Source organism: Marinomonas sp. KMM3893 (genome assembly GCF_004352855.1).
GTDB lineage: Bacteria > Pseudomonadota > Gammaproteobacteria > Pseudomonadales > Marinomonadaceae > Marinomonas > Marinomonas arenicola.
The window spans coordinates 173,015-230,685 of sequence record NZ_SJSC01000005.1; the positions used below are offsets into that span (position 1 = coordinate 173,015).

The window sequence follows — 57,671 nt, forward strand, 5'->3', positions numbered from 1 at the left end:
AACGCACCCATCGCTTTTGGGCATCCGATTGCAACGACGCCCTAGAGCGACAAAGCATTCAACGCGGCATGAGCTACTTTTTTCCACCCGAAGTCATGGGCGCGCACATTGGCCCAGGCGAATGCCACTCAACCAACCGTCGCCACAGCATCAACATGCGTGGCGTTACCGCCTTAGGCGGACACATGGGCGTCGAACTCGACCCAGTGAAAGAAACGGCAGAAGAAAAACAAGCGTTTGCTCATTACATTCAGCTGCACAAACAACATCGCCACCTGCTGCATTCTGGCCGTACCTTCCGGATCGATTCCGCCAATAAGGATCAATACATTTACGGCGTGGTTGGTGCCAACCAAGACGGCCAAGAAGAGTTGCTTATCACTGTATGCCAGCTGGCCATGCCGGAATACGCGCTGCCTTCACCCTTACGAATCAGCCACATTGATGTGCATGCACGCTATCAATTAAACATAGTAGAAATGCCAAAAACCAGCTTTCAGCTCATGAAACAAGCCCCAAAATGGCTGGATAAAACCTTAGAACTTAATGGAGACAACCTGAAAGAAGTCGGTATTACATTGCCGATTTTAGACCCAGAGTCTGCCCTGATTGTTCACCTAAAAAAAATATAAAAACAACGGTCAATAAATTAGACCTTACCTATAAAAACACGCAGTAATCTGTCACTACGCCTTTCACGCACGCCGTGAAAGGCTCGCGTCTGCTTGCCGTGCATAAAAAGAAAGGAAAAGACTATGTCCCTCACGGTATTTTTATCGTTTTTGTTGTTCACCGGTTTCGTGGTTATCTTTACGTATCGAAAAGTAAAACGCGACCAACACCACTCTAAAGACGGCTTTTTCCTCGGCGGTCGAAGTCTAACCGGCGGACTCATCGCCAGCTCCCTCATTTTAACCAACCTAAGCGCCACCAGCTTTGTCGGCATGAGCGCCCAAGCGTACACCAACAACATGAGTGTAATGGGCTGGGAAGTGGCCTCGGGCGTCACCTTGGTGATCATTGCACTGCTGCTGGTGCCTCGTTATTTAAAGCAAGGCATCACGACCATCCCCGACTTTTTAGAAAGTCGTTATGACATGTCAGTGAAGAAATTTGTTACCTTGCTGTTCCTTTGCCAATACGTGATTAACATTCTACCCACCACGCTTTACGCAGGCGCGGTTGTCCTTGCTGAAATTTTTGATATCAAAGACTTGCTTGGCATCACTGAGTTTCAATCTATTGCGCTTATCTCGGCCACCATCGGGTTGCTGGGCTTTTTCTACGCCATTTACGGCGGTTTAAAAGCCGTGGTGATTGCAGACACCATTAACGGCATTGGCTTGATTATTGGCGGCTTGATGATTCCTGTTTTCGGGCTAATCGCATTGGGCCATGGCAGCTTCAGCGCTGGGCTAGACACACTTCTTAGCGCCGCACCTGAAAAACTTCAATCCGTAGGATCAGAAAAAGACCCGCTCCCTTTCTCCACGCTGTTTACCGGTTTATTGCTGGTGAACCTGTATTACTGGGGAACCGATCAATCGATCGTGCAACGAGTATTGGGCGCGAAAAACCTAAAAGAAGCACAGAAAGGCGTGATCGGTGCGGGGCTTATTAAAGTCATTTCCCCTTTGTTTTTGATCATTCCTGGCGTTATTGCTTACCATTTATTTGGTGCTAATGCCGGCAACCCTGACTCCATGTACACACGCCTCGTCAACGAAGTACTGCCAAAACCATTGGTCGGTTTCTTTGTTGCTGTGATGTTTGGCGCCATTTTAAGCACCTTTAACGGGGTACTAAACAGCTCAACCACACTGTTCGCTTTGAATGTCTACAAACCACTCTTTGGTAAGGGCAAAACCGATTTAGAGCTGATTGGCAAAGGCCGTATCTTTGGGGTTGTGATTGCGATCATTTCTATCTGCATCGCGCCTTTCATCATGTTTGCGCCAGAAGGCTTGTTCCAATACCTACAAATGGTGGCCGGTTTCTTTAGTGTGCCCATCTTTACCATTGTGTTCGTTGGTTATATTTCCAAGCGCGTTCCGGCCATCGCCGCCAAAATCGCCTTGGCTGTTTTTGTCACTTCGTATGCTTCTATGCAACTTATCTTTAAGGTAGAGCTGCACTTCCTGCATCAATTGGCGATCTTATTTGTGGCCTGCACTCTATTGATGTTTGTGATTGGTTATTTTTACCCACGCACCACGGATTACAAAATGCCAATCAATGAATCCATTGACATTACGCCATGGAAATTCCGCTTTGAAGCCTCAGCAATTGTGCTCTACATGGTGTTAGGCGCTTACATCATGTTCTCGAACATTGGTTTCATCTCCGATGACCCATCTTATATGCAAATTTACGCAGCTTGTGGCGTCATCATGTTGGCAGGGATCATTTTCCGCACTCGCCAGCAGAAAAAACGACAGGCCGCCCTGTCACAATAGTTAGACAACCCTCACGCTCGTTGCGCCCCAAAAAAGGGGCAAGCGAGCGTGATTCTCTCCCTCTATTTTGCGTTCGCTTTGGCTCATTTCCTTAGCACTAACCTCACGGACAATAAAGCCTGTGGACAGTGAGCTATAATCATAAAATTTGGAAAAGTATCGGCAAACCTTAAACTTACCTATGGTAAAGTAGACGCATAAAGACACTGACTATTACGAAGATGTTAAGGCAAACTCTATGGCTACTGTGAAAGATGTTGCGAAAGAAGCGAAGGTTTCTATTGCCACGGTATCGCGCGTCATCAACCATTCCCCCAAAGCCAGCAAGGCCGCCATTCAAGCCGTCACAGTGGCGATGAAAAAACTCGGCTATCGCCCTAACGCCGCAGCACGAGCGCTGGTCAGCCAATCCACACAAACGCTTGGCGTATTGGTCGGTGATGTCTCCGACCCTTTTTTCGGCTCAATGGTTAAAGCCATCGACACCATTGCCACTGAACAGGGCAAACATCTATTGATTGGCAACGGTTACCACTCAGCTAAAAAAGAACGTGAGACCATTGAGCTGCTGATTAGCCAAGGTTGCGAAGCCCTTGTTATTCATAGCAAAAGCCTGACCGCCGAAGAGTTAATCACCTTCGCCAACGAAGCCCCTGGACTGGTGTTAATCAATCGATTTATTCCTGAGATAGCGGAGCGCTGCATCGCTTTGGACAATCTAAAAGGCTCTTACCTTGCCACAGATTATCTCATCAAACACGGTCATCAGCAGATTGGCTATATTTGCTCCAACCATGACATTGAAGACACAGAACAGCGTAAGGCGGGTTATTTACAAGCACTCAAAGACCATGGCTTAACCTGCACCGAAGATCACATTGAATATGGCGCTCCCGACGAAGCCGGTGGAGAATTGGCGATGACAAATTTGCTGACCAGAGGGCTACCACTGACAGCCATTGCCACCTACAACGATTACATGGCTGCGGGCGCTTTGTCAGCCCTCGAAGAAAACAATATAGAGGTCCCCAAAGCCATGTCTATTATCGGTTTTGATAACGGACTCATTGCCCGATACCTTCACCCCAAGCTGACCACGGTGCGCTACCCGATCCAAAGAATGGCAGAACAGGCGGCGATTCTTTCTTTAAAGCTCGCCAATAAAGAAAAGCCCGTTACCAACAACATGATATTTGTCCCAACTTTAGTGAAGCGCTTGTCTGTGGTGTCAGCCCCGAGCGCTACGTCCGTTTAAAAAAACGCCGTCTGTTAACCCAGACGGCGTTTGTGCATCACCAAATAACCACCCAAAACAAAGCGCCTACTCTTTTCTCAAAGAAACCTCGCTGTTGTTATTAGAATTTCATTTTCTTGTCTTCTATCTTCACACCTTGCGTTGGCATACCTGTGTCATAGTCTCTCACGACTGGCGAATAACCGTCATTAGGACGTGGTCTGAATGACCCCATCCAACGAGGTTTCACCCCTCGACGCCACGACCTCATAGACCACTGGTAAGACCGAAAAGGATCACGAATCGCATCCATGTAATCCATCAATTCATCGTGCAGCCGATCACGAATAATGGCGTACTCTGACTCATTGATCAGATTGTTTAGCTCATTTTTATCCTGGTTACGGTCATACAGTTCATCACTGGTGAATAAGTTAATCACCAACTTAAACTCCGGCGTAATCCAGCAACGCACAGGGATAAATCCACCAAAGCTATCGTGTTCAACTTCGTAACGATTGAACTCCACCATAACATTGCGCGCGGCGTCTTGTTCGATAACGCTCAGCAACTCCCCTCCTGGCAACATCTCGGGTTGTGCGATGCCTGCTAGATGCATCATGGTTGGCAAAATATCAATATGACTCACTGGTGTGTCTATTTGAGTACCCGCCCCTTGAAAGACACCATTTTGTTTTGGTAAGCGCACGATCAAGGGGATATTAGTGATGTCGTCATACATGGCGGCCCCCTTGCTGACCAATTTATGAGCGCCCATCATCTCGCCATGATCCGATGTATAAATAACCCAAGTATTATCAATCTCAGCTTGATCCAAATGATCAATCACTCGACCAATCTGGTCATCGACAAAATCATTACAGGCAAAATACAATGGATGATAATAGCGGCCTTGCTCATCAACCGGTGCCTTCATTGCCTCTGACCACAAGCTGTGATGCTCAGGTTTGTTACTCAAATCATCAAACGCCTTAGACCCCAAATCGTAATGAAAGTCTTGATACTTTCGCAAATAATCCGGCGGGCAAGTAAAAGGGTGATGAGGCTCATCATAAGACAACACCATCAAAAACGGCTCAGTCTTGGTGGGCGACTTTTCCTCCAGATAACGAATTGCCCGATTGCTAATCCGGTGCGCCCAGGTAAATTCCTGATCAATGTGGTTATTCTCTAAATCCTCCACGGAGTTTAAACCATTGCGCCACAGAGCAATTTGCTGATCCGTCAATTCAGCCAAGTAATTAGCACCGTCGTACCAATAGGCCTCATTCCATTCTGGTGGGCAAATACCGGTGCCATAATAATCGTGACCATCTAAGTGCCACTTCCCGATGTAGCAGGTGTCATAACCTGCGTCTTTAAAATAGCGCCCCATAGTAGAAATGTTTTTCCCAGGAGCGATGTTATTTGACCATGGACCAGATTGGTTTGAGTAAATCCCGGTAAACAACCCCGCTCTCGCAGGAGTACACACAGGGGAACAAGTATAGGCAGAATTAAAGCGCACCCCTTGCTCCGCCAACGCATCAATATTATCCGTGTTAAGCGGCTTCCCGCTATAACACCCGACCATATTTGTCGCCTGAGTGTCTGTCATGATCAAAATAATATTAGGTTTTTTCATTATCATGTCCGAATAATTTCAATGAATAAAGAACCGTAAAAGCTACTTGCCTGAGGCAACGAATACGCGATAAAGCTTATAAAGGCCGTACATAATGCCCAACCCTATTGCCGTAGCGATCAGCACTGAAAGCAAAGAGCCTGTCGGCGACGTTAAGCCAAGCGGAGAAAATACGGTGTAGAGCAAAACAAACGCCAGAACCAACAACCAACCCGCCAGCTTGCCGTGCTTCCATGCAGTGATGTCCACCATCTTGCTGTCTTTTTGAACGTAAGGAGTGTCCATTGGCTTCAAATAACGAACAATCGTCATAATCAACAACATCAGCAGCAGATTTAAGCCAACCAAATTCAGCCAATGGAGCTTGATAAAACCTAGATCATCATGGAGTACAAAGTGTGCTACGTAGAAGAAGACCATACCAAAGACCAAGCCAATGTAACCGGCCATGGCTGGTGCGCGCTTAGATAACACCCCCATCAAAATCACTGCAAAAATGGGCACATTAATAACCGCCATAATGGTTCTCATTAGGGTGTATAAGCTATCGGACGTCGCAATAAAGGGCGCAATGACAATACAAACAACAATGGTGGCAACACCAAACAAGCGACCAATGCGCACCGTTTCAATATCGGTTGCCGTAGGTTTAATTAACTGTTTGTAGATATCAAGACTAATGATGGTAGAAAGACTGTTTACCCCACTATTAAACGAGCTTAATACAGCACCAAAAAGAGCAGCACCAAAGAACCCGGTCAACCAAGTTGGTAATACTTCTCGCACCAAAATGGGATAAGACATGTCGCTATTTAATACACTGGTAGTCACCCCATCGACGACTTTAAAAGGAATCGTTAGCATGCCGCGTTGATACAAATGCCAGGCAATAATACCGGGTAAAACGAGCATCAAAATACCCACAATTTTCAACGCACCAGCGGCCAACACCCCTTTTTGTCCTTCCGCTAGATTTTTGGCAGCAAACGCACGCTGCACAATGGCCTGATTAGTACACCAGTAGAATAAGTTGATGATGATCACGCCAGAGATAAGTCCATGCCAAGGGATGTTGGCATGCTCTGTCAGACCTGCCGCCTGCATCCGTTGCGGCGCATCAGTTAACAAAATAGAAAAGCCATCCGTCAAACTGCCAGACCCTAATTGAGAGAGTGCAATGGCCGGAACCAGCATGCCAGCGATCAATAGCCCGACCCCATTGATAGTGTCGGAGACGGCCACCGCTTTTAAACCACCAAACACCGCATAAATCCCCCCGATCACACCAATGACAATCACCATGATCCAGGTGGTTAGCTCATCTGAAGTACCAAATAGCTGACTAATATTAAACAGCTTACCCAGCGTAATGGCCCCGGCATACAGCACGAAAGGCAAAAAACCGATCACGATGGCGTAAATGAAAATGGCAGAGGAAACAACACGCATGCGTTTGCCATAACGCAACTCTAAAAACTGCGGCACAGTAGTAATACCCGATCTGAGATAGCGAGGCAGAAAAACAAACGCAAGGACAATAAGAGTGAGTGCTGAGGTGGTTTCCCAAGCCATAACATTCGCCCCATTTGCAAAAGCGTTAGCATTTAACCCAGTCAACTGTTCCGCAGAGATATTTGTTAAAAATAAAGACCCCGCAATGACATACCAAGGCAAACTTCGCCCCGCAAGGAAATAGCCATTTTCTGTACTTAAATTGTCCTTCCTGGTTTTTATATAGGAGATCACCGCCACCAGCGCCGTGAAAAAGACAAAAGACATTAGAGTAAACATCCTGACACCCACCTTCTTATTATTGGATTTATATGGAGCTGCACAAACACAATGATTTCTTATCTATGCTGAATGCGTTTTCAAATAATATTTCGTTAAAATTTATTACTGATAACTGCTACTATTTATTTTTGCTCGAGTCACAAGGTAAATGAATGGAATGACTGAACATTTGCATGTAAAAAACGAAACAACATTTAACACCCCGATTGTTATCGATAATAGCGCTGTGTCTAGCGGCATCACGCTGTTGGCTTTATGGAATACGCTGGCCGATCGAGACTACCATGTGGAATGGCCAAAAGACCGCCTTCGTCCTTTAATCGATGGCAGCGTTATCGCTCTCTATACTAAACAAGGCCATGGCGAGCTGACACTTACCTCCGGCAAGGTCATACAGCTTGAGGGCAGTACGGTTATCTTTCTCCACCCGACGAGTATCCATAGCTACCAGTGCAAAGGCTTATTATGGGAGGTTTTCCTTATGGAATTCATCCCAAATGGCGCAATCAATCTCATCTATGAGCAACTTATTACACTCACTAATAATGAGTTTTTTCATCAAGAAATGATGGAGATAGTGACACTTTTTCAAAAAAACGACTCAGACTATCGGCACCTAGCCACCGCCAGCTTAACCAAAACCATTTACCATTGGTTAACTCTAAGCAAGGTGAAAAAACTTGACCACAACCTTGCCAGAGTGCAAAACGTAATCACTCAAATTCATCTCAACATGACGAAAAAGTGGACCGTCAAAGAAATGGCCGAAATCGCCGAATGTACAGAACAAAGTCTTAGAAAGATGTTTTTAAAATACACTAAGCAAACCCCGAAAGAGTATTATTTAAACACTCGACTTATTGCATCAAAATCCCTTTTAAAACATAAAAATTACAGCGTAAGCCAAGCGGCCTTGGAGCTTAATTTTTATGATGCATTCCATTTCAGTAAAGCCTTTAAAAGAAAGTTTGGCACACCCCCTTCAAATATAAAATCAGCCACACCCACAACCATCAAGTAAAAAATAAATAATAAAATAAACAATTCATCATATTTATTTAAAAAAACAAGATCGTATCTTTCCAGCCATAACTTTTAGATCTACCTAAAGGCGCTATATATTATATCAAATAAAAAATCAACGAAAATATAAAAACTTTCTATACAATTTTAAATACCTACTGCATAATCCGATTTTTCCAGCCTTTATAATTAAAATAACCCTTGTAGGAAAAACCATGCAGACAAAACCCAATATTTTAGTTTTTATGACAGATCAACAACGGGGGGATTCTGTTTCCGACACTAGAATATTAATGCCGAATACTCGAAAATTGATGGCTGAAGGGTTAGCTTTTACAGAAAGCTATTGCCCCGCTCCGCACTGCTGTCCGTCACGAGCGACCTTCTTCACTGGCCAATACCCAACGCAGCACGGCGTTTGGAATAACGTCTGTGTACAAAACACCCTCTCCAGACGACTTAATCCTGAAACAGAACTCTTTAGCCATCACCTTAAAGAGCAAGGATACCAATCGTTTTTTGCTGGAAAATGGCATGTTTGCTACGACACAGGCCCAGAAGATCATGGCTTTGAAGAGCTTTATGTAACTTGCAACAAAGAGTCTAAAAACGACCCGAGCAACAAAGCCATGTCGCCGGATTGGGAAATGTATAAGCGCATATCGAGCGCGGCCCACAAACGCAAAAACGGTGAGATCCTAAGGCCTGGCTACCCAGATTACGTGCATTATGGCGTCACAGAGAACCCATTTAATGACGAAGATGTTGTTAATTCTGCCCTAGACAAACTGAAAACACTGCGCCAAGCCGATGATCCTTGGATGATGTATATTGGCACACTAGGACCACATGACCCCTATTTTGTCCCACAAGCCTTCTTAGATTTATATCAGGACGTAGAGGTCGAGCTCACCGATATTCATCATGATTCAATGGATAAAAAGCCCGCCTACAATAGAAAGGTACGCCGTTTATTTGACCAGTTGTCTATCGAAGAAAAGAAACAAGCCATTAAGCATTATTGGGCATTCTGCACCTACGAAGATCACTTGATTGGGCGGGTTATCGACGAGCTGAAACAGCATGACAAGTTCGACAATACGCTCATTCTCTTAACCAGTGATCACGGTGATTATAACGGCGAGCATGGCTTATGGTGCAAAGGGCTACCAGCCTATAAAGGCGCTTACCATATTCCCACTATCGTGCACTGGCCTGTCGGTATCAAGCAACCGGGAAGAACCCTATCTGACCTTATCTCTTTGGCGGATATCGCCCCCACGTTTCTCGACATTCTTAATTGCACAATGTCGCAACCTATCGTTGGAAAAAGTCTCCTACCTTATTTTAATAATGAAAATATTCCACCGACACATTCTTATTTGCACACCCAAACGAACGGCAATGAAATATATGGCATTCAACGCACTGTCTTTAACAAAGAATGGAAACTCGTTTTTAACACCTTTGATAACGACGAGCTTTACGACTTAACAAAAGACCCAGATGAATTGATAAACCTTATCGATGACCCTGCTTCTATCCCAATCATTAAAACACTTTACCAAGAATTATGGCGGTTCGCCGAGGAAACAAACGACTCTATTATCAATCCATACATTTTGGTTGGATTGGCAAAATTTGGCCCTGGAATACTATAAAAATAAAGAGGTTTTATTATGAACACTTGGACATTAGTGAGCTTTATTGGCTTCACACTACTGGTTGCCATTATTTCTTATATCGCCACCAAAAAAGAAGACCTAAACAGCAGCGATGGCTACTTTTTGGGAGGACGAAGCCTTACTGGTATCTCTATTGGCTTTTCTATTTTGCTGACGAACTGGTCTGCGGAGCAACTGATCGGCCTTAATGGGCAAGGTTACAGCGTAGGGCTGTCTAACATGGGCTGGGCGGTAACTTCCGCCCTAGGTTTTGTGTTGCTGGCTTGTGTCTTCTTGCCTTTCTTTCTAAAAAAAGGCATCACCACCATTCCCGATTACATTGAAGAGAGGTTTGGCTCAGTGGCGCGCAACTTTATCGCTTGGGTCATCCTCATCAACATGGCCGCGGTGGCGTTGCCTACGGTACTTTACGCAGGGGCATTAGGACTTAGTCGTATTTTTAATGTGGCTTCTTTATTTCATATCTCTGAAGACGCCGCGCTCATAGCGTCGATTGTCTTTATTACCGTCATCGGTGGTATTTACGCTATTTTTGGCGGCCTCAAAGCGGTGGTTATTTCCGATACAGTTAATGGCATTGGCTTCTTTATTGGCAGCATCCTTATCCTCTTTTTAGGGCTACAAGCGCTCGGGAATGGTGACAGTTTTCTTGGGGTAAAAGAACTCATCACCAAAGACCCTCAAATGCTGAATGCCGTAAGTTCGCCTAAAGTGAATGTTCCCTTTGCTGCTATTTTCACCGGCATGTTGCTGATTAATATATTTTTCTCCTGTACCAACCAAGTCATCATTCAACGCGCTTTTGGCGCCAAAAGCGTGGCTGAAGGACAAAAAGGCGTGCTATTTGCTGGGATCATCAAGATCGTTAGTATTTTAATATTAATTGTTCCAGGTATTATCGCATTTCATTTATATGGCAGCGAAGGCATAAAAGCCGACGAAGCCTATCCTCTGCTGGTAAACCGATTACTGCCGGCGTCACTGGTTGGTTTCTTTGGTGCGATTTTATTTGGTGCCATTATTTCCACATTTAATTCAACCATCAACTCATGCTCAACTATCTTTGCGGTCAACATTTATAAACCACTAAAAGGTGGCAATATTTCCAGCATTGAAGATATTAAAGCGGGCAAGATATTTGGTACTGGTCTGGCGATTTTTGCAGCTATCTGTGCACCCTATATTAAAAGCGCCCCTCAAGGCCTGTACATGTTTATGCAGGAATTTAATGCCTTGTTCACCGTGCCTATTTTGTTGATGGTCGTGATTGGCATGTTTTGGAAGAAAGCCTCAGCGAAATCGACGATCCCCGGCATGGTGACCTACATGGTGCTGTATTTATTCTTCAAATTTGGCTACACCGGCTGGGATTTAAACTTTTTGCACAAAACCGCCATCTACTTTGTTGCAGGCTTAACCGTGTCAGTGATCCTAACGCACCTCTACCCTGCTGCTAACGAAGAGAAAAAAGAAAAACAGGTCCCCGTTAATATTGAAAACTGGAAGCACCTACGGTTGGGCAGCATTATTACCATTGTTCTTATGGTTATGACCTACGCCATCGCTTCACCGATTGGTATTGTGGCCCCTTGGGAAGAGATTCCTGCCAATCTGGCTAAAATCCTGATTGCTGGCATAGTGATTACCTTTGCTTTAAACATCATAGTTAAAAAAATCAGTAAGGCGCTTAACAACAAAACAGAGACTCACGCACTCAGTGAAGCAAAGCGTTCTTAAGCCACAAGCCGCGCTATTTTAGCCACCGTTAAACAATGCCGATCACCGCTGTGCTCGGCATTGTTTCATGTCACAATACGCTATGGCTTTTTTCTCCATCCTAGCGCTTCTAACAATAAAAAAGGCAATGCGATGAACAAGATGCTAATACACTTCACTAAAGCGGCTGACCTTATGTCCATCAGCCAAGCAAGCATTAAACTCGGCATAAGCCAGCCGGCGCTGAGCAAAAGCATTCGCGCGCTGGAAAAAAAGCTCGACGTCACCTTAATTGAGCGGCACCCAAGAGGAATTCGATTAACCCCAGAAGGGGAAATCGTCTACATGCGAGCGCAGAAAATAGAATTCGAAATGCAGGCCATCGAACGCGATATTCACACCCTACAACACAATCAACAAACGCTTAATATTGGTGCAGGCCCTGCTTGGCAAAAGCCAATCACCTCAATCTTGCCTGAGTTTCTGCGGCGCTTTCCGAACGTGAATGTTTGCATTCAAGCGGCGCCTATTAGCCAGCTAATTACCCCATTAATTGAAGACAATCTTGATTTGGCCTTCGGTGGTGAAAATGGGCAGGAGCTCCTAAAAAACAATGGCCTAGCCTTCACCCCCATGATGGACAGCCACTTGCGAGTCATTGCCAGAAAAGAACACCCGCTCAACATCAACAGGGTTCATCAAATTAGTGCCTTATCCCACTTTCCCTGGATCGCATTTCAAGCGTCTTCTGAAATATTGAACCACGTAAACAACTTGTTAGAGCGAGAAGGCGGCACTCGGGTTCGGTATATTCTTGAGACAGAATTTTTGGAAATGGCATTGGAAATGGTCAAAAACACAGACGCTTTATTGTGTATATCTGATCAGCTATTTAAGCAAATGGACACCGACGGACTCGTGTCTCTTAACTTATCAGAACCCATTTGGCACTTTCATTTGGGCGCATGGGCCAAGCCTAAAGAAACCAGAAGCCTGCTGGTAAATGAGTTTTTAAACTTATTAAACAATAACTTGAACGCTTTTCAAGAATAACTATACGAACACCAAACGAAACACATTCATCAAACTAGACAAAGCAATCAACAAGGCCGCTATGCACAAGGCAGCACAGAGTAATTGCTTCACTCTGATGGAGCCAAGCGTCGTCAATTCGCCTTCCATTGAAAAAAACCAACCACGGTAGATCGATGCCAAATAAAAGAACACCATGAGAATAGCCAGCAACGTACCGGCATACAAAACCGTTGCGTTTTGATTGCTGTAGCCCACTCGGATCACCATTAAGACATTAACCAACAAAACCAAAATGGTACGAGACCAAGATAAGGCGGTTCTAGCGGGCTGCAACCCCGCATCAAAGGCACGCTTTTTCATCATTACGCCCTGTAGTACAGCATCAAATACACCACAAAAATAATCACCGCAATCATTACTACACTGATCACAGCCAGCGTTCGCGTGTAAGGCAATTCCGCTTCATGACGCATCGCCTTTTCATTGGCAGACCAACGACGATAAGCGTAAAACGCCAAGATGGCGGAAAACACACTCAAAACCAGTACTAAAATTTCCCGATACAAGGTCGGTGCAATATTTGGGGCCAATTGATCAATCCCTACGGCGGCGGCCAGAAAAGCCAACGCGGTACGAATCCATGCGAGAAACGTTCGCTCATTTGCTAAGGTAAACCGATAATCTGGGGCTTTGCCTGACTTACGCCACATACTTTCTCTCCTCGATACCCGTCATTTATCAACTCGCAAAGCAACAACGCTTGAATTTTTCACCACTACCACAGGGGCACGGACTATTTTTTGAGACTTTAAACAAGGAATACAATAGCTTAGGTTGTTGCTCGATAATCGCCATAATATGTGCAGGCGATTGCTTATTCTCGATCAAGGCCGCCATAAGCCGCATATAGGGCTCGGTGTGCTTGAAAAAGTTCGTATATCCAGAGCAAAAATAATTGTGATTCAAATAACCACTTCGCGACACAGAAAAACGATGTTTAGGGCACCCACCGTGACAGGCGAATTTGTATTCACACTGAAGACAATCCTGATTTAAGGTACTCGCTTTGTCTGCACCAAACTGCTTTGCTGAGGCGCTATTGTTCATTTCTTTGATCGTATTCTCGTGAATATTGCCCAGTAAATGCTCAGGGTACACAAAATGATCACATTGATATAAATCGCCATTCGACTCTAACGCAAAGGCATGGCCACATGTCTCTGAGGTAATGCAAGAACCAGACGCATGACCACACCAGGTCGCCAGGGTTGAATCAAACATATTGACAAAAACACGCCCTACGTCCGACTTTACCCAGACATCAAACACACCATTCAAAAATGCCCCATACTGCTTTGAAGGCACCGACCAAGTCGTCACTTTTGCCTCCAATTCACTTGGCAAAACCAATGTTAATGCTTGAGTGTCATCCGGTGTTGCGCTCGCTTCTCTTTCTACTAGCGGAATAAACTGTAAATAACGCGAGCCGATTTGCTTTAAAAATCGATATACTTGCTCGGGATACTGGGCATTAAGGTCATGAACAACCGTTAATGTATTAAATTCTATGCGATGTTTTTTTAGATACTCAATGCCTTTCATCACCTTGGCGTGAGTCGACTTTTTGGTCCGTGTTACACGGTAACCATCGTGTAAGTCTGGAGGACCGTCAATGGACACGCCAATGAGAAATTGATGCTGTTTGAATAATTCACACCATTCATCGTTTAACAATATGCCATTGGTTTGAAAGGCATGACTGATGCGTTTATTTCCCGCGAATTGAGCGCACAAAGCAACGACTTTACGGAAAAACTCGACCCCCATTAACGTTGGTTCACCACCCTGCCAAGCGAATTGCACCTCTTGCCCCATTTGGGCATCAATGTACTGCTGAATATAGCGCTCTAATGTGTCGTCATCCATGCGCCAATTTTTATTTTGCTCTGGATACAGCTTTTCTTTTTCCAGATAAAAACAATATTCGCAATCCAAGTTGCAAATAGAGCTGCTTGGCTTTGCCATAACATGGCAACCTGAAACCATTGATGAGGTCATAAAAGCACCTTAGCTAGATTCAAATGATTCAGTCGCAGAATAGGGGCTGTCGCTCGTGTCGAATAACGACTACGGCTGATCACGTTGTTGTTATTAGAGTTATTGGTTAGCGTTATTGAGCGCTTAATCCATGCCACACAAACTCATAAAGCGTTTTATGATGATAGGCTTTATTGGCTTTCAAGAGGCTATTGCTGAATGTCCATTCTGGGTGATTCGGCGAATCTGGCAAATACTGCGTTTCAAACGCAAAGCCTGAGTGATTTTTATAATACCCCCCTCCACGCCTTGGACACCCATCTAGAAAGTTGCCGGTATAGAGCTGCGCAGACGGCATGCTGGTGCTGACATCCATCCTCACTTCCTGATCTGGCGTATTCACACTACTCACAAGATTAACACGATGGCTTGGCTGATTAAGCAAATAGGCATGATCGTAACCACCCACCAATTGCTGCTGCTCATCTTTGAGAAAATCTTGGCGGATGGGCTTTTTGATCCTAAAATCAAAACCGCTCTTTGCCACCGGAACACACCCGGAGATAGGCACACCAGAGGCGTCTATTGGCAAATATGAATCCGCATCAATCAACAATTCATGATCACGGCAATCCATCTCAGTGGTGTCGCCCTGCAGATTAAAATACGCATGATTGGTCAAACTGACAGGGCAATCTTGGTCACACACGCCATGATAAGAAATCGAAATACCATTGGTTTGCGTCAATTCATAGCAGACGGTTACATCCAATTGACCAGGAAAGCCTTGATCGCCATCAGGGGATCTCAAACCATAAACAACATAGCGATCCGACCACTCAACCAAGGTCCAACGACGGCGATTAAAGCCCTCTACCCCACCGTGCAAACAGTGTGCGCCTTGGTTTTTACTAATCGAGTAATCTTTACCATGCAAAGAGAACTGGGCGTTATTGATACGATTAGCAAAACGACCTACGGTGACACCCAAATAGCCAGCTTGCTGATAAAACGCAGCCAGCGTATCCACACCGAGCAAGACTTCTCGAGCGCCCTCTGCCATTGGCAAAGTACAGCTTAGCCAAGTAGCGCCAAGGTCCATAAAGGTCGCCGTCATGCCCGAGCCATTGCACAAGGTAATCAAGCCAGCAGGCTGACCATCGTTCGCAAGACCTTGCATGTTTTCATGCAAAGCCTTCACACTGTCCGGGTAAGACCTAAGAACACTCACGCTACTGAACCTGCGCCATCGCTCGCGTTACAAACGTAAATGGTCTCTTTTAGACCAGTTTGCGCTTGGTATTGTTTTTCTACCGCCTGCTTAACCACATCGACAAGCGCCGGCGGTACCAGAGCAACCACGCAACCACCAAAACCACCGCCCGTCATGCGTACACCGCCTTGAGTCCCTATGGTGCTTTTCACAATGTCGACAATGGCATCCACTTCAGGACAAGTAATTTCGAAATCGTCACGCATGGACACATGTGACTGCTCCATTAACACCGCTAAACGGGCCATATCACAGTCCCTTAGCGCTTGCGCTGCTTCGACCGTACGCGCATTCTCAGTAATAATATGACGAGCACGTTTCGCGGTCACTTCATCAAGCCCCGCTTGGCGAGCTTCAAACATCTCGATACTGACATCACGCAGGGCTTTCACGCCAAAAAAGTCAGCAGCGGCTTCACATTGCTGACGACGAGTGTTGTATTCGCTGTCTACCAAGCCACGTTTTTTATTTGAATTAATGATCACAATAGACATGCTCTCAGGCATAGACACGTCGTCGCTTTCTAATGAACGACAGTCAATCAATAAGGCGTGATGACGTTTGCCCTTAGCAGAGATCAATTGGTCCATAATGCCGCAATTGCAGCCTACAAATTGGTTTTCCGCCTGCTGCCCATTTAGCGCAATGTCTTGCTGGGAGATGTCCAGATCATAAAGCACCTTAAAGGTTTGCCCAATAACCACTTCCAATGCAGCCGAAGAACTCAATCCTGCGCCTTGTGGCACATTGCCACTCACCACGATATCCGCGCCATTAAATGTAAACCCGCGTTTTTGCAGGCAATCAATCACGCCTCGAATATAATTCACCCACATAACATCGTGATCAAATTCAAGTGGCTGAGCGAGATCAAATTCGTTCATTTGGTTATCGTAATCGACCGCCACCACTCGAACTAACGTATCTTGACGGGCCGTTGCAGCCACCACAGCCTGATAATCAATGGCACAAGGCAAAACAAAACCATCGTTATAATCAGTATGTTCACCTATTAGGTTTACCCGCCCCGGCGCCTGAATAAGGTGCTCTGCAGTACGCCCAAAAACAGATTTAAAGGCATTGGAGACAAGGTGAGTCGGCTGCGTTGAACAATCAATCATACTTTTTTCCTACTGTATTTTAGTGCCTCCAAAACTCTCTTTAAGAGCACTCAGAGACGGTATTATTGCTTCTATTATTTTTCTATAAACTGTCTACGCCGATTAAACAGGCTTAAATAGACCGCTTTTATGACGCTTTATAGTGCTCATCACTGACCGCTCGCAATCGCTCTGCTGCCTGCTCTGCGGTGAGATCTCGTTGGCTTTCGGCCAGCATTTCATACCCCACCATAAACTTCTTAACGGTGGCTGAGCGCAACAATGGCGGATAGAACAAGGCGTGCAACTGCCAATGTTCAATGCCCTTATCATCCCTGTCCTTATCCGCTTCAAAAAATGGGGCATAGTGCCACCCCATCGAATAAGGAAAAGAACACTGAAAGAGATTGTCGTAGCGGCTGGTTAGCTTTTTGATGGCGACCGCCAAATCGTCACGTTGTGCATCCTGTAGCTCTGCCATACGACGCACATGCACCTTAGGCAACAGCATGGTTTCAAACGGCCACGCCGCCCAATAGGGCACTACGGCAATCCAATGCTCCGTTTCGACCACGGTCCGAGCACCGTCTTGCAACTCCGCTTGAACATAGTCCACTAACAAGTTTGAACCTTGCGCTTGATAATACTCCCGCAAGTGTTTGTCTTTTCTTTCTATTTCATTCGGTAAAAAACTGTTCGCCCAAACTTGGCCATGAGGATGAGGCTGTGAGCACCCCATCGCTTCGCCTTTATTTTCGAAAACCTGCACCCACAAGTATTCCTTACCCAGATCTTCGATTTGCTCGTTCCAGGTATCAACCACATTACGGATTTGAGAAACGGGTAATTCAGGCAGTGTTTTACTGTGATCAGGAGAAAAACAAATCACTCGACTCAATCCGCGAACGCCTTGAGTTTTAAACAAAGGGTTATCAGAAGTCGGAGCATCCGGAGAGTCAGGCATCAAGGCCGCAAAATCATTTTGAAACACATAAGTCCCACTGTAATCCGGGTTAACATCCCCAGAAACACGGGCATTACCAGGACAAAGAAAGCACCCTTCGTCATAGGAGGCTTGATTGTCCATCGTCGCTTTCTCATCTTGCCCACTCCAAGGACGCTTGGCGCGGTGGGGTGAAACAAGAATCCACTGACCTGTTAATGGGTTATAACGACGATGCGGATGATCAACAGGATTAAAGGTTATTTCTGACATCTTTTGCTACTCACTCATTCTGACACTTCATTCTAGCAACACTGTTTCACCACACAGCGCAGCACGACACAGTTTGGGCAAGGCGATAGGGGCTGGTTACCCCTGATAGCCTTGAGGATTGTTAGACTGCCAACGCCACGTATCAATCGTCATTTCAGACACATCACGACGCGCCTTCCAACCTAGGTCTTGTTCTGCTTTTGCAGTACTGGCCCAACATTCAGCGATGTCACCTGGTCGACGCGGTTGTATTTCGTACGCGACATCATGACCACAGGCGTTAGAGAACGCCTTAACCATGTCCAATACACTGCTGCCTTTTCCGGTACCCAAATTATAAATATGCAGTCCAGCTTTATCGGTCAGAGCGTTCAAGGCCGCTAAATGCCCATCTGCCAAATCCACCACATGAACGTAATCACGCACACCTGTGCCATCTGGAGTTGGGTAATCGTCCCCAAATACCGCCAATTTTTCACGTCGCCCGACGGCAACTTGCGCGATAAATGGCATCAAATTATTAGGAATACCTTGAGGATCTTCCCCCATGGTGCCCGATGAATGGGCGCCCACTGGGTTGAAGTAACGCAACAAAGTAATGCTCCAGTCGTCCTCTGCGGCGAACAAGTCACGCAGACATTCTTCCACAATGTACTTACTGCGACCGTACGGGTTGGTCGTGGCGCCAGTAGGTGAATCTTCGGTAATGGGCACCTCTTGAGGGTCGCCATATACCGTAGCAGAAGAGCTGAAAATCATATTTTTCACGCCAGCAGTACGCATCGAACGAGCCAACACCAAAGACCCATTTACGTTATTGTCATAATACTCAAGCGGCTTAGCTACTGACTCGCCGACGGCCTTCAGACCGGCAAAATGAATGACCGCTTGAATCTCATGCTTTGCAAACACGGCGTCGAGAAACGCTTCATCACGAACGTCACCTTGATGAAACTCAGGTCGCTCGCCAACAATCGCTTCTATGCGCTTAAGCACCTCTAATTTACTGTTAGATAGATTATCAATGACGATAGGCTGATGACCTGCGGCAATCAATTGCACACACGTATGACTTCCGATGTAACCTAATCCGCCTGTCACTAAGACCTTCATAACCACCTCTCACTCTTATAAATTCATTAAAATGTAAACGATTACATTCAACTTATAACGACATTAAACAGGATTTCAGCCCTTAAATCGAGGGTGAATTTAAAATTAATATCAAAATAATGTAAACGATACCAAAGGTTGGCAAACGATCTCCACCTCCTTGTATTCACATGATACTTTCCCAAGCAAAGCAACCCTAGTAAAAATCGGTTTTCTACTAGGATTCAATCAAGTTCAAAAAATAAAGAAAGAAAAATGAAGAGATGACATATAAATAGAATAAGAAACAAGCTGTTAATGGGAAATCTTCACTCCCACTAACAGACAATGCATTACTACGGAGACATAGGCAAACGTGTAGGAAGCTCTAACACGTCAGTTAAATTACATGCAGTCATACCGCCATCTACATTAATATCAATGCCTTTGAGCCAATTACTCTGGGGAGAAATAAGGAATATGATAATTGAAGCCACTTCACCAGGCAGTCCAGCGCGGCCAACTCGCTGAATATTTTTGAGCGTTTTTTCTCCAAAAGCGTTTTTGAAATCCTGCAAAATACCGGTTTCAATCGCCGCCGGACTCACCGAATTGATACGAATGCCGCGCTGCAACAGCGCCTCACACTCTGCCATCCCCCACACAATAACGGCTTCTTTTGACAGGTTGTACGCTCGCACATAATCAATCTTATTTTGTTCGCAAAACATTGCCACGTCATCTTGCTCAGACAGCGCCATTAATTGCTTCACTTGTTCAATATTATCTTTCCACATGGCGCCTGCTCTCGATGCTACATTCACAATCGATGAGCCTTTGGATAAATGAGCCAACATGCCTTCCGTAAATTCACGGGTGCCAATAAAGTTTACCTTTAAACCGAGCACAGCATTGCCTTCTCTTGGGGGCAAGCCTGCCACATTACACAAGGCGTCATAGGCTCCCTTCACCTGACTCAGCGCCGCCTTAATACTCTCTGACTTAGACAAATCCAAAGGAATGTATTCGTCTACTTTATAGTCAGGTGCTACGATATCAAATACGGTCACCTGTCCGCCCTGGGCCTGAATCAACTCAACCACCTGACGCCCAATGCCGGTCGCGCCACCTGTTACTGCTATTCGCATTCTAGTGCTCCTTAATGTAATTATTATTTGCTAGCGGACTAATCAATCCGTGCCGTGACATTAATCAGGTCAGAAAAAAACTCTAACGACACTCTGCCACCTTGGGCACCAATACCGGAAGCCCCCACTCCCCCCATTGGAGTCCGCAACTCCCTAAGTTGCCAATCGTTGATCCACACATTGCCGGCGCGTATTTTGGCCACCACACGATGTGCGCGGGAAAAATTTTGCGTCCAGATTGATGATGCAAGCCCATAACGGGTGTTGTTTGCTAACTTAATGACCTCTTCTTCGCTGTCAAAGGGGGTAACATGACAAACTGGGCCAAACACTTCATTACATACGAAGTCGGCGTCTTCTGCTAAACCAATGGCAACGACCGGCTGGATAAACGCCCCCTGATCACGCTCATCGCCAAATTGAGGAATTCCACCTCCAGTTACAAAGGTCGCCCCATCTTGTGCTGCTTGGTCAATCATGGATTTCACTTTATCTCGATGCTGATGAGAAACCAGAGGGCCCATTTGCACCCCATCTTCGTCTGGCGCGCCAATTTTCATCTGACCAACTACAGCACCTAAGCGTGAAACAAACTCCTCAAAAACAGAGCGCTCTACATACATGCGCTCTGTCGAATAACAAATCTGGCCACAATTAGTAAAGGCGGAGCGCAGGGTCCCGGCAATGGCATCGTCTAGATTTGCATCCGAGAACACAATGCCGGCGTTTTTGCCACCCAATTCAAGACAGACATCTCGCACGCCCTTCGCGGCGCTTTGCATGATGATTTCGCCGGTATGAGTATCGCCAGTAAAGCCAAACGCCGACACGTCTTGATTTTCCGTCAAAAACGCACCGGCTGAGTTTGCTCCAAAGCCATGAATCAAATTAAAAACCCCGGCTGGGAAACCCGCTTCCTCGATAATTTCCGCCAACAGTGTGGCCGATTGCGGCGTCACTTCTGACGGTTTAGCAATAACACAATTGCCCATTGCTAACGCTGGGGCCACTTTAAATACCAGCAGCAGTAAAGGCACATTCCAAGGTGAGATGGCGCCCACTACGCCTTTGGGTTGACGCAATGTGTAATGGATTGCTTGCCCACCATTGGGTGGTGAAAAATGATAAGACTGCTCAAATAGATTTGCCGCTTCATCTGCGTACATGCGAAAGGCAAACGCAGAACGCCCCACATTGAGCATTTTTGCCGCCGCATAAGGCACACCAACATCATCACTTTCGGCCAGCATCAATTCCTCACTTCGGCGCTCCATGATGTCAGCTACTTTGCGTAAAAGACGACAACGTTCCACTAACGAAACCGATCCCCACCCCCCTTCAAAAGCCTCTTTTGCTTTTTCTACAGCAAGGTCCACCATGGCTTTATCCGCTTCGTAAACTCGGGCAATTTCAGCGCCATTTACCGGACTTTTCTTAATAAAAGACTGGTTAGATTTAACCCATTTACCATTAATATAATTCAGCATTTCTTTCATGATTTAATACCCTTATCCAATCGGCTCCGCGGCCTTTCTATAAGCTCTCGCTAAACCGTCATAGACCTGAAACAGCCTGCTGTAATTCGAGCGCACAGGTTAAGTAATAGTTACGCGCAGGGGCGTTCATTTGTTGATCGGCAATTTTCCGTAACGCTTGGATACGAATGTATTTTACCGCGACTGAATCTTGGTTATGCATTAGCCAATCAGTAAGATGCAGTGCCCATTGGTAATCCTCAGCCTCCATGGCAGCATCAAGCTCCGCTAACACGCGAGCACTGCCCATCAACTCCAATAAACGCTCTGACTGTTGCTTCTCAGACAAAGGAAACAGATGCGTTGGGTTGCCATCAAACCAGCCCATTTTGCCTGAATAAAAAGCCCTGACAGCCCATTCAACCGTGCCGTAAAACTCTTGCAAATAAGGGCGGCTTTTTAACGGTTCAGGGAGACGAACAAAGACAACCAACTCATCGGGTGTCATGCCCTTGTTCATGCCTACAATGGATTGCTTAACAATAAAACGAATCGCATCTCGGTAATCGCCCAGACACTGTGCAACCTGCGTCTCACCAACCACTGGCTGACCATGTCCTGTGAGCATCAAACGCGCTCTTAACGACTGCATTTTATCCAGTGTATTTGCCCATACTTCAAAATCGCGATACATGGTGCCGCGAATGGCATACAGATTTGGAAAGGAGTGGTAAAAATTATCTGCTGCAAAGACAATTTTTTCTGCTGGCATCCAGACCATCATTTGGTCCATGGTCTCCCCCGGTGCCGCCATCAAATGGAACACTCGCCCACCGATCTCAAGCTCGAAAAACTCACCAGAAAAGGTGTCTGTCGGTACCACAAAGCCTGCCCCTAAACCATCAATGGGACGATCTGCTGGGCCAATACCCAAATTGATACGCTCTGTGCCAACCGCCAACGGCATTCCGAATTGGCGCGCGGCTCGCTTGCGCAAAACCTCATCAGGACTCAGCGAATCAGGCTTATGAGCTAATTCGTTCTGCAAATTTTCTCTGGCGTAAACTCGCACGCCCTCAGCAATGGATTCTTCCGCAAACACTGAGGAACCACCAACGTGATCTCGATGGCCATGGGTATAAATAATGGCCGCAACTTTTTCATCGGTGACTGTCCGCAAAGCCGCTAATATATTGGCGGCGGCAGCGGTACTTTCAGTGGTGTCAATCACTACCAGACCAAGGGTTGTACTTACCACTGAGACATTAGAGACCGCGTAGCCAATCGCAATCCAAATACCTTCTGATACTTCTTTTAGGCTTTTATGAAAGTGTTCATTATGTTGTTTTAATCTAGCAAGCGGCTCCATTAAAACACCCCCGCTGAGGTTGGGATTTTTCGCGTCTCTGGTACCTCATCCTCACTCCAAAAACCAGGCAGAATACCTTGACGTAATGACTTACCTACATTATCCACAAACATCTCCTCACTCACTGCTACACGGTTACGTAAAATCGAACTCCAATCCAATAATTTTTCCTGCATCTGATAACGTACTTGGGCATACCCTGCGTCCCGTCCAAGATCGACAAATTCTTTGGGGTCATTTTTCACATCAAATAACATCGGATCAAAACCGGGTGCATGAATGAATTTATACTGCCCATCATAAGCCATTGTCATACGCGCATTATAGGCGCTTCGTTTAAGCGCATTAGCAACCGGCAAACGGCCATAATCGTTCTCACAAACGATGATTTCTCGCTCCGCCTGGAAGGCTTTATTGTGTAAAATTGGCAATAAAGAACGCCCTTCTAAACGATGATAAAGAGGCGTCTGCCCGACCAACTCCATAAAGGTCGGTATCAAATCAATGGCACACGTCAGCTCATCACACACTGTGCCACGGGTGGCATCTGCGGCGGGAGATGGATCATGAATAATAAGCGGGATATTGATGGATGAGTCATGAAATAAATCTTTCTCTCCCAGCCAATGATCTCCAAAATAATCCCCATGATCCGCGGTGATGACAATACTGGTGTTTTTATCTAATCCTTTCTCTTCAAGATGTTTAAATAAGCGCCCTAATTCATCATCAAGCTGCTTAATCAGCCCCAGATAAGCAGGCATAACATGCTGGCGCTTACGGTCATCCGAAAAGACATTCGCCACCCCAAGCTTCATAAATTCACGGTAAATAGGATGAGGGTCTTCACGCTCTTTTTCAGATTTAATCGCCTCTGGTAAAACGATACCTTGATACAACTCATGGTAGGGAGCAGACACCACAAACGGCCAATGAGGTTTAATGTATGACAGATGAAGGCACCATGGTTTATCTGCAAGCTTATCTATAGTCTCAATCGCTCGATTGGTCATATAAGCCGTTTCTGATAATTCAGACGGCAAGCGAGCAGGTAGATGTGCGTGCTTCATGAAGAAACCAGAGCGCGCAACACCGGCTTCGTCTTCAACAGCATTGGCCCACTGTAACCAGGCATTCCCGCCTTCATAGCCTTGCTTTTTAACCCATTGGTTGTACTTTGGATCAATTTTACTATATCGCCCTAGCGGCCCTTCTGGATGCAAACCATCATCGTGCTCACCTTGTAAAAAACCGGCATTCGAAAGCGCTTTTCCTTGCGCTGACATAGGGTCAATTTGTAAACGCTTCATGCCTTCTGCATCTGGCTTCATGTGTGTCTTTCCTAGCAATACAACTTCCGTATCAGAGGGTTTTAAATAGTCGGCCAGCGTCCATTCAGCCACATGAAATGGCCAATCATTCCAAGTGGCACCGTGTGAGCGCACATGACGGCCGGTATAAAAAGAGGCCCGTGAGTTACCACAACTACTCCCCTGCACATAAGCATTGGTAAAACGCACCCCCTTGGCGGCAATGCGATCTATGTTAGGCGTGTCAATCACTGAGCGTCCGTAACACGACAAGCAGTCCCAACGAAGCTGATCCATCATGATAAATAAAATATTGTTTTGATCACTCATCATCGCCTCCTAGCGCATCAAGTCCGGTAAGCCCATGGCTATCACAGGAAAAAACAGAATCAGTGCCGCAGTAACCACCATGGCAAAAACAAATGGAGTCACTCCCATAAACACACTTTTTAAACGTATATCTGGTTGGGCAGCTTTAACGGTAAACACATTAATACCAAGAGGCGGCGTCACTAAACCGAGCTCAATCAAGATAATTACAATGACGCCAAACCAAATCAGATCAATCCCTTGAGCGCTCAAAGAAGGTAGGAAAATCGGAATAATCAATACTAAGATGCCAATAACTTCAAACACCATTCCAAGAAAAACACACAACACGCTAATCGCAACCACCAGCATTAAGCCATTTAGTTGCCATTCATCAATCAAACCCACCAACTGAAATGGTAAACCACTGATATTAATGAATTGACTGAACACCAAGGCACAAGACGCAACAGCAAAAATAGACGCAGAAATACCTGCCGCCGCACCAATTACATCACGATACTCTTTTAAGGTGCGCATCTTTCCCCTGTGTAGCGAAAACAAAAAAGCCCCAAACGCTCCGACACTGGCGGCCTCTGTTGGTGTGAACAAGCCTAAATAAATGCCGCCAAGAACAGTGCCAAAAAGCGCTAGAAAGCCACGGGCACGAAGCATAGCCCCCGAATTGGCCACTTTTTTCTCACTTTTCTCTTCGGTCGCTACCAAATCTGGCTTCACTTTCACCATGATAGTGATCGTCAAGATAAACAAGGTCATCATTAACAAACCTGGCACTATGCCGGCTATCCACATTTTGCCTATGTCTTCTTGGGCAAATATGCAGTAAATCACCATCGGCATACTGGGCGGAATTAAAATACCTAAGGTCCCCCCAGCCGCCACGGTACCAGCCGACAAAGAGTCCTTGTAGCCAAAGCGACGCATCGGAGGCAACGCAACCTTGGTCATGGTGGCGGCGGTTGCTACTGAACTACCACAAACCGTGGAAAAGGCGCCACTGGCAATGACTGTCGCCATCGCCAAGCCACCTTTGAAGCGCCCCATCATATGTTCTCCCAATTCATACAGTTCATCGGTTATACCAGCGCGGCGTACTAATTCACCCATTAAAATAAAGATGGGAACTACAACTAAATTCGGGTTCGCAATCAACTCTGCAATTTGCTGACTTGCCATAAAAATAGAAGATTCAAGACCTCGATAATAGGCAAAACCCACTAGACCTACGATCAAGGAAGCAAAGGCTAAAGGTACGCCCATTAAACTGATCACAATCAGAACAGCAAAACCAATTAATGCATCAAACATCTTTTTCAGCTCCTTTCATTGGCTTAAAGATATAAATAACTGAAAGCGCTGAAAACACACTAGTAATAAAGAATACTGGGGCTAATGGCCACTCAAGTACCACAGTTACCTCATCAAACTCCCAGGCTTCATAAGCGTAGACCCCCACAATGACAGAGAACATTAAAACCCCTATGCTTTCTAACAACCTTGTGACCCCATGGTAACGAGCACCAAAAAAGCGCACAAAAACACCTTCCATCAAGTCCACTTTAATATGACTTCGAGTTGATGCCGTCACCATAAACCCACCCCCAACAGACAAGGTCAGTAAAATATTAGCGATCTCATTAGAACCATAAATAGGGCTATTAGATAGCCAACGACACAACACATCCGTCACCGTCATTGACACTAAAAAGATTAATGCTAGTGCACTTAACCACTGACCTGAGTGATATAAGAAGCGATGCATAAACGACTCCACAGCATAAAATTGAGAGAGCCCCCCCTATGAACAAAGGGAGACAACTTGATTAATTCATCGTTTGATTGGTTTGATTGGTTTCTTTGGCGTATTGAGATGAGAAGTAATCCAACAAGTCACTACCATTGACTCCAAAGTCTTTAGCCTTCTCTTTAAAATCGACAAACAGAGGCTCACCCGCTGCCTTTAAAGCTTGATAAAATTTCGCCTTAGCAGGGATAACTTTGATACCATCAACTTCCATTTTAGTTAGTGCCTGTAAAGACGCTTCTTTTGCCGCAACCCCCACTTGTCGCGATAAAACTTCACCAGATAACTTACGAATAACCGCTTGGTCTTGCTCACTAATGCGCGACCAAGTTCGATTGTTAATAAAGAGAGAGAAACTTGTAGAAGTAGCAGAATAAGGGAAACGCACAATATTTTTTGTGTATGGAGAGGCTTTAAAATCCGTCACACTTTCAAATGAAATACCAAAATACGCATCCACAACCCCTTTCGCGACCACCTCACTGATATTAACGGCAGGTCCAGTTACTGGGCTGACGCCAATGTTTTTAATCGTTTCAGAGGTATAACCCGGCAAGGCCCACAAACGCTTAGACTTTAACTCTCCAATGGACTCAATGGGCTTCTCTTCCAGTCCATATAAATACCCCCCAGAAAAGTTGAAAACAGACAAAATTTTCACACCGTATTTTTTCAGCGGATTCTTAGCTTCCAGAAATTTCTCATAGGTTCTCCAGTTTGCAACCGATGCCGCTTCCGCATCATCCACCAAGAAAGGCAGAGAGGAGTAGCCGAGCACAGGCACTTGCTTTTGAACAAAGATATTGGCCATCACAGCGGCATCTGCAACACCAGACTTAACCGCTGACAATTGCTGTGGCGGCACAGCCAAACTGCCTGCGGGTATTACAAACGAGACACGACCATCTGTTTGTTTCGCAATTTCAGCGCACCATTGCGCTAACACACCACTGATAAAATGAGTTGGAGGGAAAAAGCTATTTAAAATTAACTCTTTGGCTTGTAATGCACCGGCACTAGAAATAATAACAGCGCTCACAGCCATCAATTTGATTGATTGTAGTAACATAACTCATTTCCTATTTTTATTTTAGTTGTTGTATTGAGTAGATTTAGACTATCAAACAACCTATTGAAAACTTAAGATGTATTTTTCGTTAATGCGATAACTTTTTGATATAGTCTAAGTAAAATAACAAGAGTAATAACTATGAAAATCAAGTCTATTGAAGCTTTTCTGGCTATAGCACAAAATGGCAGTATTCGAGCCGCAGCGCGCCATCTAAATTTATCTCAGCCAGCGGTATCAAAGGCGCTTAAAGCATTGGAAGAAGAAGTTGGTGCGCCTTTATTAGTCCGTGGTTCAAAAGGCATTGACCTAACTATTTTTGGACAAGCCTTTCTAGCAAGAGCGACCATTATTTCTCACGAAAGTACTAAAATCATTGAAGAAATCCAACAAATGCGGGGAGAGATAAACGGCTCAGTATCCATACTACTATCACCTACTGCGGCTATACAGTTTGCTCCAGCAACCATTAGACACTTTCGCCACTCTTATCCCAAAGTAAAAATTAAAATTTCTGAAGGCTTGCAAGCCTCTGCTCTCACCAAGCTACGAATGTCTGAAATTGATTTTGCCATCACAACCACCTCAAAATCGACATCACTCTCCAGCAAGGAATTTGAATTTCATCCACTACGTGAAATCCCCATGGTCATTATTGCTCGTAAAAATCACCCACTGAAGGATAAAACCAGCTTATTAGATTTATTAGAAGCAGATTGGCTGCAAATCACTTCAGGAGACCAGCACTCATCACTAATCAATGAATTCTACAAATCTCAGGATATTGCCCCACCTATATCTTCAATAGAGTGCCACTCCTTCACCAGCTCATTAGCATTAATAGAAAGCAGTGATATGCTCGGCATGCTGCCCGAAGCCCTAATAGACAACTCGTTTTATTCAGAACGCTTTGAAAAGTTTAATCTAGTGGAAGGCAACGCAGTCAATAAATTACAACTCATCTATCGCCGAGACATTCCCCTCACCCCCATTGCGCAAAAACTCGTCAACTATTTTTTAAGGCGTTATGCCCTATAACCTTTCAGTATCAACAAGCCACATACTGACATAATAAAAATGAGGGATTGATCCTCATTTTTATTATGTTTTATCCATTATGAAATCCAAGATAATGCCAAAGACGCGACGATGGCTCCCTTTTTATATAAGTAAAATAGAGAGAGTTTGAGAACGACCTATAAAGGCGGCCTATTTGAAATATTCTATTTAATTATAAGCTTATTACTTTATTTTTGACTGACCTTCTTAAATCTTCTATGATGCGACGACATGGCTACATCAGGGCAATATTTTTCCCACACATCAACGAACGAGCTTGCGATGAATAAAATAACGGTCGAACGCATTATTCCGTCATGGAAATGGCTTAAAACGTACTCATTGGACGATCTACAAAACGATACGGCCGCGAGTTTAATTTTTACTATTATGGTGATTCCACAAAGTCTTGCTTATGCGATGCTGGCTGGCATGCCTGCGATCACAGGCTTATACGCCAGTATCGTTCCTTCGATTTTATATTCTCTTTTCGGCACCAGCCGCACGCTCGCCGTTGGCCCGGTTGCTTTAAGCTCTGTGATGACGGCCTCTGCTATTCTGCCCTTTGCCGTAGCAGGCACCGAACACTACGCCACCGTTGCTATTCTGCTGGCGTTTATGTCTGGTGTGTTTTTACTGATACTGAGCTTGTTCCGCTTAGGTTTTTTGACCAATCTCCTGAGTCACCCGGTTATTTCTGGCTTTATCAGCGCCACCGCATTAATCGTGGTCATTGGCCAACTAAAGTATCTATTGGGCATTCAATCCGAAGGCAGCACCTTATTCCCGTTAGTCAGCAGTCTTTATCGTCACTTAGGCTCGACCAATATTCCCACCCTTATTCTGAGCATCCTTTCTATTTTTTCATTAGTGATGATGCAGCGCCATTTTGCACGCTTTCTTGGCGCGGTTGGCTGTTCTAAACGTACCGTACAGCTACTCGGAAAATCGGGGCCCGTGATCATTGTGTTCTTAGCCACTCTCGCTGTCGCCAGCTTCTCTTTGGATCAAGTTGGTGTGAGTATTATTGGCGCCGTTCCTGAAGCCTTACCCACCCTTCACCTAGACCAGATCAATTTACCCATGGTTAGAGAATTAATCCCTGGGGCTATTTTGATCAGTATTGTGGGCTTTTTTGGCTCTGTGTCTGTGGCACAAACTTATGCGGCCAAACGTCGTCAGGACATAGACCCAAACCAAGAATTAGTCGGCCTTGGGCTGGCCAATATTGGCTCTGCACTTAGTGGTGCTTTCCCCGTTACTGGCGGCTTTTCACGTACAGTACTGAACGCCGATTCTGGGGCAAAAAGCCCAATGACAGGAATAATAGCAGCACTGTTTATTTTGCTAACCTTGCTGTTTTTAACCCCGTTATTTTTCTATCTCCCTAAAGCCATTTTGGCCTCTATTATTTCTATTTCCATGCTGAAGCTGGTTAACGTGCAGGACTTACGTCACCTATGGAATTTTTCGAAAAAAGAAGCCGTTTTATTGCTAGCAACCTTCTTTGTTGTCTTGATTGAAGGCATGGAGACGGGGTTGATCGTTGGTGTTTGCTTGTCTCTGCTGTTTTTTCTTTGGCATACGAGTCACCCACACATCGCCATTGTTGGCCGAGTCCCAGGAACTGAGCACTTTCGTAACGTGCAACGCTTCACGGTTGAAACCCACCAGAGCGTGTTGACGGTCCGCATCGATGAAAATCTATTTTTCGCCAACGCCCGCATTCTTGAAGAGCGCCTACAGCAAATCGTGTCTGAAAATAAAGAGATAAAGCATTTAATCTTGATGTGTACTGCGGTCAATATGATTGATGCCAGTGCATTACAAAGCCTAGAAAAAATCCACACTCGATTGGCCGACGCCGGCGTGCAGCTGCATTTATCTGAGGTGAAAGGGCCTGTGATGGACAAACTAAAAGACACCCAATTGCTAAAAGAACTAAACGGTGAGATCTTTTTAACGCAACATCAGGCGATTAAATGTTTAGAAGGCTGCCAGCAAGAGACAGCTTAATAGAAGTAAAAACATCGCTGATCACTATCTCATCTAGGCTAATCAGGAGTTAGCCTAAGAGAAATAATGACCAGCGATGGGGTGAAATGAGCGATGTTATCCCTTAAAAAGGGCTAGGTGATAACATCATCCAACTTATAAATTACCGAATTTTCCGTTGGTGTTCTTCCACTCACTTTTCGGAAGGATGGTTTCCATCACATCCCAATGCTCGGCGATTTTTCCGTTATCCACACGGAATAGATCGTAATAAGAAGTGGCTTTTCCGGCGAATGTCCCTTCACTAATAACCAAGACAAAGTTCCCTTCTCCCAATACCTTATGCACTTTTGTGAAGGTCATTTTAATCCCATGTTGGGCCATTTCATCGATCGCTTTACCCAAACCAGATAAGCCATCGCCGATGGCTGGGTTGTGTTGAATATAGTGGTCGCCATCAAAGAATTGTGGCATTTTTTGATAGTCGCCTTTCACCAATACTGTATTAAAAAATTCGCTCACCAACGCTTTATTTTCAGCGGTTTTATCAAGGTCTGTTACTGTCAGCGCACCATCTAGTTGCGTGTGTCCGCTCGGGTTCGGCTTATCTGCTTTGGCAATAAGATTGTCCCAATGCTCAACAATCTGCCCGTTATCAAAGCGGAAAACATCAAACCCTACTTTCGGTCCGAAGAAGTTATAATCGGTTTGCGTAAAGACATAATCCCCATCTTCAAACGCACGCACCACCTTCACTTTCGCGCTGCCTTTTGGCAGAGCGTGCAAGACTTCACCAAAGCCTGCTAACCCATCGCCAACGGCCAAATTATGTTGCGTGTAATTTGAACTATTAATGTAACTAATGGCTTTCGTGTCACCCGTTTCAATAGAATTCAATACCGCTACGGCTTTGTCTTTATTTGAAATCATAGCGCTAGGCTCAGAAACACTCGTACTGGTACAAGCGCTTAATAACGCGCTGCTCGCGACAAGAGTGGCTAAAAGTGTTGTTTTCATGTTTTTTTCCTCACAGTTGAATATGTCGCTATTGTAAGGAAAAGCAAAAATACGAAGAGGTCAAAGTCAGCGATAAAATGGTAAATATCGAACCATTCGATAATCTAAAGAAAATCAACAAGCAGAATGAATGAGGCGATTAGGACTGTCTTTTAAATTGACTTGGTGTCATTAAAGTGTGTTTTTTGAAATACTTAACGAAGTTGGTTGCCTCATCAAACCCCAGCTCACCCGCGACCTGTTGGACTTGTGTATTGTCTATCGACAAACGTCGCTTGGCTTCTAACACCACATGAGCGTCAATGAGCTGCTTCGCCGTTAGGTTTGTCGCCACCTTACAAAGTTTATTAAGCGTTTTATAGCTGGTGCCAATTAGGTCTGCGTATTCATTCGCGTCTCGAATAAGGGCGTAATCGCGTTGTAAGCAGACCACAAAACGCTCGAAGCATTTAATTTGCGAGGCATTCATTTTATGATGATAAATGTCTGGCCTTAGTTCACTTACCTTGGTCAAGACCGCTGCAAAAAGCACCTTGACGTACTGTATGTTCATCGGCGTATTTTTAAATTCCGCCGCAATGAGCCCAAGAATACTATTTAACGACAGCGCTTGCTTCTCTGGCATCAAAAAGCTGGGGCGGTAGGAAGACAAAAACTGTGTCGGTGCGAAAATTCGAGCGTCTATCGCGGCACTCACTTCGTCCAAATATCTGTCGGTAAAAACCACCAAGATCGCGGCCGGCTTATTCAACAAATCGAACGCGTGTATCTGCCCCTTATTCACCAATACCAATGCGTCTTTTTCCACTGGAAAGGCGTGAAAATCCACAAAATGCTCACCGGCATTGCCCGTATAGAGGATCAAATTATGAAAATTTACCCTGTGTGGTTGATCGATATACGCCAACTCACCACTTTCCGCTCGGCGATAAAGCTGTTTGATATCAAACACTTCAAAACCTACCAGCGACAAGTTTGATTCTTTAAACTCAATCTGTGGTATCAAATTATTCATAAAAGTCCAGCAAGCTTATACCCTTTGTCTATTCGTATAACGGCTATCTGCATATTAACAGCACACTAGAAAAAATCCCCATAACGCATGCGATTAGTCTCACGTATTTTCTGCTCCATAAAGTCTAAAAACACCTTCACCCGCGCTGGAGTAAGGCGGCCTGGGGGTCTAACCGCCCAGATATTAGTTTCTGGATAAAAACTATATTCCGGCAGCACCTGCACCACGCGCCCCTCTCTTAAAGCGGGCCCCACATGCCACAAAGCGGCCAAGCCAATCCCGACGCCTGCTTCGACTAATTCGCTAATGGCATCCCCCCAATTAATCGTCACAGGACCTGAAGCAAACACTTCATGTAAATTACCTTGGCGATCTTTAAGCCGCCAGGTGTTTAATCGTTCAAAAGGAATGCATGCGTGGTTAGCAAGGCACTCAACAGTTTCAGGTTGCCCAACTCGAGCAATATAGTCAGGCGATGCCACCAGCACCATAGGACAGTCATCGATACGTCGCGCCAATAAGCTTGATGACTCCAGCTCGCCCATACGGAATGCCACATCAAACCCTTGCTCGACAATATCAACTCGCTTGTCACTAAAATCAATGTCTAGCTTTAGGTTCGGATATAAGCGCAATAACTCAGGTACAAAAGGCACTAGATAATGACGACCAAATGACGCAGAGACGGCCACCTTTAGGGTACCCTGAACTTGCATCGCATCGCCTTTAAAGACATTCCGCGTTTCTTCAATATCGTCCAAAATACGCCTAGCATGCTCGATAAACACCTGTCCATCGTGAGTTAAACTCACCGCACGCGTTGTGCGATGGAATAATTTAACGCCCAGCTCTGCCTCTAAGGTTTGAATCCGTTGGCTGGCATTGGTTGGCGATAAATTAAACTCCATACCAGCACGCCCAATAGCCCCCAATGCAGCTACACGCATAAATAAAGCCAGACTTTTTGCCTCTAAATTCATCCACCCCTACCCCAATACAATATGGTCAACTTATTATCCCGATTTTAGGGGTAATAAATCCAGTTTTAGCTCGATGATCTATTAAACTATAAATAATAACATGGCTCTATTGAAACAAAAGACACTCAAAGCGCGACTTTGAACAGCTAACTTAAGCCGCGCATGCTAATCAATAGGAGCAAGAAAATGAAAGCCATTGGATACCAAACACCTTCAAGCATTGAACAAGAGACATCATTAGTAGACATCACGTTAGAGAAACCAGTTGCCACAGGAAAAGATCTACTCGTGAAGGTTCATGCTGTTTCCGTTAATCCAGCGGACACAAAAATTCGCGCCATGGTTCCACCTCCTGCCGATAGCTGGGGTGTACTAGGCTTTGACGCGTCAGGAGTAGTCGAAGCCGTGGGCCCTGAAACAAGCCAATTTAACGTAGGCGATGAAGTCTATTATTCTGGTTCAGTGGCTCGCCCAGGTACCAATAGCGAGTTTCATCTTGTGGATGAGCGCATTGTCGGCAAAAAACCTACTAGCTTAAGCCACCCTGAAGCGGCGGCATTACCGCTGACTACCCTCACCGCTTGGGAAGCTCTATTTGACCGTTTAGACGTTAATCGACCAACCGTTCAAGGCAGCAAGCTTATTCTAGTTATTGGTGGCGCTGGCGGCGTCGGTTCAATCGCCATTCAGCTATTACGAGCACGAACAGATATGACGATTATTGCGACAGCTTCACGCCCCGAAACAGAAGACTGGGTTCGTGAGCTCGGTGCTCACCATGTGATCAATCATAGAGAACCTCTTGCCCCACAAATTGAAGCATTGGGATTAGGCGCACCAGGTTTTGTCTTCTCTACCAATCAAACCCACAAACATTTGCCTGATATCGCTGAATTAATCGCACCACAAGGTCGCTTTAGCATGACCGATGAGCTTGAGCCATTTGAAAGCCGTCCCTTTGTGATGAAAGCTGTGTCTCTTCACTTTGAACTTATGTTTACCCGTTCACTTTTCGCCACTGCGGATATGGATGAACAAGGCAAACTATTAAATCAAGTGGCTACATTGGTTGATAGCGGAAAGATACGCACCACTCTGACCGATATCGCAGGCCAGATAAACGCGGCTAATCTGCGCAAGGTTCACGCTCAGATTGAAACCGGCAGCGCACGTGGCAAGGTGGTTTTAGAAGGTTTCTAAACGACTAATATTGAGGAAATCTTGATGAAGTCACAAGGGAGTATAGCGCTTGTTATCTCCCTTATGGTACTTAAAGTACATTATCAAGACAGATATATTTTTGAACAATGACAGCGAGAAAAGATCATGGCGATTAGCAAAATCATCAAATTCACTATCAAACCAGATTACACTGAAACCTTTAAAACGGCTCTATTAGAAAACAGAAACGGCGCTGTTAACGAGCCTGGATGCTTGGCAATGCGCCTTTATACTGACAATCAAAACCCAAATATCTTCTTTGTTTACGAACGTTGGTTAGACGAGAGCGCATTTATATTTCATAGCACACAAGCTCATACTCAGCGTATGCTCGCCTTGTTCGATGATGCCCTTGCCGCCCCAATAGACAGCATTGACTTAAACGACACACAACCTGCACCCATTGCACTGAAAACAGCGGATAAAGAAGACCCTCTTTTTAACATCATCTTTATCTTTAAAATCAAAGCCGGTATGCAAGCGCGCTTTGTGGCGCAATTTGAAGAGCACATCAAGCATACTCGCCAAGAGGAAGGCTGTTTGTTATTTGATCTGTACACAGTGGATAATGACGACCAAACTTTGGTGGTGTATGAGCACTGGCGTAAAGAGTCCGATGTTTGGGACATCCACTTCCAGCAACCTTATGCCAAGGTGACAGGCGCATTAATGGAGGAAGGTGTAATTGGGGACATGGAACAATATATGAACTTTGTCACTCAAATTGCATAACCCAGTCACGGCTTAAACTAGAAGCTTTTTTACACTAAAAGATAAGCACAAAAAAGGGCAAACTGAGTTTGCCCTTTTTTGTATCGCTAATCTAATGCTTTATTGCTTAGAAGAGTCTATTAACCACATCAAAGAAGTAAGGGTCAAAGTAGCCTTCTGGGTATTCTATGTTCATGATGCGACCTAAAACCACGAGGAAGATCACCAAGCAAACGGCAATGGTAGACGATTTTAAATACGTCGCCTTCGCCAAATAACGCAAGAACAAGAACGAGAAGACAAAGGTCGTGGTGACAAATCCCAGCGTGTAATAACCGTAAGCAATCATAAAGAAGCCAACAATGTACACAAGGTCTGTTCTTAAGTTAGACGCCACTCGCTGATGTTTTTCTCGGATAAATTTCACAATCAGCATCGCCACAGAGAACAATACAATGGCAATAGAAATAATTGGGAAAGCTTTCGTCAAGGTCGACATATTCCATACATCAACCAAAGCGTATAAGCCGGATGCACCCAATACCGCTAACAACACCCAATCCGTCGCCGACACCGTTTTAACACTAGGCTCATCTGGCTCTAGACCGGTTTTAGGCTGCGTGCTGGCTTTTGCCGCTCTTCTTTTCTTCAGCATTGGAGGCAATACAAAGCCCAATACAATCAAGGCAGCCAGTGCAATTACACCAGGGCGTAGAAACCAAGAGCTACCGTAAAACTGAATGCTTTGGAAAAAGTAGTTTTCAGCGCCAGAAGAAAGCACAAAACCAATCAAGAAAGCAGGACGTGGCCAGTTGGCCCCTTTCATCATCACACCAATTGTTGCAATGACACCCAGCACCATGAAATCACCTAGACTGCGCGTTGCTTGATACGCAGCAAACAAGATCAAGGTTAAGATAATCGGCGCAAGTATTGAAAATTTCACATAGGTTAATAGTGAAATAGGTCGCGTAAAAGCAATACAAAAGATCGCCCCTAAAATGTTCGCCAACGCCAAAGACCAAATAATAGTGTAAGTCAGGTCTAAGTTCGTGGTGATCATGGAAACACCAGGCTGAAGACCCAGCAATAACATACCACCTAGAAAAACCGCAGCCGAACCCGAGCCTGGAATACCAAACAACAAGGTTGGAATCATACTGCCTGAAGCACAAGCGTTATTCGCAGACTCAGGCGCAATAACACCACGAATGTCCCCTTTACCAAACTGGGACGTGTCTTTACTGCCATTCATCGCGAAACTGTATGTCATCCAGTCAACAACCGAACCACCTAAACCAGGAATCGCACCGATCAAGCTACCAAATACAGACGATTTACCAACCAAAGGCAAGTTGGCAAACACGTCTTTGAAACCCTGTTTTAAACCATGACCTAATTTATTTGGCGTAGAAGCAATGGCTTTGTTTTGCACCAATAAGCTGATGATTTCTGGTAGCGCAAAGATACCCAAACCCACGACAACCAATGGAATACCGTCATACAAGTAATCAATGCCTAGGGTAAAACGGAACTCACCAGTGGCAGGCGCCGAGCCAACAGAACCAATTAATAGGCCAAAACCACAAGCGGCTAAGCCTTTAAATAAATTCCCGCCGGATAAGGCCGCAACCACACTCAGGCCTAATAAAGTCAGCATAAACAATTCAGCAGATGAGAATGCGAGTACCACAGGTCGTGCCACCAAAATGAAGACACTCAGTACAATCGCACCAACCACACCGCCAATCATTGAGCATAAAAAAGCCGCAGACAGCGCGCGTGCTGCCTGGCCTTTTTTCGCCAATGGAAAACCATCCATGACTGTGGCTTGCGAAGAACTGGATCCTGGTATCCCCATTAACACAGAGGTGAAAGTATCACCTGTGGGAATCACAGCAACCAACCCCATCAGCATACCAAGACCAACTGAAGGCTCCATTCCATATAAAAACGGTAGTAGCAAGGACATGCCGGCAATGCCGCCAAGTCCAGGAATAATACCAACAACAAGACCGACCAATACGCCACCCACCAAATAGACTAGGTGCGTTAACGATAATATTTGGTCTAGAGCACTAAGAAGCACAGCCATGAATAACTCCTAAATATAAAACAACAAACTACTTACAGGGTGTAATCAAATTTCTTTTTCAACCAGCCTGAAATCCAAGTATAAAGTTCAGGAGATACTGTAAGAGCCTCTTGAATGTGCTGTGCTGCATCAATGCCTACAATGCTTTGGTAAGGTCCCACTTGAACCGCGGCATCTTCAATGAATTTAGGGTCTTTCAACATAGTTTGAACAGCATTACGGTATTCATTGATCACATTTGTTGGTGTGTCAGATGGGATAAAGATCATTTTTTGGAAAGCGAAGCCCGCTGCAAAGAATTTAGAGTAAGCCGAATATTCTATACCAGAAGGTTGTTTGCCAAATTTCTGAGCATACACTTCTTGGAAGGTTGGTAGATCAGGGAACGCAGGATCACGTACTACTTTACCCTCTTTATTCATAACACCTAGAGAAAACAATGGAATCGCTTTGTCATTGTTTACTAGATCAACCACTGAGTTTAAGTAAGCAGACGTTGTTTGGAAGTCAATTTTCGCTTCGCCACGTTCAAACGCCAAACGACCCGCACCACGGCTTTTCATACCGAACACAGGTTTCACGTCCAAACCCAGCATTTCGAAGGCAATCAAGACAGGCAATTCAAGACGTGTTGGTCCTTGTGAACCAAACGGTAGCGTCATGCCATCTAATTTATCGATATCCGCGGCTGATTTCACACCCAAACCTGGCTGTACGTAAACCACACCACCCGTTGGGCTTGCCATTAATGGCACCCATTTATCGAAGTTATAACGCACTCGTTTGTCACCCAACATATATGGGAACAAGGTCGATGCCGACGTCGCTAGCATGGTGCTGCCATCGTCTTTGGCACGCTTGTAGAACAAGTTTGCGCCGGTAATAGAGCCGCCACCTGGTTGGTTACGGATAACCACAGTCGGATTGCTTGGAATGTACTTTGTTAGGTAAGGTGCAATAAATCGCGCCCACACATCAGTACCGCCACCAACACCAAAGGGTACCGTCCAGTTAATTGTCGATGGCACATCGGCTTCTTTTGCTTGCGCAGGCAACGCAAGTACACAGCTGATAGACAATGCAGACGCACAGACTAAGTTGAGTATTTTTTTCATGTTATCTTCCTTTCTTGTTTTTATAGTTTATTAATGCGCTCGATAAGAACGCACCAAAAGCGATTAGCTAAGATAGATATTGCCTAATAATATTTTCTTCGCAGTACGGATTAGCGACACACTGTCCAAGGCAGATGGGTCGTTTTCTTTGCGTCTGGCGCTCAATTCAATCGTGCCAGATGGGTGTTCCAATACAAAAACCGAGCTCGCTTCCTGAGCATCGATCAGTTTTGATGCCACAGTACCCGGTGTGCAACACGCGGTCACAATGGCGATACTGCCGGTTACTGCCAATGCTTTATGGCATTTATGCGGCACAAAATAGCGTGCGGTGATCGTGCCGCCATGCAACGCTGGTGACACTAAAATCGGCTTCGGAATGACAGAATTTGATACATCTCCCATGCCCATTAACTCACCCGCTTGCAAACGAATATTTTCTAAGCGCGCCATAAATTCAATGTCACTGTCTAATTCAGCCGGTGACTCACTGCCGGTTTTATTAAGATCTTGTGCATTGATTAAAACCACTGGTGTTGCCGCATCAAGACAAGTTACTTCAATAGAATCAATAACATTGATCAACTTACCTGTTGGTAACAACTTACCTGTTTTCGAGCCTTCTACGTTAAGGAAGGTTAACTCGATAGGTGCACCTGGTGAGTTTGTACCACTAATGATGGTGTCCCCGTCATACTGAACCTGACCATTTGGGGTTAACACGGTGGCATGGATAATCTTGCCGGTATTCAAATTATGGATGCGTACTGTTGTTTTGCCTTGAGCCGCTGGAAACAAGCCCGTTTCAATGGCATAAGGCGCGACGCCTGAAAGCATGTTTCCGCAATTTGGAGAGAAGTCGACTTTCTTTTCGAGAATACCCACTTGGGCAAACAGATAGTCAACATCGGCATCCGGATGAGTAGAAGGACCAACCATAGCAACCTTACTGGTTAAGCTATTGCCACCACCAATGCCATCTAATTGTAGCTCATGCCCAGATCCCATAACTTTTAATAAAACTTCTGCGCAGGCTTCTCTGTCTTGAGGCAGATCAGCGATTTGCAAATAGGGACCTCGAGAAGTGCCACCACGCATAATCATGCAGGATAGGGTTTGCGACATGTGAATAAACCTTATTGTTATTGAGTACCTTCTATTACAATGTCACAAGATTGATTAGTGCATCAAATGCAAAAATAATGCATAGTTGATGTGTATAACGAATTAATAGAGAGCCTTATGCATCAAATAGAATTTAAAGACTTGGTTATTTTTATTCGTATCGCAGAAACTGGAAACTTTCACGATGCCGCCGAATTGACCTTTTTATCCCAACCGGCTCTCAGCCGCAGAATGCAAAAATTAGAAGGGATACTAGGGGCTCAACTCTTTGAAAGAACCACGAGAAAAACCTGGCTAACCTCAGTCGGAAGGGAGTTCTTGCCCAAAGCAAGGCGTATGGTTGAAGAGTTTGAATTGTCTGTTTTAGGCATTAAAGACATGGCTTCTCAGCAAAAAGGTAAGGTCACCATTGCCTGTATTCCAACCGCAGCGTTTTACTTCTTACCAAGCGTTATCACTGTTTTTAATGAAAGATACCCAGGAATTCGCATCCAGATCCTCGATGAAAGCGCGAACCATGGTTTGGAATCTGTGATTCGAGGCGACGCGGATTTTGGCATTAACATGGCCATTGCTCAGCACCCTGAAGTCACCTTTACGCAATTACTGGATGACCCTTTTGTGGTCTGTTTGAGAAAAGATCACCCGCTTTGCGAATTAACAGAAGTGTCTTGGACCGACATGGAACCTTATAAACTGATCAGTGTAGGAAGGGCCAGTGGTAACCGAATTTTGCTGGATAAATCTCTGGCCAAAGACCAAGTGCAATTGAATAGTTTTTATGAAGTGCAGCACCTGTCCACCTCACTGGGGCTGGTAGAAATGGGCTTAGGCATATCCATTGTTCCAAAACTGGCAATGCCACTTAGCAGTACCTCGGCACTCACCTACCGACCACTGAAAGACCAACAAATCGACCGCTCGATTGGTCTCGTCAAACGCAGCTCTACGTCCTTGTCACCAGCGGCGGATTTGTTTATTAACATTCTGCTAGAACGCTGGTCCGCCACGGCCCAACAAGTCGATCATGCCTCCTCGTGAGGCACTGGTGTCAATGTCATACCAGCGCCATGTTGCTGGTATAAACGCGCCACGGCACCCGCCGCGTCGCGTAATTGGGGCAATAAAAAGGTCTGTAATTGCTCATCACTGACCGCGTCTCGAATAAACAACATCGCCAACGCCCCAAATGGCTCGCCCTCATACAGCAGTGGAATCGCAACCGCTCTGGTGCCTTCAATCGGCGCGTGATAATCGGTCACAGCAAAGCCATTTTGTTGGCAGTGTGCAATCTCTTGCATGACTTTCTCGGTCAGCAGCTCAAGATCCTCCGACGAGGGTTGAAGCTTGACCGTCGCCTTCACGACCTCTTGTCGTTTTTTGGCTGGAAGCGCAGAAAGATACGCAATACCACTTGCTGATAACAACAGAGAAAAACGACCTTGCTCAAAGCGTTTTATGTGGATCGGCGCCGTATCTCGATTTGAGGCCTGAACCACCATGGATGAGCCCTCTGCGATCAGTAAATCACTTGGCCATTTTAGTATTTGCGCAAAATCGTTTAGAAATTGGCGAGCAGATACAGCAAAACTATTGTCTGAAATCATCGAGCTGGCCAGTAACCTGACTTTTGGTAATGTTTTATAGCCACCCGCTTCTGGGTTTAAATCGATATAACCTTCGTTTTTCAGCGTTTTTAATAACCGAATTACCGTCGCCTTAGGAAACCCAGTACTGGCCACTATTTGCGTGACAGTCGCGGGGGTGAACTCATTCACAGCCGCTAATACTTTTAAGCCACGAGCCAATGATTGCACTCCGCTAGCCGCCCCTTTCACACTGGCATCGACAGTGAGTCCATCCTTTTCTATCTGTTTCATTTTTGCTCTATGTCAGCTTCAACGTTGGCTCATTATGCGGCCTGAGATAGGCAAACTCAAATATTTTACCACACCACAGACAGCACACGACAAGGTCGCTAGCGCCTTTAAAACGGCCACCAAAAGGCGGTGTGTATAAAGAAGGAATCAAGTCAAAGGTTCACACAGTGAACCTTGGTTCATTTATTTGACAGAGCGCTTTATTGTGTGTTTTTATCGGCTTCAAGCGCAATGAGGTTCACGATAAAAACCAAGCTCCACTTTGCACAACAAGGGCCATGCGCCAAGCCAATGAAAGAAGAATTGAAGCCATACAGAACAGCCTCATACGCCTCGTTCTTAATGATTCACTTCGCACCATGAAACACAGAGCGATAGGTATAACGATGAACAAGACTGCAGAAAACAAATTAATCGACAGTGGCAAGCCGCTTTTTTACAAGGTAGATAACGCGGCGGCGGCAGGCATGAGTGCGCCCAAAGCCCGTTTAGGAGAAGATTTACGAACCGCGGTTCGCTCACTAACTGTGTTTCAAAAAGAAGCCCTCGTGACCTCCGCTCGAACAGGCACCACTTGGCGTCTTGCCAGTGATGAAGGCGCTTATTTGGACGGCACTGATTGTGCCCCCGCGCCATTATGTTTTCTAACGGTGGGCATGATTGCCTCTTACATGAATGAGATTTTAGCGCTGGCCAAGTTGCGTAATATCAAGATCAACAAGATTCGCCTAATCCAAGACAATTATTACAGCATGAAAGGCAGCCTGGCCCGCGGCACCATGATCGCCAACGCCTACGATGTGGATTTAGAAGCACAGATTGACTCAGATGCTGACCGCAATACCCTAACAAGGCTGCTCATGGACGCCACCGCAGCCTCCCCTCTTAATGGTCTCATGCGCGGCAATCATGAGAGCCTATTTACCCTTAGCCACAACGGTAACGAACTGGCACCAGAAAAAGCACAACCGCTGGGCAAACCCGTCGAAACCGACCCAGCGGTCAAAATGGATCTCGCCGAGCCCGCCACCGGCAACTGGGAAGATCTTTGCGTTAAAGGAGGATTAACACCCAAACATGAAAACTCCTTGCATGGCGCCAGCTCTAGCTTAACCGATCATCAAGATCGCCTACTTCACCTACGCGGCATTTGCACATTACGCCCTGATGGCATAAAAGAAATCGTCCAACATTTATACAACCCACACGGATCCGTTTTCACCCTATTATCAGAAGAAGGAGAAGAAAACGGTGGTTTAGGGCGAGCGCCGGACGCCACCTCGTATATGTCCGCAGGCATTGGCTTTTGCTTTATGACTCAGTTTGGTCGCTATGCGAAGATGAAGCGCAAAAACTTGACGGATTACCGCATTTTGCAAGATTCTCATTTCACCCTAGGCGGCGCCTCTGGTGGGACTGGTGAAGTCGGAAAAGCGGATCCGCTGGAAACTCATGTTTATTTAGAAAGCAGCGAAGACGATGAGTTTGCTAAAACGATTCTCGACGTTTCTGAACAAACCTGTTTTTTACACGCCTTTTGTAAAGCGGACCTTAAAACAAAAATCCGCTTGTCAGGGTATTAATTTGCCAAACGGTTAATGCGTCAAATAACGAATGGTCATCCTCCCTGTTCGCCATGATTTGGCAAACAGGGAATAAGGGAAGGAAGCGCCTTCTTTTCCCTAGATACTCGCCGATATCCACTAAAAATAAAAATTGATCGAAGGTGATAAGCATGCCAATCAACCATAATACTGTAACCACACAACTCTATATTAATGGCCAATATCAAAATGCCGTATCGGGTGAAACCTACCCGCAATATAACCCCGCGCGCCCAAGTGAATTAGTCGGGTACGCGGCCAGCGCCACCGTGGCGGATGTGGATTTAGCCTGCAATGCAGCCCGCGATGCAATGCCAGCATGGTCGGCTTTATCCTACCAAGAACGAGCCCAATACCTACTCAATATTGCTGATCACTTGGTGAATAACCCAGAAGAGCTGCAAGCTCGTGCGCGGCTCTTTACTCGTGAACACGGTAAAATCTTGCATGAAGCTCATATCGAAATATCGCGCATTAGTGATCGTTTTCGCCAAGTGGCCTCTTACGCAGAGCGCTTAAGCCAAGACGAAACATTATCTGGCCCACACTATGACACCATCATCACGCGACAAGCTCGCGGCGTGGCAGCGCTCGTGGTGCCTTGGAACTGGCCCATCTCCATTCTTGGCGCCAAATTGCCCCAAGCTCTGATCGCGGGCAATTGCGTGGTGGTCAAACCGTCAAAAGAATCGGCCTTGGTCACCGCACTGACCGTGGGACTCATGGCCGAAATGCTACCCCCTGGGGTAATCAACTTGCTAACTGGGTCATCGGCCAATATCGGCGATGCCTTGTTATCTCACCCAGCGATACGCACAATAAACTTTACCGGCAGCGTAGCGGTCGGCAAGCATGTGATGAAAGTCGCCGCCGATAATCTGGTGCCTGTTACGTTAGAGCTTGGCGGCAACGATGCGGGCATTGTCCTCGCTGACGCTAAATTAGATGACGCGGCGTTTAAACGCATGTACCTCGCCGCTTTCATGTCTTCTGGGCAAATTTGTATGGCTTTAAAACGCCTTTATGTTCATCGTTCACGCTATGACGAAGTGGTAACAGGGCTCACTCAAATGGCCTCTGCTCAGGTCATCGGCGATGGCACCCTAGCCACGACCACCATGGGCCCACTGAACAATAAAAAGCAGCTTGGGATTGTCACCAGCATGATAGCCGAAGCCAAACAATCTGGCTGTGATGTGTTGGAGCTTGGTCAGGTGCCAGACACGGCCTTGTACGCAGAAGGTTACTTTCAAAAACCAACTCTAGTGCTCAATCCAGACCTTAATTTACGCGTGGTCAAAGAAGAGCAATTTGGTCCTGTGCTGCCGATCATCCCTTTCGATTCCGTCGATGAGGCCATCCACTTCGCCAATGATTCGGAGTTCGGTTTATGCTCCTCCGTCTGGACAGAGGATCGAGATCAGGCATTGCGCCTTGCTCGACGTCTCGAAGCTGGCTACACCTACCTAAACAATCACGGGCCATTAGCGCAAGACAGTCGCGCCCCATTCGGCGGACATAAACACAGTGGCGTGGGCCGAAATTTAGGCTATGAAGGCATTATCGCGTTTCAGGAAATGCATTCCATCTCAGCGTCTGAAGGAGGCTTATTGTAATCAGCCCAGTGCAGCCTCGTTCATCAAGATGCTCTAGTTACGCATTCTGTTATCATGGTGAACGAGGTCTCTGAGCGCTTACCTTTCATTCATTTGGTGAGACATAGCATGCAAAAAGCCATTCCAAATTATCGAGTCTACGGACAATTTGATGTCGATTTTTCACTGAATCCCGTCCATATAGACAGCGTCAAAAGCTCCACTGAAGTAAATGACTGGGTGATTGAACCCCATCGTCACGATGATTTGTGTCATCTGGTGTATTTCTTCTCTGGCACCGGCACCATGTACTTAAACAATGCGCTCATTCCCTTAAATACCCCCTGCTGCTGTTTCGTTCCCGCTGGGGATGTGCACAGTTTTGAAGTGCAAAAAGACATCGAAGGCACCATAGTCACTGTGTCGCGCGAGTACCTCAATGATTTGCTGGCAAGCTCGCAAAGCTGTTTGCAATCCTTGGATAAAGCCATCGTAATTGAGCGCAATGGACAAGAAGATGCGACCTCAGAGATTCTCACTTTATTTCGCCAGCTACGCTCTGAATACAGAAACCGTCAGCCCGCTCGAGGCGTGTCCATGCGCTGCTTGTTGGGCTTGATATTTAGCCAAATAATGCGTGCTAACAATGTATTTTCAGCGCATCAAAGGCCTTCTGAAAAAGACAGAAACCTGTGGTATTACCGACAATTCCAACAGCTGGTCAGTCACTCTTTTGCGGACAAAAAACCCATCTCTGAATACGCCATGCAACTGCGTATTTCGGTGACGCATTTGAATCGCATTAGTCACACTGTGACGGGGAAATCCGCGTTAAAGATCATTCATGACAGGGTCATCAGTGAGGCGAAAGTGAATTTGGCTTATTCTTTTCAATCGGTGTCGGAAGTGGCTTATCAGCTCGGTTTTGAGGACATTAGTTATTTTTCGCGCTTCTTTAAAAAGCACACAGGCTTGTCACCGAAAGCCTTTAAAGACAGCGTTATTCGCCAGCATCAAGAGCCGTTAGATACTGGCGAATAAGGTTAAGCGCTAATCCAAGCCGACAAAGTTCTCGGCAATGGTCGTCTGACCGGCTTTTGAATGGGCCAGATAATGAATTTCTGACAGTTGCATTTTCTGACGGAACGCACTGTCGTCCAATTTATGAAACAAGCTAGTCATCCACCATGAAAAACGCTCGGCTTTCCAGATGCGATCCAACGCCTTGCTCGAATACTGCTCAAGCCCTTCAGAATCGCCTTGTTGGTAAAACTGCATCAGACCATTGAATAGCTCTTTTGCATCACTGGCTGCTAGGTTGAGCCCTTTGGCGCCTGTCGGTGGCACTATATGCGCGGCGTCTCCAACCAAAAACAGATTACCAAAACGAATCGGCTCACAAACGAAGCTGCGTAGCGGCGCAATGCTCATTTCTAAGGCTGGCCCAGTGACCACTTTCTCAGCCAAATCATCAGGTAAGCGGCGCTTCAACTCCGCCCAAAAGCGATCCACGCTCCAATCTTCCAACTTTTCATCCAACGACACTTGGATATAGTAACGACTGCGAGTCGGTGAGCGCATGCTGCATAAAACATAACCGTCTTGGTGATGCTGATACACCACCTCATCACTCACAGGCGGCACATCTGCCAATACACCTAACCAACCAAATGGGTACGCATTTTCATACACCGTCATCTCCTTGACAGGCACAGATTGACGCGATACTCCATGAAAGCCATCGCAACCGGCGATATAGTCACAGTGGACTTCGTATTCTTCCCCTTGATGCTTGAAACTAACGAGCGGCGACTCGCTATAGAAATCATGCGGCGTTACGTCTTCTGCGTCATAAAAAGACAAGGCTTCACAAGCATTACGCGCAGCCAACAAATCTTTGGTTAATTCGGTTTGTCCGTACACCATCATGATTTTGCCATCGGTTAGTTCGGTAAACGGAATACGCTGACGCTGGCAATCCTGCCCCCAAATCATCGTAAAACCATTATGCACCAGCCCTTCACGGTCCATGCGCTCACTAATGCCCAGCTCGCGAATGATGTTCACTGTGCTTTGCTCTAGTACGCCTGCACGAATACGACCAAGAATGTAGTCTTGGCTTTTATTGTCAATCACCACATTGTCGATGCCCTGATTATGCAGCAGTTGTCCTAATATCAAGCCCGCTGGACCTGAGCCAATAATGGCGACCTTTGTTTTTATTGTCTTCATTGTCTTCTCCGCTTTTTTTGTATTTATTGCCATCCATAATGGCCGTGGAGACGGACAGAGGTAATTCAATAAAGAGCATTAAACTTGTACATTTTGAACATTCAGCCACCTATTGGCTCGCCTTACTGCCTGATAAGACAGGGTTGTGCGATGCACCGCTTACTCTAGGTCTACTATTTGCTCTAAGAAATCAATAAACGCCCGAACCTTATTGGATATTAGCCGACGACTTGGGAACACCGCCAAAATCGGCGACGAAGTTTCCAGCTCAACATCTTGATACACTTCGATCAAAGCGCCGCTTTTTAACTGTTTTTTGCAATATATTGATGGTATTAGCGAGACGCCGGAGCCATGAACCACGGCCTCACGAACCGCAATGGGGTCATTAATATGGATAACGTCACTCAGGTTAATGTGTTCACGTTTTTCCTGATATTTAATCGCCAGCTTGGTTTTTCCATAACGCTTCTCACAAATTTTAACGTGCTCACAAAGCGCTTCTGGGCCAACGCCTAATGCATGCTGATCTAGATACTCTGGACTGGTCACCCAGATCAATGGGCTGCTTAATAACTGCTTAGCCCTCAATTCGGAGTCGTCTAACGGCCCTATCATCACGGCAACGTCGATCTGATCTCGAATAATATCCACCGGATGGCTGGTGATAACGATGTCTAAGGTGACTTTAGGGTAACGTTGAATAAATTTATTAAGGTGCTGCACCACGATTTCACGGCTAAACGCCATTGGCAGTGTCACCACCAGCTTACCGCTTGGCACCGCGGTTAACCCTGCCATTAGCGCATTGGCTTCGTTGACTTGCTCCATAATCAATAAACATTGACGGTAAAACGCCGACCCTTCGCTCGTAATCCGTAAGCGTCTTGAGTTCCGCTCTATCAAGCGGACCGCTAACGCTTCCTCTAATCGGCTCAGGGCTCGACTCACACTGGATTTAGGAAGGTGTAAGTAGTCTGCCGCCGCGGAAATCCCCATCCTGTCAACAATAGCGACAAACACGGGAATATCATCAATGTTCCAATTCATCATCACTCGCATGGATTATATCCTTTCATCGTTCCACAATCGGAACAGTTTGTTCTATTTAGCTTAATTGTTCCTTGTTTTGCAAGCTCCTATACTGGCATCGCTCTCAGACGTTTGCTTACTCAAGGCTTAGCACGGCTGGTAACAATAAAAAATACAATCTTAAGCTGAGGAAAAGTGATGACGGACCAAGAAAGAGACTATCACGACATTCCAGGAACCTATGTGTTCGACGGGACCCATTACCGTAAGGGTTACTACCTAAACATGTTTTGCATGTCATTGAATAAGCAAGAGAATCGTGACGAATTCCGAAAAGACGAAGAAGCTTATTTAGCAAAATTCCCAGTCACAAATGAACAACGAAAAGCCCTTTTAGAACGCAACTGGCTCGAAATGCTTCGCCTAGGCGGCAACATCTATTACACCTTCAAACTGGCTATTTTTGATGGCATGACCATGCAAGCGGCAGGCGCGGCCATGTCTGACTCAGGCATGACAGAAGAAGAATTCAAACACATGATGATCACTGGTGGTCGCCCTATCGATGGCAACCGAAGTAAGAAGGAGACAAAATAATGGGCAAAATCATTGCTGGTGTTGGCACCTCTCATATCCCTGCCATTGGTGCGGCCGTTGATCACAATAAGACGCAAGAAGCCTATTGGAAACCTGTTTTTGACGGCATGGAACCTGCCAAAAAATGGATCGAAGAAGTCAAACCTGATGTCTGTATTGTGGTATTTAACGACCATGCCTCAGCGTTTTCTCTGGAATCTATTTCCACCTTTGCCATCGGTGTCGCGCCCGAATTTCAACCCGCAGATGAAGGTTATGGCCCACGCAAAGTGCCCGTAGTCAAAGGCAATCCTGAACTGGCATGGCACATTACAGAATCATTAATCATGGATGAGTTTGATATGACCATCGTTAATGAAATGCCCGTTGACCATGGTCTTACCGTGCCGCTTTCTATTATGTTTGGACAGCCAGAAGAATGGCCTTGCGAGGTCATCCCACTGTGCGTCAATGTTATTCAATACCCTCAACCGACAGGAAATCGCTGCTTTAATTTAGGCAAAGCCATTCGCAAAGCCGTGGAATCCTACCCCAAAGACACCAAGGTAGCCGTCTTCGGCACTGGCGGACTTTCTCATCAATTACAAGGCGAACGAGCCGGCTTGATTAATGCGGATTATGACGAGCAATGGTTAGATGACTTAGTCTCAGCGCCCGAAAAAATCAAACACACCAGTCACACCGAATATCTGCGTGAAACTGGATCCGAAGGGATCGAAGCCATTATGTGGTTCATCATGCGAGGGGCATTAGACGAGGATGTCGAACAAGTCTATCGATTTACACACTGCCCCGTCTCCAACACACATTACGGCTTACTTGTATTGGAAAATAAAGACAAGTAAACATCCACTGATAAATAAGGTAGAAAAATTATGTTAGCAGGAAAAACGATCGTCATTACAGGGGTTGCTAGTGGTATCGCTCATCGTTGTGCTGAATTAGCGTCTGAAATGGGTGCTAATGTCATCGGTATCGATGTGGTCAAGCCTGAAACAACAATTGGTACTTTTATACAAGGCGACCTATCGACCCAAGCGGGTGTCTCAGCTATTCTTGACGCCTTGCCAGAAAACATCGATGCGCTGTGCAATGTCGCAGGTGTTTCTGGTATCGCGGGTGCCAATATCACACTGGCAATTAACTTTTTTGGTTTGAAAAACCTATCAGAAGGTGCGGCACTGAAAATGCGTCCAGGCGGCAGTATTATCAACGTTGCCTCCATGGCAGGATTTGGCTGGCGAGATAACACAGAACGAGCGTCCGCCATTGCCCGTATCGATGGTTTTCCTGATATCGATAAGGTCATCAAAGATTTCGATATTCCAAACCAGCTTGGTTACCCTATTTCTAAGGAAATTTTGTTGGTTTGGAATAAAATTGCCTCTCAGCAAAAACAATTTAAAGACAAAGGCATTCGCATCAACGCCGTCTCTCCAGGCCCTGTAGAAACCCCTATTCTCGCTCAATTCCGTCAAGTGCTAGGTGAAGAAAAAGCCAGCAAAGACATCAACCGAGTGGGACGTGCAGGCACACCAGACGACATAGCACCGGTCATTTTGTTCCTTTGCTCCGACGCCGCAAAATGGGTCAATGGTAATAACATCTCAACCGACGGTGGTTTAGAGGCGGCCGAAACGGTTGAAAAACTCAACTTATAAACTCAAGTAACACCAGAATAATCAGTGAATAAGGACAATAATATGACTGTTTTATTAAGTATTGGCGGACAAGACTGCTCTGCCCAGAACAACAACCTATACACCCGATTTGATCCGGTCACCGGTGACGTGGCGTCTGTCTCTGCCGCCGCCACCCTAGAAGACGTCAAGAAAACAGTAAAAGCGGCACAACAAGCCTTTGAAAAATGGTCTCTTAGCAGCCCAGCTACACGACGCAGCTTATTAAACAAAGCGGCTGACATCATGGAGTCAAAACTCAGCTTATTCGTTGATGCCATGATGACAGAAACCGGTGCTACCGCGGTATGGGCTGGATTTAATGTTAAGTTGGCGGTGGATGTATTGCGCGAATCTGCGTCTTTAACCACTCAGATTGGCGGGGAAGTGATTCCGTCTAATAAACCCGGCATATTGTCTTTATCAGTACGCAAAGCCAGGGGGGTTTGCTTAGCGATAGCGCCGTGGAATGCGCCTATTATTCTAGGCACCCGCGCGGTTGCTATGCCGATCGCCTGTGGTAATGCCGTGATCCTTAAAAGCGCCGAACTTTGCCCACAAACCCAGCGTCTAATCGTGGATTGCTTCTTGGAAGCGGGCATCCCTGAAGGCGTTATTAATGTGTTATCCAACGACCCTAAAGACGCGCCATCAATCGTAAAAGCCTTGATTGAAGCCCCTGAAGTACGCCATGTAAACTTCACTGGTTCCAGCCCTATTGGCCGTATTATCGGTGGTTTAGCAGGCGCAAATTTAAAGCCTGCACTGCTGGAGTTAGGCGGCAAAGCACCACTTGTTGTGCTCTCTGATGCCAATATTGATGGTGCGGTAAACGCGGCGATTTTTGGTTCTTTTATGAATCAAGGGCAAATCTGTATGTCGACGGAACGCTTGATCGTAGACGAAAAAATTGCCGATGAATTTGTCGAGAAATTGGTTGCTCGTGCCGCCAAACTCACTTGGGGCAACCCTAGGGACAAGGTCGCGCTAGGCTCACTGGTGAACCCTGATGCAAGCGAAAAAATGCACACATTGATTAATGATGCGGTTGCCAAAGGCGCTACCCTTGTTTGTGGTGGCGACAGTGATGGGGCGATTTTCTCACCAACCTTGCTCGATGGCGTGAACGACACCATGCGCATTTTTAACGAAGAAAGCTTTGGCCCGGTGAAATCCATCATCCGCGTCAGTGGCGATGAAGAAGCCATTCGCATTGCGAATGACACAGAATATGGTTTATCCGCAGCGGTGTTTTCTCAAGATATCAACCGTGCGCTAGCCTGTGCTAATGCAATAGAAAGCGGTATTTGCCACATTAATGGCGCTACCGTTTCTGACGAGCCACAAATTCCATTTGGTGGTGTCGGTGAATCTGGTTACGGACGCTTTGGTGGCCAAGCAGGCATTTCAGAATTTACCGATGTGCGCTGGATTACTATTGAGAACCCAGAGCAACATTATCCACTATAAGTGAGTAATGACACGGCATTCGCCGTCACTTTCTCACCCTAAAATAGTTTCTCATCCTAAATAGACAAAAGGCCTATTCCCAATCAAGATTGAGAATAGGCCTTTTTTGTTGCTTAATAACGAGCTTTTTTGTTGCTTAATAACGAGCAAGTAGACGACTTTTTCATCCGTTGGGGGGAGTGTCTACCCCACTCTATCTGGCCTTCCCAAGCCCCATTCTATTCAGCAACAATGGTTCTATTACGACCTTGTTTCTTGGCCTCATAAAGCGCTTCATCCACACAGATAAGCACTTTTTTCAAGGGAACCGAATGGTTGCTCCAGCTTGCTACGCCAATAGAGACAGTAATGTGCCCTACTGTCTCAAACTCTTCTTTTTCCACCGCTTCCCTAAGTCGTTCCGCCACCAAGTAGGCGTCTTCTACAGAGGTTTCTTTAAGCAATAATACAAACTCTTCCCCCCCTGTCCTCGCGACCATATCTTCACTACGAGAGAAGCGATTCATGATTTGAATTTGCTGTTTAAGCACTTCATCGCCGACGTTATGGCCGAACGTATCATTCACTTTTTTGAAGTAATCCACATCCACAGACAAGAGAGAAAACGTTTTGTCTTGTGCGACCAGCTCTTCAAGCTTAAATTGCAGTGCCCGACGGTTCTTCGCCCCCGTCAAAGGGTCTGTGTCTGCGTCCAGCCGCAGTTGGCCGATTTGAACTTGCAGTAATTTTACACCACTCAGAATGGCTTTTTTAAGGCTTGAACTTTCCACATACCATGAGTTAATACGCTCAATTTCTTCACTCACCGCAGGGTTATCAAGGGTCTTGGCCTTGTCCGCTAATTGTCGTAATGGGTGAGAAATGGCGCGGGCAAATAGCCAGATAAACACAAACACCGCCAGCGTCATTGGTAAGGTCTTTAAAATCACCTGCTCCATAATGCCAGTCAAAGGCAACAAAGAAGATTCCAAAGGACTTTGCGTTATTATGGTCCAACCGGTACTCGGAATCGTTGCGTAGCCAGCCAGCATATCAATCCCTCTGCTGTTGCGCAGGGACACGCCCCCTTCTTTTTTAGCAATGATTTCATCTAGGCCTGTGTTGTTCTTTACAATCGTACCGATTCTGTCTTGATCCGGGTGGTATAAGATCTTCTTCGTATTGTCTACCACATAAATATAGGAACCATTTCTATAAAAATGTTCGCCTAGAATTTCACGGAGAATATTGGGTTTTTTAAGATAAATAGTGCCCCCTACAAAACCAAGGTAGTCATGCTCTGGGCTAAATATCGGCGTGGAAATAAAAACCAATAAATTATTAATCGTTGAGATATATGGCTTACTAATCAGCGATCTCTTTTCTTCTAACGCTTCTCGACTGCCTGCTGATTTAAGCTGCTTACCCACCAAACCTAGTGTTTCAGGCGACGCCGCTTGCGTCATGCCTGTGGCATTACTAATGACAACGGAATTAAAACTGTCTGTTTGATATTTAAGGCGGTTCGCCTCTCGAGCAAGAAAGGTCTTATCGTGCATCTTGGTTCCTAAACCGTTCGCAGAATAAGCCAGTTGCTGCCGCGATAAGTTCAAAAACACTTCGGTTGTGTCGGCTAATTTATGCGCATAAGCTTGATTCACGCTAATGCGCTGAGTAATAAGCTGTTCTTTTTGCACTTCATAGTTAGAGTAAAAACTGTTAACAAAAGTCAATATGGTGGCCGTTAGCGCCAACAGCAAAATCAGCCTATTTAATTTTAGAAAATTGTATTTCAAAGTACCCAAAGTCACTTTTCCTGTTATTTGATACACGTATTCATGGCGAAAAATGTCATTCATATTGGGCAATATAAGGCGTTAAAACGCCGAGTAAGCCGATATATTATGCAATTTCACATTCGTTTTTGACTTTTTCACGTAAATAATACGGGTGATAAAGACCGCAAAGGCAGACACAACCTCTGTCGTAATATTGTAATACTAACCGATTTTCAAGCCGAAAAAGCACGTTGATGACTATTTTTATGGCAAACGCTTTATATCGCGATGTCATGCATCATTCTTGCTCATCCCCTTGTGCTTCGACTTTATGATAAAGACGACAAGCCCCCTTGGGACAAATCAAATTTGGTACAGCGCAGACTAATTAATGTGGTGAATTTTTTCATGCCTTGTTGTGCGTATATAACGCGCTGACAAAAGGCTTCATACTCAAAAATATCGCTCACATTGACGATTAACACAAAATCAACGCTGCCTGTCACCTTGTAGCATTGTTTGACTTCTGGGGATTGATTGATCGCAGCGATAAACTGGTTGGCCAGCATCAAATCATCACTGGTCATTTCAACTTCTACCACCATATTTAACCGACGCCCTAGCGCTTGAGCGGACACCACGGCCACCACTCGCTCAATAATTCCTTCGGCTTTGAGTTTATGCACTCGTTTTAAACAGGCTGGCGCTGACAAGCCGACTTTTTCCGCCAAAGAGAGATTGGTTTGATCCGCATCTTGCTGCAGCTCAGTTAAAATACGAATGTCGATAGGATGCAGCTTCATTAATTATATTTCTCTTAGTATGAATATAAGAAATTATAGTTTCCAAAATACCCAATAAGAAGCATTAATTAATTCTCAATTTGATATTCTATTGCCTGACTTTTGCTCATCATTTTTCATAAGGCAATGCAATGATCCGCTCCTTTCAGCACCGTATTCAGAGTCGTCTACACACATTATCTCAACAGGCCGAACGCAATCAGATTGGCAGATGGCTAATGGATGTGTGTCGGATTTTTTGGGGGTTGGTGAAAATCATGATCCCTATCTTACTTGTGGTCAGAATGATTGAGTTACTAGGTTGGATTAACGCCTTAGGAAACGCCATTAGCCCCATTATGATTTGGGTAGGATTGCCCGGAGAAATGGGGTTGGTGTGGGTGACCGCCATCTTCAGTAATCTATACACGGCGATGGCCATTTTTTACCAATTAGGAGGAATGGACCAACTGAGCGTCGCACAGGTCAGTGTTTTGTGCTCTATGATGCTCATTTCCCACGGACTGCCTATTGAGGCCGCGATTGCCAAAGCCGTCGGCGCCAGACTCAGGTTTACTCTTGTATTGCGCATTGGCGGTGCCATGTTATTGGGCTTTCTCTTGCACCACTATTATGATGCATTTGCCCTGTTACAAACGCCTATTAACACCGCTTGGATACCCGAAAACAGCGACGCTAGCTGGAGCAGCTGGTTTTTATTACAAGGGCAAACATTCGTGGCGGCGTTTGTTATCATCGCCGCACTTACCTTAACCATCCGAGTGTTGAATTACCTTGGCATCGAAAAAGCCATTCACTTTTTATTGTCCCCTTTGCTCCGCTTATTAGGCATTGGGGCAAAAGCGTCTAATATTATTGTGGTTGGTTTAACCCTCGGCCTTTCTTTTGGCGGCAGTATTTTGATCCGAGAAGCCAAAACAGGACACATTGATAACCAGGACGTGTTTTTAACCATGGCTTTTCTAGGCTTATGCCATAGCCTTATCGAAGACACACTTTTAATGCTGTTATTAGGCGCGGATTTGTTTTCAATATTATGGGTAAGATTGGTTTTTGCCATCGTTATTATCGTGGCGCTCGCCCGTCTCCTTCCATTACTGTCTAGCAGAAAGTACGCTTGGCTTTACCAGCCCCCATCGACGCCACCACTCTCCAACAAAGAGCTGGTATAGCCAAAAGAAAAGCCAGATGAACCGAGTTCATCTGGCTTTATAAAGTGGGACTACACCGCCACCTAGCGCTTAATAACTAGAAACATTAAGCGTGGTCTGGCTGTTTATAGTAACCAATGCAAAGCAATGGCCGCTGTCCAAGAGAAGTCCTTACCGCCACAACCTTCACCCGTAATTGGATCAAAGTATTCAAAGTAGCCGGATTGATCAATGATCGCTCGTGACGCTTGGCGCAATTGTTCAGCCACATCATCATAACCGTAATGCTTCAAACCGTCGGCAATCATCCAGTTAATATGCAACCAAGATGGCCCTCTCCAGTAACGCTTCGCATCAAATGTGCTTTCTAGAGGCGAGGTAGACGCCAAACCACTTGGTCCTAACACCAACCATTTCTGGATTTCTTCTGCCATCAAAGCCGCTTGTTCAGCGCTGGCTGAGTAGCTGTATAGCGGCATAAAGCCACCCGATGTGCTTACCGGAATCGTTTTAGCAAGCGCGTGATCTCTGTTCAAGAACAAGTGACGCTCTGCGTCCCATAAGCTTGGGAAAATCGCTTCTGCTTTTTTCACGGACGCTTCCAGTGAAGACATGTCCACCTGGGTCGATGCCAGCGTATTTAGGTGAATCAAATCTATTGTCGCACGCTGTAACACGGCATTTAAGCTGATGTCTTGCGTGTGGAAAGGACAGTTTTGATAGATTTTTTGGTAATCGAAATCGTTTTCACGAAAGAAATCCACCAAATAAATATAACGATCATACTGCTCTTTCAATGGGCGCTGTTTGCTATCTACGTGGTTCAAATCACGACGCTGATAAGGACGCGTTACCTGTGGCACACGCTGCAACACATCATCCCATGCTGGGCTGTTGTCCATCCCAGATTCCCAAGGGTGATAGCTGGAAACCAAACCGGTTGTTTCTGGATCACGCTCTCGGTACCACCATTCGTGGTAACGAATCAGTTTTGGCATCAAGGCGTCTAATTTCGCCTGCGCAAGGTCTTTGTCCTTACTTTGCTCATAGATAATTCGCACCATGGTCGCCAATAATGGCGGCTGAGAAATAGAAGTAGTCGGTGGATTACCCTCTACTTTCCATTGATCAGGGCCTGGGAAATAATCGTCAGACTCTTGATGGAATACGATATGAGGCACCATGCCGTTGTCCCATTGGCCTTCAAACAGTTTATCAAACTCAGTCCATGCTCGAGCTTCATCAACATACAACCAGCCTAACGCAGTGACGCCTGCGTCCCAATTCCACTGAAATGGATACAATCCTTTGGTAGGAACAGTATAACCACCCAGATCATTGGTGCGTAAAATCCCTTTTGCTTGCGCGACTAAGTTCTCTAGCTTACTCATAAAATAATTTTCCCACCTTCAGTGTACCAACGTTTTTTGTCTTCTTTTGGCATTAAATACAATGTATTGCCGCTTTCTATTTCAATTTCATTTGGGATATTCACGCGGAATAATTGGCCGTTCAATTCAGCTGACAGTTGCTGATGAGAGCCTAATTTCTCACGGGTTAACACGGTAATAGGCCAGTAGTTATCTCTTTGCTCTTTTGAGATATGGAAGTCTTCTGGACGAATACCAAGCTGGAAAGCACCGTTAGGCACTGTGCCTACTTGGAAGTCAGGAGAAATAAAGTTCATAGGTGGATTACCAATGAAGCTACCCACGTATTCTGTGGCT

The 57,671-nt window shown here is 45.6% G+C and carries 49 protein-coding genes (2 of these 49 running past the window's edge); 20 read left to right on the forward strand and 29 right to left on the reverse strand.

All coding sequences use genetic code 11. From position 1 onward, the window contains the following. The 3 genes from E0D71_RS13270 to E0D71_RS13280 form a co-directional block, all read left to right on the forward strand. On the forward strand, positions 1–632 hold the 3' end of the coding sequence (locus E0D71_RS13270) for an alpha-galactosidase (protein WP_133003797.1). It extends 1,486 nt beyond the left edge of the window; 632 of the gene's 2,118 nt are visible here — the last part of the coding sequence; its start codon lies beyond the left edge, outside the window; the stop codon is at positions 630–632. Between the two features lie 123 nt (positions 633–755). Then, on the forward strand, positions 756–2,456 hold the full coding sequence (locus tag E0D71_RS13275; protein ID WP_133003798.1) for a solute:sodium symporter family transporter: 1,701 nt from the start codon (positions 756–758) through the stop codon (positions 2,454–2,456). A 238-nt stretch (positions 2,457–2,694) separates the two neighbouring features. Next, on the forward strand, positions 2,695–3,711 hold the full coding sequence (locus tag E0D71_RS13280) for a substrate-binding domain-containing protein (protein ID WP_133003799.1): 1,017 nt from the start codon (positions 2,695–2,697) through the stop codon (positions 3,709–3,711). Between the two features lie 100 nt (positions 3,712–3,811). On the opposite strand, the gene E0D71_RS13285 is transcribed toward E0D71_RS13280, so the two are convergent. Together E0D71_RS13285 and E0D71_RS13290 are read right to left on the reverse strand one after the other, a co-directional pair. Beyond that, entirely contained in the window at positions 3,812–5,335 is a 1,524-nt protein-coding gene (locus E0D71_RS13285; protein WP_133003800.1) for a sulfatase-like hydrolase/transferase, read from the reverse strand. A 42-nt stretch (positions 5,336–5,377) separates the two neighbouring features. Then, entirely contained in the window at positions 5,378–7,114 is a 1,737-nt protein-coding gene (locus tag E0D71_RS13290) for a solute:sodium symporter family transporter (RefSeq protein WP_165943000.1), read from the reverse strand. Positions 7,115–7,286: 172 nt separating this feature from the next. Between E0D71_RS13290 and E0D71_RS13295 the strand changes: the two genes are divergently transcribed. The 4 genes from E0D71_RS13295 to E0D71_RS13310 all read left to right on the forward strand — a co-directional run bounded on the left by E0D71_RS13295 (position 7,287) and on the right by E0D71_RS13310 (position 12,606). Beyond that, complete coding sequence (locus E0D71_RS13295; protein ID WP_165943001.1) at positions 7,287–8,150, forward strand: helix-turn-helix transcriptional regulator; 864 nt, start codon at positions 7,287–7,289, stop codon at positions 8,148–8,150. Positions 8,151–8,367: 217 nt separating this feature from the next. Next, on the forward strand, positions 8,368–9,813 hold the full coding sequence (locus tag E0D71_RS13300) for a sulfatase-like hydrolase/transferase (RefSeq protein ID WP_133003803.1): 1,446 nt from the start codon (positions 8,368–8,370) through the stop codon (positions 9,811–9,813). Between the two features lie 18 nt (positions 9,814–9,831). Next, positions 9,832–11,574, forward strand: a complete 1,743-nt coding sequence (locus tag E0D71_RS13305) for a solute:sodium symporter family transporter (RefSeq protein ID WP_133003804.1) — start codon at positions 9,832–9,834, stop codon at positions 11,572–11,574. 132 nt (positions 11,575–11,706) lie between these two features. Continuing rightward, on the forward strand, positions 11,707–12,606 hold the full coding sequence (locus E0D71_RS13310; RefSeq protein ID WP_133003805.1) for a LysR family transcriptional regulator: 900 nt from the start codon (positions 11,707–11,709) through the stop codon (positions 12,604–12,606). On the opposite strand, the gene E0D71_RS13315 is transcribed toward E0D71_RS13310, so the two are convergent. The 14 genes from E0D71_RS13315 to dctP form a co-directional block, all read right to left on the reverse strand. After that, a complete protein-coding gene (locus tag E0D71_RS13315; protein WP_165943002.1) occupies positions 12,607–12,948 on the reverse strand; it encodes a DUF202 domain-containing protein in 342 nt (113 codons plus the stop codon). 2 nt (positions 12,949–12,950) lie between these two features. Then, entirely contained in the window at positions 12,951–13,298 is a 348-nt protein-coding gene (locus tag E0D71_RS13320; RefSeq protein ID WP_133003807.1) for a DUF202 domain-containing protein, read from the reverse strand. 28 nt (positions 13,299–13,326) lie between these two features. Continuing rightward, on the reverse strand, positions 13,327–14,646 hold the full coding sequence (locus E0D71_RS13325) for an anaerobic sulfatase maturase (protein ID WP_207923403.1): 1,320 nt from the start codon (positions 14,644–14,646) through the stop codon (positions 13,327–13,329). 112 nt (positions 14,647–14,758) lie between these two features. After that, positions 14,759–15,856: a galactose-1-epimerase gene (gene galM, locus E0D71_RS13330; RefSeq protein WP_207923404.1), complete on the reverse strand. Its 1,098-nt coding sequence runs from the start codon at positions 15,854–15,856 to the stop codon at positions 14,759–14,761. After that, complete coding sequence (galK, locus tag E0D71_RS13335; protein WP_133003808.1) at positions 15,853–17,019, reverse strand: galactokinase; 1,167 nt, start codon at positions 17,017–17,019, stop codon at positions 15,853–15,855. Before galK ends, galM begins: the two co-directional genes overlap by 4 nt. A 127-nt stretch (positions 17,020–17,146) precedes the next feature. Next, the gene (locus E0D71_RS13340; RefSeq protein WP_133003809.1) at positions 17,147–18,214 is read right to left on the reverse strand and encodes a UDP-glucose--hexose-1-phosphate uridylyltransferase; all 1,068 of its coding nucleotides are present in this window, start codon (positions 18,212–18,214) and stop codon (positions 17,147–17,149) included. A gap of 96 nt (positions 18,215–18,310) precedes the next feature. Next, positions 18,311–19,327, reverse strand: coding sequence for a UDP-glucose 4-epimerase GalE (gene galE / locus E0D71_RS13345; protein ID WP_133003810.1), 1,017 nt, complete (start codon positions 19,325–19,327; stop codon positions 18,311–18,313). Positions 19,328–19,662: 335 nt separating this feature from the next. After that, positions 19,663–20,454: a coniferyl-alcohol dehydrogenase gene (locus E0D71_RS13350; RefSeq protein ID WP_133003811.1), complete on the reverse strand. Its 792-nt coding sequence runs from the start codon at positions 20,452–20,454 to the stop codon at positions 19,663–19,665. A 38-nt stretch (positions 20,455–20,492) separates the two neighbouring features. Further along, complete coding sequence (locus E0D71_RS13355) at positions 20,493–21,950, reverse strand: aldehyde dehydrogenase family protein (RefSeq protein ID WP_133003812.1); 1,458 nt, start codon at positions 21,948–21,950, stop codon at positions 20,493–20,495. 58 nt (positions 21,951–22,008) lie between these two features. Continuing rightward, positions 22,009–23,298, reverse strand: coding sequence for an alkyl/aryl-sulfatase (locus E0D71_RS13360; protein WP_133003813.1), 1,290 nt, complete (start codon positions 23,296–23,298; stop codon positions 22,009–22,011). Beyond that, entirely contained in the window at positions 23,298–24,938 is a 1,641-nt protein-coding gene (locus tag E0D71_RS13365) for a sulfatase-like hydrolase/transferase (RefSeq protein ID WP_133003814.1), read from the reverse strand. The genes E0D71_RS13360 and E0D71_RS13365 overlap by 1 nt, the downstream gene beginning before the upstream one ends. Before the next feature lie 9 nt (positions 24,939–24,947). Further along, positions 24,948–26,246, reverse strand: coding sequence for a TRAP transporter large permease (locus E0D71_RS13370; protein ID WP_133003815.1), 1,299 nt, complete (start codon positions 26,244–26,246; stop codon positions 24,948–24,950). Then, entirely contained in the window at positions 26,239–26,700 is a 462-nt protein-coding gene (locus E0D71_RS13375) for a TRAP transporter small permease subunit (RefSeq protein WP_133003816.1), read from the reverse strand. The genes E0D71_RS13370 and E0D71_RS13375 overlap by 8 nt, the downstream gene beginning before the upstream one ends. 61 nt (positions 26,701–26,761) lie before the next feature. Beyond that, entirely contained in the window at positions 26,762–27,811 is a 1,050-nt protein-coding gene (gene dctP, locus E0D71_RS13380) for a TRAP transporter substrate-binding protein DctP (RefSeq protein ID WP_133003817.1), read from the reverse strand. 141 nt (positions 27,812–27,952) lie between these two features. On the opposite strand from dctP, the gene E0D71_RS13385 reads away from it, so the two are divergent. Both E0D71_RS13385 and sulP read left to right on the forward strand, forming a co-directional pair. Next, complete coding sequence (locus E0D71_RS13385) at positions 27,953–28,849, forward strand: LysR substrate-binding domain-containing protein (RefSeq protein ID WP_133003818.1); 897 nt, start codon at positions 27,953–27,955, stop codon at positions 28,847–28,849. A gap of 303 nt (positions 28,850–29,152) precedes the next feature. Next, on the forward strand, positions 29,153–30,886 hold the full coding sequence (gene sulP / locus E0D71_RS13390; protein WP_133003819.1) for a sulfate permease: 1,734 nt from the start codon (positions 29,153–29,155) through the stop codon (positions 30,884–30,886). Positions 30,887–31,021: 135 nt separating this feature from the next. Here the strand turns inward: sulP and E0D71_RS13395 are convergent, their stop codons facing one another. The 3 genes from E0D71_RS13395 to E0D71_RS13405 all read right to left on the reverse strand — a co-directional run bounded on the left by E0D71_RS13395 (position 31,022) and on the right by E0D71_RS13405 (position 33,877). Then, complete coding sequence (locus E0D71_RS13395; RefSeq protein ID WP_133003820.1) at positions 31,022–31,882, reverse strand: nuclear transport factor 2 family protein; 861 nt, start codon at positions 31,880–31,882, stop codon at positions 31,022–31,024. Positions 31,883–32,021: 139 nt separating this feature from the next. Then, positions 32,022–32,897, reverse strand: coding sequence for a helix-turn-helix transcriptional regulator (locus tag E0D71_RS13400; RefSeq protein ID WP_133003821.1), 876 nt, complete (start codon positions 32,895–32,897; stop codon positions 32,022–32,024). 65 nt (positions 32,898–32,962) lie between these two features. After that, a complete protein-coding gene (locus tag E0D71_RS13405) occupies positions 32,963–33,877 on the reverse strand; it encodes a LysR family transcriptional regulator (RefSeq protein ID WP_133003822.1) in 915 nt (304 codons plus the stop codon). A gap of 186 nt (positions 33,878–34,063) precedes the next feature. Here E0D71_RS13405 and E0D71_RS13410 point away from each other — a divergent pair, with 186 nt between their 5' ends. Both E0D71_RS13410 and E0D71_RS13415 read left to right on the forward strand, forming a co-directional pair. Continuing rightward, positions 34,064–35,077 carry a zinc-binding alcohol dehydrogenase family protein gene (locus tag E0D71_RS13410; RefSeq protein ID WP_133003823.1) on the forward strand — a complete coding sequence of 338 codons (1,014 nt, stop codon included), beginning with the start codon at positions 34,064–34,066 and terminating at the stop codon, positions 35,075–35,077. A 126-nt stretch (positions 35,078–35,203) separates the two neighbouring features. Next, positions 35,204–35,830, forward strand: a complete 627-nt coding sequence (locus tag E0D71_RS13415) for a putative quinol monooxygenase (protein WP_133003824.1) — start codon at positions 35,204–35,206, stop codon at positions 35,828–35,830. A 106-nt stretch (positions 35,831–35,936) separates the two neighbouring features. Here E0D71_RS13415 and E0D71_RS13420 read toward each other — a convergent pair whose 3' ends face one another. The 3 genes from E0D71_RS13420 to E0D71_RS13430 all read right to left on the reverse strand — a co-directional run bounded on the left by E0D71_RS13420 (position 35,937) and on the right by E0D71_RS13430 (position 40,144). Next, positions 35,937–37,904, reverse strand: a complete 1,968-nt coding sequence (locus E0D71_RS13420) for a tripartite tricarboxylate transporter permease (RefSeq protein WP_133003825.1) — start codon at positions 37,902–37,904, stop codon at positions 35,937–35,939. Positions 37,905–37,936: 32 nt separating this feature from the next. After that, positions 37,937–39,019 carry a tricarboxylate transporter gene (locus E0D71_RS13425; protein ID WP_133003826.1) on the reverse strand — a complete coding sequence of 361 codons (1,083 nt, stop codon included), beginning with the start codon at positions 39,017–39,019 and terminating at the stop codon, positions 37,937–37,939. Positions 39,020–39,082: 63 nt separating this feature from the next. Then, positions 39,083–40,144: a 4-oxalomesaconate tautomerase gene (locus E0D71_RS13430; RefSeq protein WP_133003827.1), complete on the reverse strand. Its 1,062-nt coding sequence runs from the start codon at positions 40,142–40,144 to the stop codon at positions 39,083–39,085. Positions 40,145–40,261: 117 nt separating this feature from the next. Between E0D71_RS13430 and E0D71_RS13435 the strand changes: the two genes are divergently transcribed. Continuing rightward, the gene (locus tag E0D71_RS13435; protein WP_133003828.1) at positions 40,262–41,185 is read left to right on the forward strand and encodes a LysR family transcriptional regulator; all 924 of its coding nucleotides are present in this window, start codon (positions 40,262–40,264) and stop codon (positions 41,183–41,185) included. Here the strand turns inward: E0D71_RS13435 and E0D71_RS13440 are convergent. Beyond that, on the reverse strand, positions 41,170–42,024 hold the full coding sequence (locus tag E0D71_RS13440; protein ID WP_133003829.1) for a helix-turn-helix domain-containing protein: 855 nt from the start codon (positions 42,022–42,024) through the stop codon (positions 41,170–41,172). The genes E0D71_RS13435 and E0D71_RS13440 overlap by 16 nt on opposite strands. A 386-nt stretch (positions 42,025–42,410) precedes the next feature. On the opposite strand from E0D71_RS13440, the gene E0D71_RS13445 reads away from it, so the two are divergent. The 3 genes from E0D71_RS13445 to E0D71_RS13455 all read left to right on the forward strand — a co-directional run bounded on the left by E0D71_RS13445 (position 42,411) and on the right by E0D71_RS13455 (position 46,264). Next, positions 42,411–43,607: an OsmC family protein gene (locus tag E0D71_RS13445; protein WP_133003830.1), complete on the forward strand. Its 1,197-nt coding sequence runs from the start codon at positions 42,411–42,413 to the stop codon at positions 43,605–43,607. Positions 43,608–43,759: 152 nt separating this feature from the next. Further along, positions 43,760–45,244 (forward strand): aldehyde dehydrogenase family protein, encoded by a 1,485-nt coding sequence (locus E0D71_RS13450; RefSeq protein ID WP_133003831.1) that lies wholly within the window; start codon positions 43,760–43,762, stop codon positions 45,242–45,244. Positions 45,245–45,352: 108 nt separating this feature from the next. Beyond that, positions 45,353–46,264 (forward strand): helix-turn-helix domain-containing protein, encoded by a 912-nt coding sequence (locus tag E0D71_RS13455; protein WP_165943003.1) that lies wholly within the window; start codon positions 45,353–45,355, stop codon positions 46,262–46,264. Positions 46,265–46,273: 9 nt separating this feature from the next. On the opposite strand, the gene pobA is transcribed toward E0D71_RS13455, so the two are convergent. Both pobA and E0D71_RS13465 read right to left on the reverse strand, forming a co-directional pair. Beyond that, positions 46,274–47,446, reverse strand: coding sequence for a 4-hydroxybenzoate 3-monooxygenase (pobA, locus tag E0D71_RS13460; RefSeq protein WP_133003886.1), 1,173 nt, complete (start codon positions 47,444–47,446; stop codon positions 46,274–46,276). 168 nt (positions 47,447–47,614) lie between these two features. Beyond that, a complete protein-coding gene (locus E0D71_RS13465) occupies positions 47,615–48,517 on the reverse strand; it encodes a LysR family transcriptional regulator (RefSeq protein WP_133003833.1) in 903 nt (300 codons plus the stop codon). Between the two features lie 168 nt (positions 48,518–48,685). Here E0D71_RS13465 and ligA point away from each other — a divergent pair, with 168 nt between their 5' ends. The 4 genes from ligA to E0D71_RS13485 are packed head-to-tail and all read left to right on the forward strand — an operon-like array spanning position 48,686 to position 52,233. Continuing rightward, a complete protein-coding gene (gene ligA / locus E0D71_RS13470; protein WP_133003834.1) occupies positions 48,686–49,084 on the forward strand; it encodes a protocatechuate 4,5-dioxygenase subunit alpha in 399 nt (132 codons plus the stop codon). Then, on the forward strand, positions 49,084–49,929 hold the full coding sequence (locus E0D71_RS13475; protein WP_133003835.1) for a class III extradiol dioxygenase subunit beta: 846 nt from the start codon (positions 49,084–49,086) through the stop codon (positions 49,927–49,929). Before ligA ends, E0D71_RS13475 begins: the two co-directional genes overlap by 1 nt. A gap of 30 nt (positions 49,930–49,959) precedes the next feature. Then, the gene (locus tag E0D71_RS13480; protein ID WP_133003836.1) at positions 49,960–50,745 is read left to right on the forward strand and encodes a coniferyl-alcohol dehydrogenase; all 786 of its coding nucleotides are present in this window, start codon (positions 49,960–49,962) and stop codon (positions 50,743–50,745) included. Positions 50,746–50,787: 42 nt separating this feature from the next. Beyond that, the gene (locus E0D71_RS13485) at positions 50,788–52,233 is read left to right on the forward strand and encodes an aldehyde dehydrogenase (protein WP_133003837.1); all 1,446 of its coding nucleotides are present in this window, start codon (positions 50,788–50,790) and stop codon (positions 52,231–52,233) included. A gap of 218 nt (positions 52,234–52,451) precedes the next feature. Here the strand turns inward: E0D71_RS13485 and E0D71_RS13490 are convergent, their stop codons facing one another. Together E0D71_RS13490 and E0D71_RS13495 are read right to left on the reverse strand one after the other, a co-directional pair. Then, a complete protein-coding gene (locus E0D71_RS13490) occupies positions 52,452–54,017 on the reverse strand; it encodes a sensor domain-containing diguanylate cyclase (RefSeq protein WP_207923406.1) in 1,566 nt (521 codons plus the stop codon). Positions 54,018–54,319: 302 nt separating this feature from the next. After that, the gene (locus E0D71_RS13495) at positions 54,320–54,793 is read right to left on the reverse strand and encodes an Lrp/AsnC family transcriptional regulator (protein ID WP_133003839.1); all 474 of its coding nucleotides are present in this window, start codon (positions 54,791–54,793) and stop codon (positions 54,320–54,322) included. A gap of 131 nt (positions 54,794–54,924) precedes the next feature. Here E0D71_RS13495 and E0D71_RS13500 point away from each other — a divergent pair, with 131 nt between their 5' ends. Continuing rightward, complete coding sequence (locus E0D71_RS13500) at positions 54,925–55,965, forward strand: nucleoside recognition domain-containing protein (RefSeq protein WP_207923407.1); 1,041 nt, start codon at positions 54,925–54,927, stop codon at positions 55,963–55,965. Between the two features lie 104 nt (positions 55,966–56,069). Here the strand turns inward: E0D71_RS13500 and E0D71_RS13505 are convergent, their stop codons facing one another. Together E0D71_RS13505 and E0D71_RS13510 are read right to left on the reverse strand one after the other, a co-directional pair. Further along, positions 56,070–57,335, reverse strand: a complete 1,266-nt coding sequence (locus tag E0D71_RS13505) for a trehalase family glycosidase (RefSeq protein WP_133003840.1) — start codon at positions 57,333–57,335, stop codon at positions 56,070–56,072. Next, positions 57,332–57,671 carry the 3' portion of an ABC transporter ATP-binding protein gene (locus tag E0D71_RS13510; protein WP_133003841.1) on the reverse strand. 674 nt of this gene lie beyond the right edge of the window, so the window shows 340 of its 1,014 coding nt (coding positions 675–1,014); the start codon falls outside the window, past its right edge; the stop codon is at positions 57,332–57,334. Before E0D71_RS13510 ends, E0D71_RS13505 begins: the two co-directional genes overlap by 4 nt.

Excerpts from the sequence above, each read along its gene's own strand:
- E0D71_RS13275 (WP_133003798.1), top strand. The coding sequence starts at position 756 with ATGTCCCTCACGGTATTTTTATCGTTTTTGTTGTTCACCGGTTTCGTG.
- E0D71_RS13280 (WP_133003799.1), top strand. The coding sequence starts at position 2,695 with ATGGCTACTGTGAAAGATGTTGCGAAAGAAGCGAAGGTTTCTATTGCC.
- E0D71_RS13285 (WP_133003800.1), bottom strand. The coding sequence starts at position 5,335 with ATGAAAAAACCTAATATTATTTTGATCATGACAGACACTCAGGCGACA.
- E0D71_RS13290 (WP_165943000.1), bottom strand. The coding sequence starts at position 7,114 with ATGTCTTTTGTCTTTTTCACGGCGCTGGTGGCGGTGATCTCCTATATA.
- E0D71_RS13295 (WP_165943001.1), top strand. The coding sequence starts at position 7,287 with ATGACTGAACATTTGCATGTAAAAAACGAAACAACATTTAACACCCCG.
- E0D71_RS13300 (WP_133003803.1), top strand. The coding sequence starts at position 8,368 with ATGCAGACAAAACCCAATATTTTAGTTTTTATGACAGATCAACAACGG.
- E0D71_RS13305 (WP_133003804.1), top strand. The coding sequence starts at position 9,832 with ATGAACACTTGGACATTAGTGAGCTTTATTGGCTTCACACTACTGGTT.
- E0D71_RS13310 (WP_133003805.1), top strand. The coding sequence starts at position 11,707 with ATGAACAAGATGCTAATACACTTCACTAAAGCGGCTGACCTTATGTCC.
- E0D71_RS13315 (WP_165943002.1), bottom strand. The coding sequence starts at position 12,948 with ATGAAAAAGCGTGCCTTTGATGCGGGGTTGCAGCCCGCTAGAACCGCC.
- E0D71_RS13320 (WP_133003807.1), bottom strand. The coding sequence starts at position 13,298 with ATGTGGCGTAAGTCAGGCAAAGCCCCAGATTATCGGTTTACCTTAGCA.
- E0D71_RS13325 (WP_207923403.1), bottom strand. The coding sequence starts at position 14,646 with ATGACCTCATCAATGGTTTCAGGTTGCCATGTTATGGCAAAGCCAAGC.
- galK (WP_133003808.1), bottom strand. The coding sequence starts at position 17,019 with ATGATTGATTGTTCAACGCAGCCGACTCACCTTGTCTCCAATGCCTTT.
- E0D71_RS13340 (WP_133003809.1), bottom strand. The coding sequence starts at position 18,214 with ATGTCAGAAATAACCTTTAATCCTGTTGATCATCCGCATCGTCGTTAT.
- galE (WP_133003810.1), bottom strand. The coding sequence starts at position 19,327 with ATGAAGGTCTTAGTGACAGGCGGATTAGGTTACATCGGAAGTCATACG.
- E0D71_RS13350 (WP_133003811.1), bottom strand. The coding sequence starts at position 20,454 with ATGCGAATAGCAGTAACAGGTGGCGCGACCGGCATTGGGCGTCAGGTG.
- E0D71_RS13355 (WP_133003812.1), bottom strand. The coding sequence starts at position 21,950 with ATGAAAGAAATGCTGAATTATATTAATGGTAAATGGGTTAAATCTAAC.
- E0D71_RS13360 (WP_133003813.1), bottom strand. The coding sequence starts at position 23,298 with ATGGAGCCGCTTGCTAGATTAAAACAACATAATGAACACTTTCATAAA.
- E0D71_RS13365 (WP_133003814.1), bottom strand. The coding sequence starts at position 24,938 with ATGAGTGATCAAAACAATATTTTATTTATCATGATGGATCAGCTTCGT.
- E0D71_RS13370 (WP_133003815.1), bottom strand. The coding sequence starts at position 26,246 with ATGTTTGATGCATTAATTGGTTTTGCTGTTCTGATTGTGATCAGTTTA.
- E0D71_RS13375 (WP_133003816.1), bottom strand. The coding sequence starts at position 26,700 with ATGCATCGCTTCTTATATCACTCAGGTCAGTGGTTAAGTGCACTAGCA.
- dctP (WP_133003817.1), bottom strand. The coding sequence starts at position 27,811 with ATGTTACTACAATCAATCAAATTGATGGCTGTGAGCGCTGTTATTATT.
- E0D71_RS13385 (WP_133003818.1), top strand. The coding sequence starts at position 27,953 with ATGAAAATCAAGTCTATTGAAGCTTTTCTGGCTATAGCACAAAATGGC.
- sulP (WP_133003819.1), top strand. The coding sequence starts at position 29,153 with ATGAATAAAATAACGGTCGAACGCATTATTCCGTCATGGAAATGGCTT.
- E0D71_RS13395 (WP_133003820.1), bottom strand. The coding sequence starts at position 31,882 with ATGAAAACAACACTTTTAGCCACTCTTGTCGCGAGCAGCGCGTTATTA.
- E0D71_RS13400 (WP_133003821.1), bottom strand. The coding sequence starts at position 32,897 with ATGAATAATTTGATACCACAGATTGAGTTTAAAGAATCAAACTTGTCG.
- E0D71_RS13405 (WP_133003822.1), bottom strand. The coding sequence starts at position 33,877 with ATGAATTTAGAGGCAAAAAGTCTGGCTTTATTTATGCGTGTAGCTGCA.
- E0D71_RS13410 (WP_133003823.1), top strand. The coding sequence starts at position 34,064 with ATGAAAGCCATTGGATACCAAACACCTTCAAGCATTGAACAAGAGACA.
- E0D71_RS13415 (WP_133003824.1), top strand. The coding sequence starts at position 35,204 with ATGGCGATTAGCAAAATCATCAAATTCACTATCAAACCAGATTACACT.
- E0D71_RS13420 (WP_133003825.1), bottom strand. The coding sequence starts at position 37,904 with ATGGCTGTGCTTCTTAGTGCTCTAGACCAAATATTATCGTTAACGCAC.
- E0D71_RS13425 (WP_133003826.1), bottom strand. The coding sequence starts at position 39,019 with ATGAAAAAAATACTCAACTTAGTCTGTGCGTCTGCATTGTCTATCAGC.
- E0D71_RS13430 (WP_133003827.1), bottom strand. The coding sequence starts at position 40,144 with ATGTCGCAAACCCTATCCTGCATGATTATGCGTGGTGGCACTTCTCGA.
- E0D71_RS13435 (WP_133003828.1), top strand. The coding sequence starts at position 40,262 with ATGCATCAAATAGAATTTAAAGACTTGGTTATTTTTATTCGTATCGCA.
- E0D71_RS13440 (WP_133003829.1), bottom strand. The coding sequence starts at position 42,024 with ATGAAACAGATAGAAAAGGATGGACTCACTGTCGATGCCAGTGTGAAA.
- E0D71_RS13445 (WP_133003830.1), top strand. The coding sequence starts at position 42,411 with ATGAACAAGACTGCAGAAAACAAATTAATCGACAGTGGCAAGCCGCTT.
- E0D71_RS13450 (WP_133003831.1), top strand. The coding sequence starts at position 43,760 with ATGCCAATCAACCATAATACTGTAACCACACAACTCTATATTAATGGC.
- E0D71_RS13455 (WP_165943003.1), top strand. The coding sequence starts at position 45,353 with ATGCAAAAAGCCATTCCAAATTATCGAGTCTACGGACAATTTGATGTC.
- E0D71_RS13465 (WP_133003833.1), bottom strand. The coding sequence starts at position 48,517 with ATGCGAGTGATGATGAATTGGAACATTGATGATATTCCCGTGTTTGTC.
- ligA (WP_133003834.1), top strand. The coding sequence starts at position 48,686 with ATGACGGACCAAGAAAGAGACTATCACGACATTCCAGGAACCTATGTG.
- E0D71_RS13475 (WP_133003835.1), top strand. The coding sequence starts at position 49,084 with ATGGGCAAAATCATTGCTGGTGTTGGCACCTCTCATATCCCTGCCATT.
- E0D71_RS13480 (WP_133003836.1), top strand. The coding sequence starts at position 49,960 with ATGTTAGCAGGAAAAACGATCGTCATTACAGGGGTTGCTAGTGGTATC.
- E0D71_RS13485 (WP_133003837.1), top strand. The coding sequence starts at position 50,788 with ATGACTGTTTTATTAAGTATTGGCGGACAAGACTGCTCTGCCCAGAAC.
- E0D71_RS13495 (WP_133003839.1), bottom strand. The coding sequence starts at position 54,793 with ATGAAGCTGCATCCTATCGACATTCGTATTTTAACTGAGCTGCAGCAA.
- E0D71_RS13500 (WP_207923407.1), top strand. The coding sequence starts at position 54,925 with ATGATCCGCTCCTTTCAGCACCGTATTCAGAGTCGTCTACACACATTA.
- E0D71_RS13505 (WP_133003840.1), bottom strand. The coding sequence starts at position 57,335 with ATGAGTAAGCTAGAGAACTTAGTCGCGCAAGCAAAAGGGATTTTACGC.